Origin of the sequence: Lentilactobacillus kisonensis DSM 19906 = JCM 15041, assembly GCF_001434135.1 — a bacterium.
In the GTDB taxonomy this organism is placed as follows: Bacteria; Bacillota; Bacilli; order Lactobacillales; family Lactobacillaceae; genus Lentilactobacillus; species Lentilactobacillus kisonensis.
This window is the reverse complement of the sequence record NZ_AZEB01000007.1, coordinates 57,672-115,342: the sequence shown is the minus strand read 5'-3', so window position 1 is coordinate 115,342 and position 57,671 is coordinate 57,672. Positions and strand designations below refer to the sequence as shown.

The following is a 57,671-nucleotide window of genomic DNA, read 5'->3' as shown; positions in this document are numbered from 1 at the left end:
GAATCGCCGCAGGATCGTACGCAGTATCATGATGAGGCCTGGCAGTTTATTGATCAGTTAGAACGGTTTAGTGCCGACATTCTCGTGCCGTTTTCTGCCCAACATCTCTGCTTCACCCTAAAGGAACAAATTGATAGCCCAACCTTAACGCCCAGCGCCCGTATGACTAATTGGACCCATTCAGCGGCGAATGAGTTGTTCAAGTTACTGGTAACTTTCGCCAAGGGGTATCAAGATGATTTAGTTCACAACCCGACAATTGGCTTTGAAAATTTAAATCCAGCAGAACAGAAAGCCATTTTGGAGAAGCTGCGGCAGGGGATGAATGTGGAGATTGAGTAGCGGATAATGGTTAATGTGATTATTAAGAATGATCAACGTTAGTGCAACTGTTTTAAACACAACACGGCATATTTTTAAATAGGTCGGGTGTTGTTTGAGAAATAGGTATAATTAATCGTGAATTGAAAAAGCATCACAAAACCAGTGCGAAAGGTGCTGGTTTTGCGATGCTTATTTGGCTAATTGTCCAATGTCAAAGCCTTTAGTTAGGTTTAAAATGCTTAATTTTAACTAAGAACTACTAATGTTACTTTAGTACAAATTCTGTTTACTTCAAAAAGTAATTTGCATCATTCAATGGTAAAGCCACATGATCACGAACGAAAACTTCGGCATAGTGTGACTTTGCCATGTAACGTTGCAGCAAAGATGTGTTGTACTTACCGGCGATCTTGACTTTTTTCACTTTGAAGTCACCAATTGAGAAAGCCTTAGGACCAATTCGGTACCAACCTTGCTTTAACTTAGCAACTCGTAAATTAGAACCTGCGAAGTCTGAATGAGAAGCGTTGGAGCCGTAACTAATTGAATGAGTTGTCATTTTAACGTAAGTGCGGTTACTACGTTTAACTGATGACAAGTTTTGATACCAAGCGCCACGCATCTTTGATGGAACCGTTGCGCTGGCGTGAGTCGTGATTGGCAGCATAGCCAATGCCATGGTTGCGGTTGAAGCAATTGTGATGATTTTTGTCTTGTTCATAATTAACCCCCAGAAATTGTTAAGCGACATATCATGTATCAGTTATCTTGTTATTACTTTGTGAATATATCATAAGTGAAGTTCGAGCACAATTGTTTTTTGGTAAGTAAGGGTGGTTGCCTGATTGGCAAGGAGGTTAATGATGATCAAATAATTGACTAAAACGCTGGATTAATAAGGCCTAACCACCATTGCCAACCAGCAAAAAGAGGCCTTTCCCAGTTATTGTGTAATAACTTAAAAAAGTAGGATTCATTTCGAGGTTTCTGGTTTTCGGTTTGCGATATGTATGAAGTAATGGTAATTGCGAGATCTATTGATGTAGTTGCACCTGTTCCAGCTTACTATAGGAGAGCATATTCACAAGCTCAGTAGATGGATCGACTGCTGTGCTAGTTGGATTTTGCGAGATATTGTTTTATTAGATGCCAAAAGGCCGACCCAGAAAAGAATAATGGGTCGACCTTTAATATGATAATTGATTAGTGACAATCTCCGTGATCAGAGCAACTACTGGTTAACACGTGTTTTTTCTGCAACGCGCTTACTGCGGGCAACAAAGTCTCTAAATAACTTTTTGGAGTCTTCGTAGTGCTTATAGATGTTCTCGGGATGCCATTGAACCGCCAGAATTTGATCATTATCAATGGATTCAACGCTTTCGATTACCTGGTCGTCTGCCCTAGCGGTAACTTTCAGGTACGGCGCAACGTCTTTAACGGCCTGATGGTGACGGGAATTAACGTAAGGGCGGGGACCGATGATGTCGTTCAAGCGACTATTTGGATCAACGGTGATGTGGTGTGATGGCATATTGCCGGGAGCTTCTTGAGAATGCTTCAAGGTTGCGTGCAAGTCTTGAGATAAATCCTGGTATAAGGTCCCCCCAAGACCAACATTGATAAGCTGCATTCCTCGACAAATCCCGAAGATTGCCTTACCAGCAGTTACCGATTGCTTAAGTAGTTCGATTTCAAATAAATCGCGCTTGAGGTAGGTCATCCCCAACTTTTGAAATGGCTCTTCCCCGTAAAATGTGGGATCAACGTCCGCGCCACCTAAGAAGCAGACGCCGTCAAAAAGAGTCATATAGTCACGAACATCTTCCGGATTGACACTTGGAAAGATGACGGGGACGCCACCGGACTTCACGATTGCTTCAATCGCAGGCCTTGGTGCAAACGCCGCGTTGCGTTCGTTAATAACGTTGGTTGCCTCGGCAAGCGTGTCGGCAGGTAGTGCAATTCTTGGACGCAAATAAATCCCTCCTAAAAGTAAGTGAGCGGAGTCAGGCGTTTAGAAACTGGAATATAAGTCTCCTTGGTCAGAAATCCCTGGTTTGGGGATTTTTGACCAAGGTGCTTATATGGAAGTTTCTGCCTGACGTAGCTGTCCTAAAAATAAAGTGAGCGGAGCAGAGCGGTTAACAATCGGAGTGTAAGTCTCCTCTACCAAAAATCCCCGGTTCTGGGATTTTTGGTAGAGGTGCTTACGCGCAGATTGTTGCTCTGCGGAGCTGTCCTAGTAAAGTGAGCGGAACAAAGCGTTTAGAAACTGGAATATAAGTCTCCTCAACCAGAAATCCCTGATTTTGGGATTTTTGATTGAGCTGCTTACACGCAGATCCTTGCTTTGTACAGGCTCTTTCCATGATTCAGCGATTATTGATGTTTCATTCAAGCAACAATTGTTTGCTTTTCAAAGCACGGTCAAGAATATATCAAACTGATTGTTCTTTTTACTACTTTGTAAATCAAGACATCGCTAATTTATGGAAAGAGCCTTTGTACAGCTGTCCTAACCAACAAGTACCCCTCATGTTCAAATAATGTACCCTTCAAAACTATTTCAATGAGTATACGCCAATATAATGAAAAATAGGTGAATTTTGCTTTCATCTTTTAAGACGGACTGAGGTTAGTTCCGCTGCTTATCCTGGTCAGGTTCCCAACTTCCTTTGAACAATTCATGCTTCAGCTCATCAGCGGATAACCGCGTCTTGTTTTCAAATCCTTTAAACGGTCTGATTGACTGTAACGCTGATTCTTGATATCGTTTAGCTCGACGTAATGCGTAATTTGTTAAGGAGCCATTTTCTACATGAGTCATTAATTTCGCACTTGGGGTGGTCAGGGGATTCTCAATGCGGTCTTCTAAGTCATCCAATTCTTCTTGGTATTCTGGGCCCAGTTGAATTTTGTTAGCGTACATTTCAAGACTTTGTAAAAATGCTCTGGCACCCGCCTGATACTTTGAGGGTGCAGTTGGCTGTTCTTCCGAGACCTCTTCATTCATCTCATCGGCCCTCGCAATTACTCGGTTGACGTCTTCTGGATGTAATCCGGGGGACATAATGAAGTAACTGGCTAATAATCGGAAGAATCGGAGTGTATTAGTCCTGATCCCCACCGAACTACTTGGATCGAGGTCAAGCATTCTTAGTTCCAAGTAATTAACCCCAGTTTTAGGTAACTCCTTGAGATTGGTATTGCCCTTGAATCGAACGGCACCGTGAAATTCATAGTCCGAAATAAGCTTGCCTGCTTTGACGCCGTTCTCAATTTGGTTAACGTAGTGCTGAACGTTCGTATAATCGCCAGTGAACTTGTTACCAAAACCGTGGGAGCTTTGGCGAATGCTTCTGATTGGGTGGGTTGGGCCTTCACCTTCTTCAAAGTAATTTGCTTCGGCAATCGGACTGGCGCCAAATAAATATGTAATGACCCAACGATATCGTAAGAAGCCCTGGGCGATCTTGGTATAAAGGTAGTTCTGTAATTCAATGTGTGAGGAAAAGCGATCTGCCATATTATCAGCGACTAGGTTAAAGACGTGGGGATCAATACTTAAATTGACGTGAGCGCCAGAAGGAGTCCCCTCGGAAAAGCCATGGCGATTCAACCATTCTTTTAAATAGGCTTCTTTTTTTGGTCCCATTTTAGCCAGGGGAATCTTACTTTTATCTTTTGGTAGTCGGGGTGGCATGGATAATGGCCAGAGCAACTCACCAGGAGAAAGCGCGGTCCGCAGCGCTGTGTTGATGCTGTAGAGATAGTGCATGGCATCTAGCGCGTGGGCAGCCGGTGGTGTCACGACTTCAGACATGGTTTCCAAAAAATCGTTGGTAATCCACGGGTTGGTCTGCTCATCACCGGCCGCGGCAGGGTAGGGTTCCTGACTAAGATTTCCCATCTCGTCGACCCGCTGCATTTCGATTTCTAATCCCATTGTAAAGTCGGAGGTTTTCGCGACGGCTTCATTATCAAATATAAGTTGTCCAATTTCGCTGAACATTTTAATTACCTCCATTGGCTGATTATGAGAATTTCATGATAATTGATGTCAAAATAGTAACACTATAATGACACTATAGCAATGGCAATCGTGTTAACATACTGTTAACTTACCCAATATATGCTAGAATTGTATTATTTCATTAATTTCTAATTTTAAGAGGTGGAAGCATGAGTATTTTCATTAAGTTAGGCTGGTACTTCAAGCAGGAATGGAAAATTTACCTGGTTGGCCTATTTGGCCTGCTGTTAACAGCACTTGTCGGCATCGTGCCGCCACGCATTATCGGGGTGTTAGTCGATACAATCCATCGGGGTCAGTTATCGGCTTCTAACCTGTGGATTTTGCTGGCAGTTTTAACGGTTGCGGCAGTTACCCAGTACGGTGCCCGTTATATGTGGCGAACCGCGATTTGGGGGGAAGCGGCTAAGCTCGAAAAGGTATTGAGAAATCGTCTGTTCCGTCATTATACCGAAATGGATTTGGAATTCTTCCAGAAATACCGAACCGGTGACCTGATGGCCCATGCCACAAACGATTTGTCAGCAATTCAACGAGTTGCTGGCGGGGGGATTCTACAATTTGCTGATTCAATGATTACGGGTGGGACAACCCTGATCGCAATGATCACGCTGATTGATTGGCGGCTAACGTTAATTGCAATTATCCCGTTTCCATTATTAGCGGTGATGGCAAGGTACCTTGGAACCAAAATCCATGTTGCCTTCCGAGATTCGCAGGCGGCGTTTTCTCGGCTTAACAATAAGGCTGAAGAAAGTATTACCGGCATTAAGGTCATTAAGGGCCTCGGTCAGCAGCAGGAAGATATGGCTGATTTCAACAATCAAGTTGCAACGACGATTAACATTAATCGCCGGGTTAACCGGCTGGATTCGTTGTTTGATCCGATGACAACGATGATCATTGCTTTGTCCTACGTTGTGACGATTGTTTATGGTGGTTATTTAGTAACCAATGGTTCAATTACAATCGGATCGTTAGTTTCTTTTGTTTCCTATTTAGCCATGATGGTTTGGCCGATGTTTGCCGTTGGGATGCTATTTAACACCTTGGAACGAGGTAATGCCAGCTACGACCGGGTCATGGACCTATTGAATCAAAAAAGTGCCGTGATTGATGATTCAGATGGCGTTGACCAAGCACCACGTGGTGAGATTGATTATGATGTTAAGGCGTTTTCTTACCCTGACGACCAACGTCCTGCATTGCAAAATATTGCTTTCAAGGTGCCTGCTGGCCACACCGTTGGTCTAGTGGGCAAGGTTGGTTCCGGTAAAAGTACAATTTTACGGCTGATTTTACGTCAGTTTGATAACTATGAGGGGTCAATTAAATTTGGTGGCATTGATATTAAGCATTACAAGCTAGATGCGTTAATGCCGGCAATCGGCTACGTTCCTCAGGATACGTTTTTATTTTCCGACACAATTCGGGAGAATATCCGGTTTGCTAGGCCGGATGCAAGTCAACAACAGGTTGAACAAGCTGCCAAGAAGAGTGATTTATACGACCAAATTCAAGGAATGCCAGCTGGTTACGATACGGCGGTCGGTGAAGAAGGAATCTCTATGTCCGGTGGTCAACGCCAGCGACTAGCGATTGCTAGAGCGCTGTTAATTAATCCAGAACTATTGATTTTAGATGATGCGTTATCGGCAGTTGATGCCGAAACGGAAACCCAAATTTTAGATAATCTCCATGCAGAGCGTCAAAACAAGACGACTATCATTTCTGCCCACCGATTGAGCTCAGTGATGGGCGCCGACGAGATCTTGGTGATTGATGGCGGTCAAATTGTTGAACGGGGAACACACTCAGAATTAATGGCCCGCGGTGGTTGGTACCGTGAGATGTTTGAACGGCAAGAACTCGAAACAAAGGTGAAGGGAGGCAAAGCGAATGGATAATTCAAAGCACGAATCAGCATGGTCAAAAAGCATTCCGTTTGGTGAGCAGATGCGAATTATTGGCAGACTGTTTCGCTACGCCGCCCCTTATAAGTGGTACTTTTACTTTTCAGTCGGATTTTCGATTGCCGTTGCGGTTATCAATATTTTCCTACCGAGAATTATTCAAGTTTATATGGATAGTCACTTAGTAGTTGGGCATACTGACTTTGCCGTGATGTGGTTTTTTGCTGGGTTATATTTATTTGGCATGATTGTTAAGGCGATTATGCAGTTTGTGCAGTCCTATCTGTATGAAATGGGCGCTGAATATATGCTGGAACATACCCGACGCAGACTATTTTCGAAATTGCACACCTTAGGGATGAGGTACTTTGACCAAACGCCAAGTGGCTCAATCTTATCCAGGTTAACGAATGATACTATGGCATTCGCAAACTTCTGGGCGTTATTTAATAGCTTGGTTGTAACGGTTTCCGCGATGGTTTCCTCATTTATTGCAATGTACGTGGTTGATATTAAGATCTCACTGTGGCTGCTTGTTTTTATGCCATTTTTATTTGTGATGGTTTGGTACTACCAGCGATATAGTACCCGGGTGTACCGCCGAATGCGGGAACGCTTGAGTGTCCTAAATGCCAAACTGGCCGAGGGGATCACCGGAATTAGCGTGATTCAACAGTTCCGCCAAGAGAAACGAATTAATCAAGAATTTAATGGGACCAATGACCAATACTACAACACCAGAAAGGCAATGATTCGAATTAACTCGTTGCTACTGAACCCAATGATTAACCTCTTTTACGCGTTAGGAACGGTTCTCGTTTTAGGGATGTTTGGTGTTCGTGGGTTGCATAGTTACGTAGCCGCTGGTGTCATCTATGCGTTCATTACTTATTTGAATAACTTCTACAACCCAATGTCTGAAATGATGGATCGGCTAAGCGATTTCCAAGATGGGGTGGTTGCTGGTTCGCGAGTTTTTAGAATTATGGATGATGATACGTTAGAACCTCAACAACATCCGGTTGATGGAGCCGAAATCACTCGAGGTAAAATCGAATTTTGGCACGTAACTTTTTCTTACGACGGTAAAAATCCGGTGCTGCATGATGTTTCGTTTGTGGCAGAACCGGGTCAGACGGTTGCTTTGGTTGGCGAAACTGGCAGCGGGAAGACGTCGATTATCAATGTGATGATGCGATTCTATGAGTTTGGGGAAGGCCAGATTCTAATTGATGACCGGAATATTCGCGATTATTCAATCTCAGAACTGCGCAAGAAAATGGGGTTGGTATTACAAGAGCCGTTCATGTTTTATGGGACGGTGGCTTCAAATATTCGAATGTTTAATGAAGAAATTAGTGATCAAGCGGTTAGAGCAGCAGCGCGATTTGTGCAAGCTGACCAGTTTATTGAAACGCTACCGGATAAGTACGATGCCAGAGTAATTGAAAGAGGCGCCAGCTATTCGAGTGGTCAACGCCAGCTGATTTCGTTTGCTAGAACGTTAGTAACGGATCCCAAAATTTTGATTCTTGATGAAGCAACCGCAAACATTGATACCGAAACGGAACAGGTCATTCAAACTGGATTGGCCAAGCTTCAACAAGGCAGAACGACAATTGCAATTGCCCACCGGTTATCGACAATCCAAAATGCTGATCTGATTTTGGTGCTAGATGCAGGTAAAATTGTTGAGCGTGGAACTAACGATGAGTTAATGCAGAAACGTGGATATTATTACGATATGATTAGATTGCAGAATTCGGCGCACCTGGATTAAGTGAGCGGAGCAAAACGGTTAGAAGCCGAAACATAAGTCGCCCCTAGCAGAAATCCCTGGTTTTTGGGGATTTTTGCTAGGGGTGCTTATGTGTAGGCTTCTGTTTTGCGGAGCGGTCCTACTCTATATGAGAGTGGGGCAATCATTAAATAGGGGAGAGGCAGTTAGATACGCTCTTAGATATCTAGCATCTGCTTCTCGGAGCATCATTCCACAATGCTGCTTGGCGTTTACGTTCCAGCTCCTGCTTTGCAAAGCGGCCCTAATCTATGCAACAAGAGCAATCTAGTTACACCGTCCAAAAAACAGTTTATCAGGTCAATCCCAAGTCACACAGAATAAATTGTCCTAAACATAACGGATAAACAAAAAAAGCAAACCAAATCGGCAACTTGTCGAAATGGTTTGCTTTTTAAATCTTAGATTATGGTAACCCAATTATTGAATCTCAATTTGGCTATTGTGATCTTGAACTTCAGCGGCCTTTGGTAATGTGACTGTCAAGACACCGTTGACAACTTCAGCTGAGATGTTATCACGGTCAACACCTGGTAATTCATAGGTTCGAGACATAACGCCATGACTGCGTTCACTTGCAATAACCCGGCCGTTTTCATCCTTCTTTTCAGATGATTGAGCTTGGTCAATGTTCAATGCCAAATTGTCGTTTTGATATACCAAGTGAATATTCTTCTTATCAATCCCTGGGACATCAACTTTCAAGGTGTAATCCTTATCGTTCTCGGTAATATCGGTCTTCAATGCACTTTGATCCATATAATCACGATCATCAGTTGGGTTGAAGAAACGACGAGCCATTTGATCAAAGAACGGATCCATATTGAAACGATTCATTAATTCATTTGCCATAATACCAATCTCCCTTGTTGCATGATTTAACAAGCGTCAAAGGTGGTGAAGCGCGGATCGACCACGTTCCCCCAAAGCGTTCTTTTAGTGATTACTGAATTTCAATGTTGCCATTGTTATCATTACTTTCGGCAAGCTTTGGTAACGTCACACTCAAAACACCATCGTTAATCTGGGCTGAAATATGATCCTTATCAACGCCAGGTAATTGATAACTTCGAGACATAACACCGTGACTACGTTCACTTGCAATAACACGGCCCTTTTCATCTTTTTGTTCATTTGATTGCTCTTGGCTAATATTAAGGGATAAGACACCATCTTGGTATGCTAATCGGATATTGTTCTTATCGATTCCTGGAACATCAACTTTGAGTGAATAGTCTTTGTCGCTTTCTTTAATATCAGTTTTAAGGTTTCCGAAGTTGGCGTAGTCCTTGTCGAGATCATTCGAATTGAAGAAACGATGAGTCATTCGATCAAAGAATGGATCCAAATCGAAACGGTTCATTAAATCATTTGCCATAATACCAATCTCCTTAGTTATCGAAATTAATATTTTCAAGGTATTGAAAGGGTAACTTCTGACTGCCACTGCCCTTTCTTTACCTTTCATCTTCTATAATAATCACTGTTCAAAAAAATACCAGCATTTAGCACTCTGAAGCGAAGAGTGCTAAATGCTGGCGCTTTATCGTCAAAATTACCTCAGCCAAATGCCTTTACTATCTGCTTAATATAGCTGTTTATACCAGTTGTAATGTATTGTTGTCGTTGCTTTTGAATTGCTGGATCGGTTGCTGGGTCCTTAACATTTTGGCCGGCTGCTTTGGCTTTTTGATATTGAGCTTCGACATTTTGATCGTATTGTTTTTTTAATGCTTTTTCTAAAGTTGGCCGGGTGAATTTAGTTGCCAGTGACTTTGCTGGGCTCTTCTTAGTTCGGTAGAACGTGTAATTTTTACCCTTATTACTTGGCAGGCGGCTATTACCGTATTTGGCAACCTTCACCTGATACTTATTGGTGCTAAGTTTACGGAGATTAAATTGATAATTTGTTTTAGTCAATTTATTCTTGTTAGTAAGTTGTTTATAATTTGCAGTGAAGGTACGTTTATCCTTACTAATTGAGTTACCAATCGGTAGGCCAGTTGTGAGCTTAGGCGTCTTAAAATCACCCATGACCATGATTGTTTGTACTCCGCGGTTGGTTTTGAGATTACGCCAATGAAAGGCCAACCCGATCTTGGAGTTGTAAAAATAGCCGCTTGGACCACTCACTTCAGAGCTGGCAAACGTATTAGCGGCCTGAACAGTGGTTGTTGGCGTGCTACTAATTAATGCCAACCCACCCGCAACGACAGTAGTTGCAAGCGCCGCTGTGATTAACTTAAACTTCTTATGCATAAATAATTCCCCTTTTCTGCTGCCGGCCTCGAATTGATTCTGATATCACTGAACCAAGTCATTACTAAAACTAACAACAAGTTATAACTTCACTATACAATAGTTTAATTAAGGGGCGCAAATGAATTGTCTGAGAAACTTGATTAAAGATAGACCAACTCGTTTTAAATGTAAAACTACCGACTAAGGAGGGGAGTCTCGGTGAAGCACTTTAATCACGATAGTCAAATTAGGGGTAGGCGGTTAGTAAGCTGGTTAGTAGCTACATTCGCGTTTCTGGGTTTGTTTGGAAGCCTAACCATCAACCTAGTGCCGGCTACGATTTATCAATCGTCGGCTCCAATTGAAACTCCTGATACTGATCCTAAACCTATGTACAGTCCAAGCAAGGACTATCACTGGCCGACAAAACAAATTCCATATAAAATCAAAAAGACAACTTCGCGCCACTACGTTAAGGTATGGCAAAAAGCTGTCCAGGCTTGGAACAATGTCGGCGTTGTTAGTTTGGTTGCGACTAATGAAACGGCTCGTGCTGAAATCGTACTTGGCACTAGAACGAACTACCGGGATGAACCTGATGGCTGGGATGCTGAACCCGGTGTGGTAATGGGTTATACGGTTCAGCGAGTTCAAACTGGTAATGGTCCGCCGCTGTTTGCTGACCATAATGAAAGTTATTTAATAACTGGGGCAATGACTCGAATGAAATACACCTCCATTAACCAACAGGCAAGCGTCGCCATGCATGAATTAGGACATGATCTTGGGCTTAATCACAGCCAAAACAATCATTCGATTATGCAAGCGGCAGCCCCTACCCTATATAGCAGTATTCCGCAAGTGGACGCGAATCATTTGGCTCAATTATACGCAGGGGTCCCGAAAAAATAGCTTAAGCTTGAAGTAACAATCCAAGTGAATAGTGAATGATCATCGTAATAATGCCCACAATGACGTTTCGAATGATGGCCGTTTTAACAAGGCCATTTCCCAGGCGGGCACTGAGGTAGCCGGTTAACGCAACCGAAAGACAAACTGCTAAAATAGTTGCTGGCCATTGATAGGCAACTGGAGACAGGGTCATCGCAACCAGTGGGAAAATGCCACCAGCCGAAGCTGAAAATAAGGATGAGAAGGCTGCGTTCCAAGGATTCATATAGTGGCCGAGTTGAAGGTCGTACTTAATACTGACAATGGTTTCCAGTGGTTTCTTATTCATGAGATCTTTGGCGATCTTTTCAGCGGTTTCTTTGGTAACACCTTCATCGACGTAATGGTCTGATACAACTTGTAGTTCTTGTTCATAATCGGTTTTTAGTAGGGCCTTCTCGGTCTCGACAACGGATTGTTCAGTATCCTTTTGGGTGCTGACAGAAGCATATTCGCCTGACGCCATTGAAAAGGCGCATGCTAATAAGTCTGAAAGTCCGGCGATAAAGATGGTAAATTGATTCGTTGTTGCAACGGCAACACTGAATAAAACACCGACAACCGTCAAAATACCATCGTTAGACCCTAATACACCAGCTCGCAATGTGTTGAGCTTTTCATCCATTGTTTGGGTGGCCTTTTTCTTTTTTGCGTGAATACTAAGCATGGATAATTCCTCCAGTCTTTGCTTCTTTGAGCATGCTTTGATCAATAAGTAACGATTAATAAGTGATGATGTATATAAGAAAAATCAACTCCACCGATGTTGCCTAACTGCCAATCAAAGTACCGATCACAAACGTGACGATCATCGTTAACGTACCGGAAATGACGTTTCGGACAATTCCGTGGCGCGTATTGGCATTCCCTAATTTAGCAGCCGTGTATCCCGTAATGGCAAGGGCGATTAACACGGCAATGAAGGTTGCCTGAATCCGAATGGGTTTTGGAAACAGGGTAATTGCCAGCAACGGTAAAATTGACCCAGTTGGAAACGAAATCATGGAGGCAAGTGCAGCAGAAAGGGGATTGGTGTACTCGCCTACGGTAAACCCGTATTTTTGGCGGACGGTCGTTTTGATGGGATCCTTTGCCATCATTTCCTTGGTGGCTTGCTGAGCGAGGTCAGTTGAAATACCATCGGTAACCAATTTGTCCTTAACTGTGTTAAACTCATTGTCATATGAGTCTGCTAAGGCTTGCTTTTGGGTCGTAATGGCGTTTCGTTCAGAATCCTTTTGGGTGTTGACCGATACGAATTCGCCCATTGCCATTGAGACGGTACCAGCTAGCATGCCGGAAATTCCGGAGATAAAAATTGCAAAATTATTACTGGTTGCCGCAGCAACACCAAGGACAATCCCGGCGACTGAAACGATACCATCATTTGCGCCCATAACAGAAGCCCGCATCACGTTAATTTTTTGAGATAATGACCGTTTTTTTGACATCATCGCACCTGCTCTCTAGTTTGTGATGATTATTATCTGATATGAATTATTGTAAACCTAAAATGACAAAAAGTAAATTTCAAATATTGATTTAGGAGATGTCCCGTTTGAATAACGTAATTTTAGACCAACTGTTTAACCACACTAGTATCCGTCATTTTCAAAATAAGGCATTAACCGCGGACCAAGTAACGACATTAGTTGAAGCTGCGCAACATGCGTCAACCAGTACGTTTTCCCAACAATATTCAATTGTGAGTGTTACTGATCCAGCTGTTAAGCAGCAGCTGGCAGAAATCACTGGTCATCATTGGCTGGTTAATAGTGGTCATTACTTTGTCATGGTTGCCGATCAGTACCGAAATCTGCAAATTGCCCAAGCCAATAATGCCGACCCCTATATTTTGCACACAACGGATAAGTTTTTAGCTAGCGTTTTTGACGTGGCAGTTGCGACCCAAACGATCCTGATTGCTGCTGAAAGTATGGGCTTAGGTGGGACGATCATGGGAAGCATTTTGAACGATTCTAAACGGGTTATTGAATTACTCGATTTACCAGAATTGACGTTCCCACTATTGGGGCTGGCAATTGGCTACCCAGCGGATAAGCCAGAAATCAAACCACGGATGCCACAACCGGCAATGCATTTTGATGGTAGTTACAAACTGCCAGCTGATTTTAACGCCCAATTGGCTGATTATAACCAAACCGTTTCAGACTATTACGGGAGCCGAAGTTCAAACGGTCGGGATGAATCGTTTAGCCATCACATTGTTGCTGAACTTGGACGAGGCCACGACGTTAGAAAGGAATTGCTGCAGACAATTAGGGATCAGGGATTTTTAGTTAATTAAATTTGATTTTTGGGCTTGGAATTTATAAATAGGATTGCTGCACAAAGCAAAACTCTGCGCATAAGCACCACCGGCAAAAATTCCAGAACCGGGAATTGTATCTTGGCAACATTGCGGAAACGTGCTACACCAAGCAGAAAGCTGCACCTAAGCTAGGCCGTTCAAAAATCCAAGCCCGGGATTTCTGGACGGCCTAACTTAGGCGCCACTTTCTAACCGCTTGGTTCCGCACTCTAGCGCTTTTTTCCGCTCACTTGTTCTTAGGGCAGCTACGCAAAGCAGAAGCTTGCACCTAAGCCATCTTGGTCAAAAATCCAAAACCAGGATTTCCGCCCAAGATGACTTAGGCTCCAGCTTCTAAGCGCTTTTTTCCGCTCACTTTTTGGTTGACTTTTTCACTTAGAAACCTTACATTAGGAGTTAACCGATTGACGGTTTTTAATAACTTGACGTTGAAGAGAAGAGTACGCCGTTGCCGCTTAATTAGCGATCACCGATAGTGAAAGGGTGAATGCAGGATGGCTGAAAGTGCGCTTGGAGTCGAGGTTATTTAAATTATTAAACATGCAACATCTAATGAGGTACTTAGAATTTCTGAGTATAAAAAAGGGTGGAACCACGGTAAAACGTCCCTGCTAGGTTGGCTATGGCTAATTTAGCAGGGACGTTTTTTTTGACCGTCAATTCGAGTAACTTAAAATGATGAGGAGATGATGATGGATGAACAGCTGGGCAATTATCCAGCAAAGTTTGCCGATGTTTGAAAAAGGGTTCGTGCTGACGTTATGGTTATCGTTTATTGGGATTATTGGTTCGATTATTGTTGGTCTCATTTGTAGTTTATTGCAATACTTCAAAATTCCAATTCTTCATCAAATTGCGACGGTCTACGTTGAAATTTCTCGGAATACGCCGTTGCTAATTCAACTTTTCTTCTTGTATTATGCGTTTCCGGTGATTGGAATTAAGTTTGGGGCTCAGCTTTGCGGTATTATTGGCTTAATCTTCCTGGGTGGCAGTTACATGGCAGAAGGGTTTACAGGCGGATTTAACGGCGTGTCTAAAGGACAATTAGAGTCTGGCAAGGCAATTGGGCTTAGCCAATGGCAATTAGCACGATACGTTGTTTTCCCCCAGGGATTTTCGTTAAGTGTACCGGCGATGGCTGCTAACATCATCTTTTTAATTAAGGAAACGTCGATTTTCACGGTTATTGCAATTCCAGAACTAACTAATACGGCCCTTGACCTGATTGGGATGTATTACCGTTCAAACGAGTATTTGTTTGTATTAGTTGTGGCTTACGCGATTATCTTGATCCCGTTATCAATTATTTTGACATTATTAGAAAAGAGGGTTCGCTATGGCTCATTCGGGAATTAATGTTTTATTTGAAGGAACCAATTTTACGCGTTTGCTTGGCGGCCTCTGGGTAACGGTTAAAATTGCCGCGGTCGCGTTGATTTTAGGCTTGATCTTAGGAATTGTTTTAGGCGTCTTGCGGACCTTTAAGAGTAGGTTGCTGCGATTGGTGCTTCGGCTTTATTTGGAGTTCTTCCGGATCGTGCCAACGGTTGTACTGTTGTTTCTGTTTTACTACATCCTACCAAAGCAGATGAACTTTAATTTACCGGCTGATCAATTGGCAACGCTCGTGTTTGCCTTGTGGGTCGGCGCGGAAATGAGTGATATTGTGCGTGGGGCGTTAATTTCGGTCCCCAAACACCAGCGTGAATCTGGTTTGGCGATTGGCTTGAACCGGTACCAACTTTATCGTTACGTCCTCATTCCCCAAGCAATTACGCTGGAAATTCCGGCTACAATTAATTTGGCAACCCGGGTTATCAAAACAACGTCACTGTTAATGCTGATTTCAGTGATGGACGTCATTAACATTGGTCAACAAATTATTGAAGCGAATAATCACACGCACCCAACTGGTGTTTTCTGGGTGTATGGCTTGATCTTTCTGTTTTACTTTTTGATTGACTACCCACTTTCATGGTGGGCAAAACGACTAGAGAAGAGGAGGCTAGCGAGGGCCAATGGCTGATAAAATTTTACAGGTAGCTCATTTAGAAAAATATTATCAAAAGCGCCATGTTTTATACGACATTAATTTTTCGGTTGATAAGGGTGAAGTTGTGACGTTACTTGGACCGTCTGGATCCGGAAAAAGTACCTTGATCCGCTGCCTTAATGGGTTGGAACCTTATCAAAATGGAACGATCACTTTTGAAGAGGAAACAGTAACGCCAACCGAAAAGAATTGGCAACAAATTCGTCAAAAAATTGGCATGGTGTTTCAAAGTTATGATCTGTTTCCTAACCTAACCGTGATTGATAACATTCTGTTAGGACCAACAAAGGTTCAAAAACAATCTAAGGACGCCGCTCGGGCAGAGGCAGTTAAATTGCTTAAACGAGTTGGCTTGGAAGACTACGCGGATTCCTATCCACGAATGCTGTCGGGTGGGCAAAAGCAGCGAATTGCGATTGTCCGGGCCCTAGCTTTACATCCAGATTTTATGCTATTTGATGAAGTGACCGCATCACTTGATCCCGAGATGGTTCGCGGGGTTCTTAATATTATTAAGGATTTGGCCAATACGGATAACATGACAATGATTGTGGTTACTCACGAAATGAATTTTGCACAGGAAATTGCTGACCGGGTGCTATTTTTGGAAAATGGTAAAATTTTGGAACAGACGCCATCGAAGCAGTTCTTTGAAAAGCCACAAACCGATCGGGCTCAGGAATTTCTGGATAGTATGGATTTTTGAGGACAGCTGCGCAAAGCAACAACCTGCACGTAAGCACCAGCGAGAAAAATTCCAGGACCGGGAATTCCCCTCACTGGAGACTTACGCTCCGGTTGTTAACCGCTCTGCTCCGCTCACTTATTTTGAGGACAGCTGCGCAGAGCAGAAACTTCCACATAAGCACCTCGGACAGAAATTCCCACAAACCAGGGATTTCTGTCCGAGGAGACTTATATTCCAGTTTCTAGGCGCTCTGCTCCGCTCACTTATTATTAGGACAGCTGCGTCAGGCAGAAACCTGCGTGTAAGCACCTTCGAGAAAAATTCCAAGCCCAGGAATTTCTCTCGAAGGAGACTTACACTCCGGTTTCTAAGCGCCTGACTCCGCTCACTTTCAATTGGAGGTATTATTATGAAAAAACGATCATTAACGAGATTAATTGCTATTATGAGTGTTTTTGCGACACTATTGCTGGTACTTGCTGGCTGTGGCAACAGTTCAAAGAAGTCAAGTTCAAGTAACAGTAATAACCCAAGTTCAGTTAAGCAAATTAAGAAGAATGGCACGATTCGAATTGCTGTGTTCGGCGACCTACCGCCCTATGGTTGGGTTAACCAAGATGGTAAACGAGTGGGCTATGATGTTACCTTGGCTCACAAAGTAGCGAAGGACTTGGGCGTTAAAGTTAAATTCGTACAGGTTAACGCTAACAACCGAGTTGATGCATTGAATTCCAACAAAGTTGATTTGGTACTCGCGAACTTTACGGTAACGCCTCAACGTAAACAGGTGATTGATTTTGCTAAGCCGTATATGAAAGTTTCTGTTGGGGTGGTTTCGCCTAAGAGCAAACCAATTACAAAGGCAAGCCAGCTTAAGGGAAAGAACGTCATTGTAACGAAGGGAACCACGGCGGAAACCTACTTTACAACTAAACAGCCGGACGTTAATCTTTTGAAGTTTGATTCCAAGACCCAGCAGTTTAACGCATTGAAGAATGGCCGAGGAGTTGCGTTAGCTGACGATAATTCTTACCTATACGCATGGTCAAAGAGCAATCCTAAATACACAGTTGGTATTAAGAGTATTGGGCCGAAATCCTATATTTCACCAGCTGTAAAGAAGGGAAACAAGTCACTGCTTGACTGGACGAATAAGGAAATTACCAAGTTAACGAAGCAGGGATTCTTTGTAAAAGATTATAATTCACAGCTGAAACCGTACTTTGGATCCGAGGTAAAGCCGGCGGATATTGTGTTACCAAAGTAAGTGTGCGGAGAAAAGCGGTTAGCTGCGGTAATATAAGGGCCCTCCCTCTAAAATCCTGGTTTTGGGGATTTTAGAGGGAGGGCCCTTATATTGTTAGCAGCTGCTTTTCGGAGCACCATTCCACTAGGTAATGGCGGAAATTTAGTTAAAAGTAGCCTCTTATATTTCCAGACAAGCACCTGCTTCTCACCACTACTCATCAGGCTACCTAGAATAATTGTCAAAGTAAATTATAAGATTAGCATTCTTCTAAAGATGTTTACGTGGAAGTTCCTGTTTTGTAAACGGTCTCCAATCTACTTCCCAACTAATTTCAAACTAAACAACCAATTTCAATCCCTAAAGAGCTAAAAGTCAGCGTAACCATTGCTTCTAGCTCTTTTTACTTACCCAAGATTCGACCTATTATTCCCCCATTACAATTTATTCCTATCTCATTAATCGAACGATAGCCGAATATGCAATATCTTATAAAGAAAGTCCAAAGAAGTTAAAGCTTTTTGTAAACGGTTAATTAAAAAGTCAAATCCCTTGTGATTTATTGACTACACGTCATAATAAAAACGATCAATGTTACCGAAATGTGACAATGATATCAAATTGTAATCTATTGATAAGATGGAGGTGAAAATTCATGCACCGAGGACGGATTTATGTATACATATTCTTAACACTTCTGGTTGTTGGTACCGTTGGTGGCCTTTCCTATTGGCGATATCAAAAGCATGAAGCCCAGGTAACCCGGACACAGCAGAAAGTTAAATCTGTCAAGAAGGTGCGGAGCAAAGATAAGCAGCAAGCATCACAGGACACCACCAACGGGTTTACAACGAAACACTTAAGCCAATCCCAACGAGTGACTAATTACTTGAAAAGAAATCACTTTGTTGGCAGTGCCCTGTTAGTGAAAGGGGGACGAATTATTTATCGAAAGGGGTTTGGATACGCTGACTATGCGAAACGTCAGGTTAACCGCCCCAATTCGGAATACCAAATTTTATCGATTCAAAAGTCGTTAACTGCTGTGTGCGTAATGAAGCTGATAACGGAAGGCCGGCTGTCGTTAAATACTAAGCTGGCTAAATTTTACCCGGCAATTCGTAATGCCAAGCGGATTACGATTCGTAATTTGCTGGATATGAATTCCGGGTTATCACTGAGCTCTGGCGGGGCAAGTGAACCGTTGCGTGAAAAATCGGTTGTGAACTTTGCGGCGAAGAATCTTGCAAGTCGATCCTCAGAGCTTGGTCAATGGAGTTACCAGCCAGTCAACTACGTCTTACTTGCTGGCATTATTTCCAAGCTCACTCATGAGACTTATCGGCATAATTTCTACCAGGCTTTTGTTTATCCATTTGATCTTCAACGAACTGGGTTCGTTCAAAAGTGGCCAACCAGTTTGGACAAAACCGTTGGCTATCGCTATCAAGTCGTGGCTCAAACTAAGCAGAATTATAAAAAACTGTTTAAAGAAAAGCGATCAGAAATGCAAAATGAACTTGGAACGGGTCAGGTTTATATGAGCCCACTGGATCTGTTTAAAGCAGAGCGAGAAATCCTTCGGGGGAAGGTTATTTCTAAACGGGCGGTTGCCGTTCTTCATGCCCCTGGAAGTTCCTCAACCTATGGTGGTGGGGTATATAACCAGGCTAATGGGATTCGGTCTCATGGGGTTGGTTATGGCTATGAAGCCTCAATTTTAATGACCCGAAACGGTAATACCGGTGTGGTCTTGATGACGAACAATTATCGACCGGCGGCGCCAGTTCAGAACCCAGCGGTCAGATTATTTACAGATTTGGTGAGTGACAAGCTTGCTTGAATGCGGATAGGGGATGATCGAATGGCTTTTAAAAAATGGCTTGAGAAGCCAGCTGTCAGGTTCTTAGTAACCACATTAGTGTACTTTGCAATTATGATGGTCCTGTTTTACTTATACGATTATAGCGGGATTAATCAAGCTAAATTTATTTACAATGAGTTCTGAGAGGGTGACAAATGATGATAGATTTAATTGACACAATTGATTCATATGCCAAAAGCAATGGCGATAAAGTTGTCTATAACTACGACGGGCAACAAAATACGTATGCGGAGCTAAAGTCATACTCCGATGCCTTAGCAGAACACATTGACGCAATGGGGCTGCCAATTAACCAGCCAATCATTGTTTTCGGTGGAAAATCATTTGATATGATTGCTGCGTTCATTGGGGTTATCAAATCAGGACATTCTTACATTCCGGTTGATGTTAATTCGCCTAAGGAACGATTAACCATGATTAATGCCATCGCCAAACCGGTGGCAGCGATTGCCGTTTCTGAGTTGCCGGCGGAATTGCCTGACATTCCAGTGATCAACCAGACTGAATTGGAACAGGTTTTCTTAGAACGGGTCGATTACCACCTGACCCACGCGATTCACGGTGATCAGACTTATTATATTATTTTTACTTCCGGGACCACTGGTGTTCCAAAGGGCGTTCAAATTAGTTATCGTAACCTTCAAAGCTTTTTTGAGTGGATGGTTGGCGACGAGTTTAAGTTGCCAGTAGATTTACAAATGTTGCAGCAGCCTGCTTATTCATTTGATTTATCAGTGATGAGTTTATACCCGACCCTTTTTCGCGGTGGAACCTTACACGCTCTCTCAAAGAAGACAACTGATAATTTCATTGTTTTATTTACCGCTCTTAGGAGTTTGCCGATTAACGTGTGGGTATCGACGCCATCTTTCGTGGATATTTGCTTGTTAGAGTCGACGTTTGATCAAGATCATTATCCAAACTTAACCCACTTTCTATTTTGTGGCGAGGAATTAACCCATCAAACGGCTGTGTCATTGAAAAAGCGTTTCCCGGCCGCTCATGTATTTAACACATACGGCCCAACGGAATCAACCGTTGCGATTACCCAGGTTGAAATTACTCAGGCCATCCTTGAAAAAGACGATCGATTGCCGATTGGCTATATGAAGCCTGAGATGCATGCCAGGATTGTTAATGATCAAGGTCAGGCCCTTCCAGAAGGGGATAAGGGTGAATTAGTTATCTACGGCACAAGTGTTTCTAAGGGGTATATCAATAATCCAGAAAAAAACGCTCAGGCTTTTTATCAGATAAATGGTCAAAATGCTTACCGAACGGGTGATATTACCACCATGGAAAAGGGTGGGCTGTTGAGATACTTTGGCCGGAAGGATTTTCAAATTAAGCTTAACGGCTTTCGAATTGAATTAGAAGATGTTTCAGGGATTATCAGCAAGGAAGAACACATTAAGCAAGCTGTGGTTGTTCCTAAGTATAACTCGCAGCATACAGTGTCAATGTTAATTGCGTACATTGTTCCTGAGGAGAACGACTTTAAAACCGATTTGGAGCTGACATCGGCAATTAAGAAGAACTTAGCGGGAATGATGATGGCTTATATGATCCCCCAAAAGTTAGTTTACCGAAAAACGCTACCGCTAAGTACAAATGGGAAGATTGATATCAAGGCGGTAATCAGTGAGGTTAACACGCAATGAGATGGTTCATTCCCTATGGCAATCCAACTTATTTTATTTGGTTGGCCTTAGCCATCATTCCATTGATGATTGGGCTGCTGTACGGTCGGCGGTTTCGAGGGTATCAAACGATTATTTCCCTCTTCTTCCTAATACTGACGTTTGGCGGGCCTAATTGGAAAACGGGAATTGCCTTGATTGGCTATTTTATTTATCAAATCATCTTAGTGGCGGGATATTCTCATTATCGTCAGAAAAAAGGATCAGCCAATCAAGGGTGGATCTTTGTAATGACAGTGATTTTAGCGATTGTGCCATTAGTTATCGTTAAAGTAACGCCAGCTATTGAGGGTGGCCGGCAGTCGATTATTGGTTTTCTGGGGATTTCTTACATCACCTTTAAGGTTGTCCAGACGATTATGGAGACTCGTGATGGGATCATCAAGGAATTTCATCCAATTCTGTTTGGTCAGTTCCTGTTATTCTTCCCCACAATTTCTTCTGGGCCAATTGATCGGTACCGGCGGTTTGAAACAGACTACAAGAAGGTTCCCGAGCGGGCTGAATACCTCGATTTAATCCAAACCGGTGTCCGGTACGTCTTCCAAGGCTTTGTTTACAAGTTTATTGTGGCCTATTATTTTGGCACCGTGCTGATGCCGGGAATTGAGCGGCACGCATTAATGGCACACGGCTTTTCATGGAATATCATTGCGTATATGTATGTTTACAGTATGGATCTCTTCTTTGACTTTGCCGGGTACAGTTTGTTTGCGGTTGGCATTAGTTATCTGATGGGCATTAAGACGCCAGTGAACTTTAATCAGCCCTTTAAATCGAAGAACATCAAGGACTTTTGGAATCGTTGGCATATGACACTGTCATTTTGGTTCCGTGATTATATTTTTATGAGATTAGTATTCTTCTTCATGAAACACAAAGTTTTCAAAAGCCGGGTGACAACGGCAAACGTCTGTTATGTCATCAATATGTTAATTATGGGATTCTGGCATGGTGAAACCTGGTTTTACATTACGTATGGATTATTTCATGGCTGTGCGCTGGTAATTAACGATACTTGGTTACGGTTTAAGAAGAAGCACCAGGATGTTATTCCGCACAATAAGTTAACTGAGTTATTCGCAATCTTTTTAACGTTTAACGTGGTTTGCTTTAGTTTCTTAATTTTCTCAGGATTTTTGAACACGTTGTTTTTTGGACCAAATAAATTTTAATGATCGGGGTGGCTTATGATGGATAATGTAAAAGAAACGGTAATTAGTATTTTAAATGATTTAACGGGTGAAGATTTTTCAGATAACTTGGATGAAAACTTGTACGACAGTGCGTTGCTTGACTCAATGGGAACGGTTCAGCTGTTGTTGGAGCTTCAAGATCAACTGGGGATTAATGCGCCGGTTTCCGAATTTGACCGTAATGAATGGGATACACCGGCAAAAATAATTGCGAAAGTTGAAGAAATGCAACAATGAGTTTAAAAAAGCGGCTATTTATGATCTTTGGGCCAATTTTAACCGCTGCCGTGTTGATGCTAGTCGTTTTTTTATCCCCACTTTGGAGTAGATTGAGTTATGTCAGTCCAAAAGTCCAAAGAAACGCGGCTTCATCGTTGTCTCCCTTAGTGTTAAAAGGCCAATTGATCAAGCAACGGGCACTCGAAAACAACTATGTGCCGTTCTTTGGCTCCTCTGAATGGTCACGGTTTGATCCATTTCATCCGGCCGTTTTAGCGGCTAAGTATCACCGCTCATACAGACCGTTTTTGTTAGGAGCTCGGGGGAGCCAATCGTTAACTAATTTTTTTGTGATGCAATCGGTGAGCCCCCAGTTGAAAAATAAGAAGGCGGTTGTCTTTGTTTCTCCACAGTGGTTTACACCAATGGGCGAAGACCCCAACGCTTTTACATTTTATTATTCACCACTGCAAACGACAACTTGGCTTAAGCAAGAGACCGGATCAAAAATGGACCGGTATGCAGCTTATCGCCTCTTGCAAATGCCGTCTGGAGATTCGGATAAGATTATTGCGGCTGCGCTGGCCCGGATTGCGGCTGGATTAAAGCCAACTAAATTTCAGCGAAACTACATTAACGTTCGTAACCGAATTCTAGCAAATGAAGACCAGATTTATTCTCGGTATCGGATCCCATTGAATAATGTTAAGACGATTGGTAAAAACATGAAAAAACTGCCGCGTCATTATCACTATCGCCAGCTTGATGAATTAGCTAGTCAAATTGGGAAACAACAAACGTCTTCCAACGACTTTGAAATTAATAACCGGTTCTGGAACCGACGATTAAAACGGCACGTCAAGGATCTTAAGAATTTCCAAGTAGGTCAAAGTTACGTTAAATCGCCGGAGTATGGTGATTTTGAGCTACTCTTGAATCAGTTTGCTGACGATCACACAAATGTGTTGTTTATTATTCCACCGGTTAATCAAAAGTGGCAGGAATATACAGGGTTATCGGCAGCAATGCTTAAACAGTTTGATCAAAAAATAAAGTACCAATTGCGTTCTCAGGGATTTAACCATATTGATGATTTATCCAAGGATGGCAATGTTCCTTACTTTATGAGTGATACTATCCACCCAGGATGGCGGGGATGGCTTAAAATGGATCAGGCAATTAATCCGTTTTTAACCAAAAAAGTCAGTCGACCACATTATCAAATTGACAAGCGATTTTATTCGAAGCGTTGGCAACAGTATGATTATTAATATCATTTAAATAGAATAGACGGTGACAGACAAATGAGATTTAATGGTAGGATCAAGAACGCGGTGCTTTTTTTGGCCGGGCTGCTCCTAGCTGGTTCTTTTATGACCTACAGATACAAAGCAATGGCAAGCTATAATCCAATCCTAAGTAGTAGCAATAAACGCTACGATGCCCAAATTGTCAATCAGACATCCCCGACAAAGGGGTATTCGCTGTACGATGCGGGCCCGTATTATACGAGTTCAAATACCCGGACCGCTGACGGCAATGGCAGCAAGTATAATAATGATTACGTTCGAGTGATGCAAACGAAGACGACTAAGACTGGGACATACGCCCGCCTGCGGTATTTCAATCAATATATTGGCTGGATGAACGTCCATGGGATCAAGCCTGCCACCCTTTCACAAGTTGCAACAGCTACGATGCAGCAATATGACGCGATTGGGACAGCGTTGTTAGCGCCGTCGGGTAGCAGTAAGATGGTGACGGTTAGCAACGGCTTCGCGGACATGGCCCATAACACGCCAAATAACGGGAATGGGTCGGTTGTCTATCCGCTGGCGTCACTTCAAAAGGCAATGACGGGTGCGATGATCCAGCAGTTGATCAGTGCGTCAAAGCTATCGCCGACAACGCTGTTGAGCAAATACTACCCACAGGTTCCCTATAGCAAGAACATTACGATTAAACAGATGCTGTCGATGACGTCCGGGCTAACCAATACGGATATTACGCCAACTGACCAGATGACGGAAAATCAAGCCTATAGTAGTGTGGTTAAACGGCTAAAATCGACCAATAATCATCAGTTTAACTATAGTGACGCTAACTATATCTTGTTGGCAGGAATTATTGCGAAGGTAACTGGAAAGTCCTATGCCAGCAATCTGCAAACCAACATTTTAGATAAGCTGGGAATGAAAAATACGGTGATCGTTGATGGTGACCAACCTACTATTAAATCGGTGATTGCAGTTGGCTATACGGACGATGGGAAGACCAACTATGCAAATATTCACGCAGTTTCGTTGCCTAGATTATCAGCAATTCCAGGCGCTGGAAATCTTTTGAGTACGCCGAGTGATTACTATAAATTTGTGTTGGGATTGCAAGACGGCGATGTCTTGACCGCTAAGCAGTATCAGCAGCTTGTCAGCTATGGCAGCGTTTATTCTGGTGGGGTTTATGTTACCAGAAGTGGCGTTAAATATAATAACGGCTCCTTTGGTGGCACGAGCTTTCATACTGGTTACTATGCCTCAAATAATAATTACCACTTAGCGTTGGTATTCACAAACCAAGGACCATTGGCAAACAATGAAAGCACTAAGGATTTTGCCAAAAAAATGTACGACGTTGCGACTTATTATTAGAATCCCACTAAAGAAAAGCTGGTATTGATGGTAATTTGGTAGCACAAGGATCGTCAAAATCGTTCGTCAACAAAATAGGCTAGTCATACATCATTCTTGGTTAATTGGAATGACATGATGACTAGCCTATTTTATTCTTGTACAGAGGTTAAAGAATCTTTGAGTGTAACTTTGATTTTAAAAGATATATTGGGTTCAACGTTATTCTGTCTGATTCATTTCTTGGCGAAGGGCTTCAATTGGAATTTGTCCTGGAGCTGACGCCCTGCCTACCGTTGCAAAAGATAGCACCGAACCAGATTGGGGACCTGACATTCTAGTAATCTTGCCCAGCTCACCCATTGACATGGTAATAACTGGGATTTTGAGCTGTTGCGCTGCCGTTCTCGTTGCTTTTAGTAGCGTGGTGACGTCCTCAGGCTTTTGGGGCATCACGGCAATTTTTCCAATATCGCCATGCAACGTTTCCATTCTGGTTAAGCGGCTGACAATTTCAGTTTCCGGTGGGGTAGCCTTAAAATCATGACTGCTGAGAATCACAATCATATGATGATCATGAGCCAACTGAATGAGTTGTGTCATTTGATCAGGATCCCGGGCTGACTCAAGGTCTAACATATCGGGTAATTGATTTTCAATTAGCCAATTGTATAAGCTGAAGTATTGATCATCGCTAATTTTCTTGTTACCACCTTCATGGAACGTCCTGAAGGTAATTAAGAGAACGATTTTTCCCAGAACCTTCTTTAATTTGAGTGCCGTTTTTTTAATCGCTAGCCTATCATTAGGAACGGCATCAAAGAAGTCTAGCCGCCATTCAACGACGTCGGGTTTAGTTGCTTTGATTGCCCTCGCTGAAGCCATTACTTGATCTGAAGTGACATCAGTAATTGGGACTGCAATTTTAGTGGTGCCAGTTTTGAAAGTTGTTTGTTTAACAGTCACTTTTCCACTCATTATTTGCGGATTCCTTCCATGACAATTAATTGAGTTCATTCTATCAATTTAGCTAGGGTTAATCAATCGCAAATGGCCTATTAATTTTGATGTCTTTCAAGTTAAACGCCTCGATAGTCGCCGCGGCCAAAGTACTGAAGTCCCGCAAGTAATGGGCGTTGAATGAGGTTAGGCAAAAGGACAAATGTGTAACCACGTTTCTTAAGCGTGCTAATGATTTGAGGAACGGCGGCCACCGATGTTGGGTGAATATCGTGCATTAAGATAATTGAGCCATTGTGTGTTGTTGCAAGCACGTGGTTGACCGTTTTAGGGGTGTTCAAATAAGCCCAATCGCGTGAATCCACAGACCATTGAATAATTGGACGGTCAAATAAATTGCCGACTCTGGAATTAATCGCGCCATATGGTGGCCGGACATATTGAGGGAGTGTGCCGGTAGCCTTGTAAATGGCAGCGTCCGTCAATGCAATTTGATGGCGTGCCCGACTATTACTTAAGTTAGTCAGTTGTGGATGATTCCAAGAGTGGTTACCAATTTGGTTGCCATCCTTTAGAACTGAGCGACTCACTGCTGGATACTTCATGACGCTGCTGCCAACTTCAAAGAAGGTTGCGTGAACGTGATAGCGCTGTAGAATTTTGAGTAACTTAGGCGTTAGGGTTGGGTCTGGTCCATCGTCAAACGTAAGGGAAACAACCTTTTTAGGGGTCGCTGGTTTAACGTAGTCATACTGTTTGGGCATATAGCGGTTTAAAATAATGCCGGTTAACTTGTTGAGGGGGATGGCTACCTCGTTGACATTATAGCTGTTCTTAACTAAGTGAATTGTTAAATGTGTTCGACTCAACGTAAAGTTGTGCGCTGTTAGTCGTTTGGGCAAAGGCAAGTAAACGAGCTGCTGAACCTGTTTGCCAGTTAAATGATGGTCTTCTGCTAACTGAGACCGGGTCAACTGACGGATGGTTCCCAGTCGATGAAGACTATTGTTGGTAATCTTACCGTAAGTTAGTTGATTGCTGGTAGCCGCAGCTACTTTCTGATTGGTTTGAAAGCCAAGGGTTGTGATTGCGGTGGCAATAATTCCAAGCGTGATAAATAAATGGTTACGAAACAATGTGATCACTTCCTAAATATAAATGAATGATAGCTAGTATAATTCTTTGATACAACTATATCTTGGCATTCGTGGAAATGTAAGTCAACGGAAAACGTGTTGAAGATGGCTTTTGGGGATGATTTGTGTATGGTTAGCGGTGGCTTTTACATTGATCAAGATTGCTTTGTTTACTATTTGTAGGACAGCTTCGTAAAGCAGAAACTGGAGCATAAGTACCTCAGACAAAAATCCCCACAAACCAGGGATTTCTGTCTGAGGAGACTTATGTTTCAGCTTTTAATCGCTTTGCTCCGCTCACTGTTTTTTGCAACATTGTGGAAACGTGCTGCACCAAGCAGAAAGCTGCACCTAAGCCACTCCGTTCAAAAATCCAAGCCCAGGATTTCTGAACGGAGTAGCTTAAGCTCCGCTTTCTAACCGCTTGGTTTCGCACTCTGAGGACAGCTCCGCAAAGCAAAAGCTTGCACATAAGCACCTTATTCAAAAATCCCAAGCCCGGGGATTCTTGAATAAGGAGACTTATGTTTCAGCTTTTAACCGCTTTGCTCCGCTCACTCTATTAGAAAACGATTAGGGTTGACTCGTAAATTCTAATGTGTTTTAATTGTAATAACATAAAAAGAGAGGAATTCATGCTTATGACAAAGCTTACTCAGACTGTAAATGCCTATTATTTTGACTATGCCTACTTTAGATAGCGTCCGTTTCGATGCGGACGCAACATTCGCGTTCGCGTCAAGTGGTGCAAAGTCAAACGCTTTGTTATGGGCCCGCTAGACGCATCAGTCTAGCTGGGTTAATGCCAATTCTTCTACGAGTTTCGTAAACCAGCTAGATAATTATCTAGCTGGCTTTTTTCATGAAAAATATGAGGTGAGATTATGAATCATAAAGGAAAAGCTTCAGTGATGGCTGGTAATGAAGAAATCAATGCAGCCAGAGAACAAATTAATCACTTAGACGAATCAATTGTCAGACTTCTGGTTCAAAGATTTCAAACAGCCGCGTTAATTGGCCAAATTAAGGATCGAGATAACTTACCAGTCTTAGATAATAGCCGTGAACAAGTGGTTTTGAATCGGGTTAGAACATTGGATCCTGATTCTCATAATGGTGATTACATTGAGAACGTTTATCGAGAAATTTTGAAAAACTCACGTGCATATCAACACGCACTAATTAAAGCGAATAATAACTAATACTAAAGGAGCAACTCTATGAATTACTTAACTGCAGGAGAATCACATGGCCCCCAACTAACCGGAATTCTTGAAGGTGTTCCGGCTGGGCTTCATTTGAATATTGATGACATTAATGAACAACTCAAAAAACGTCAGGGTGGTTATGGCCGTGGTAATCGACAACAAATTGAGCATGATCAAGTGACCATTGTTGGCGGTGTTCGCCATGAAATGACGTTAGGGTCGCCAATTGCGTTGGTGGTGAATAACCGTGATCATGCCCATTGGCGAGAAATTATGGATCCAGTGAGTCCCGAAACTGCCGAAAATACTTTGCGAAAGGTTGAACGCCCCAGACCAGGTCATGCAGATTTAGTTGGGGGAATGAAATACCGCCATCGTGACTTGCGAAACGTGTTGGAACGGTCTTCGGCCAGGGAAACTGCGATTCGGGTTGCCATTGGGACAATTTGTAAGCAGCTGTTGGATGAACTTGGAATTGAGATTGCTGGTTACGTTGAACAAATTGGTCCAATTGCGACGGCTGATCACCCGGAACTGGATGTCGCTAAGATTGAAGCAGAAATTTCGCAGAATGACCTGCGAGTAATCGACCAATCAAAGGTTGGTGAAATTCATGAGCTCATCGACAAAACTAAGAAGGACGGCGATACCTTAGGCGGCATTATTCGGGTTGTTGCCACGAATGTTCCCGCTGGCTTAGGCAGTTACGTGAGCTGGGATACTAAATTAGATGCCAAGTTAGCTGCTGCCGTGATGGGTGTGAATGCAATGAAAGGGGTCGAAATTGGTGACGGCTTTAAGGCCGCTACCAACTTTGGCAGCCAAGTAATGGACGAAATTGACTGGGATCAACAATCCGGTTTTTCCCGGGAAACTGATCACCTTGGTGGGTTTGAAGGGGGAATGACCAATGGGATGCCAATCATTGTTAAGGCAGCCATGAAACCAATCCCAACCCTTTATAAGCCGCTACAAAGTGTTGACGTTGAGACAAAGAAAGTCAAAAAAGCTAGCGTTGAGCGATCTGATACAACGGCAATTGTGCCAGCGTCGATTGTAATTGAAAGTGTCGTCGCCATTGAATTAGCGAAAGCAATTACCGATAAATTCGACGGCGATAACCTTCAACGATTGCAGGAACAGTTGGCAGCATATAAAGCTGAGTTGAAGAATTTCTAGGACAGCTGCACAAAGCAGAAGTCTGCACATAAGCACCTCGAGTGAAAATTCCAAGCCCAGGAATTTCCACTCGAGGAGACTTATGCTCCGACTTCCAACTGCTTTGTTCCGCTCACTTATAGGACAGCTGCGCAAAGCAGAACTCTGCACATAAGCACCACCAGCAAAAATTCCAGAACCGGGAATTCCTGCTGGCGGAGACTTATGCTCCGAGTTCTAACCGCTTTGCTCCGCTCACTTATTTTTAGGAGGATATCTATGAAACAATTACAAACCAAACCGCAAAATGGCCTCCGAGGAGAGCTGACTGTTCCGGGTGATAAAAGCATTTCTCACCGAGGGATTATGTTTGGTGCGATAAGCGAAGGACGAACAATACTCCATCATTTTTTAACGGCGGAAGATTGTTTATCCACGCTTAAGGCTTTCCAGCAGCTTGGAGTTCCTATCAGGCGAGATGGGCAAACCGTCACGATTGACGGTGTTGGCCTCCATGGCCTTAAGCAACCAACTAGGCCACTCGAAATGGGGAATTCTGGAACGACGACGCGTCTCATGATGGGGTTGCTTGCTGGTCAGAATTTTAAGACAACCTTAGTGGGGGATGCATCATTATCAAAGCGGCCGATGAAACGGGTAAGTGAGCCGCTAGCTGAGATGGGTGCTGATATTGAAACGACTGCTGGTCATTTACCGGTCACAATTAACGGCAGCCAATTACACGCAGTGGACTATCATTTGAAAGTTGCGAGTGCACAAGTTAAGAGTGCGTTAATACTAGCAGCATTGCAAGCTGATAAGACGTCCATCTTTGTTGAAAAGCAACCCACCAGAAACCACACGGAAATTATGCTTAGGGCGTTTGGTGCGAATATTGAGTGCGAACCAGACGATGTCACCATCACCGTCCATCCGGATCCTAAGTTAGAGGGGCTTACGTTAAATGTTCCCGGCGATATGTCTTCAGCTGCGTTCTTTATGACCGCCGCCAGTTTAGTCCCCGACTCTGAAGTTAAATTATTAAACGTTGGCGTTAATGAAACGCGAACCGGGTTGATGTCAATTTTGGAACAAATGGGTGGTAAAGTAAGTATTTCAAATCTCCAGTATGGTGGTGAATCAACGGCTGATATTACGGTTAATAGCGCGAACCTAATCCCAATTGAAATTGGTGCCAAAGATATCCCAGCCGTTATTGATGAATTGCCGCTGGTAGCCTTGCTTGCAGCTAAAGCGAATGGCATCAGTAAAATTACTGGCGCAGGCGAATTGCGGGTCAAAGAAACTGACCGAATTGCAGTAATTGTGACGGAGTTTAAGAAGCTGGGAATTGCGATTAAGGCGTTACCAGATGGCTTTATCATTGATGGTTCGAAGCCCTGGCAGGTGAAAGATTCTCATTTGGATAGTCATGGGGATCATCGAATTGGAATGGTGATGGCAATTGCCGCCCTGTTAGTTGATAAACCACTAACGCTTGACGGCGCCGACAGTGTTAACATTTCTTACCCGGAATTCTTCGCTGATTTGGCAACGCTGCTCTAGGACAGCTGCACAAAGCAGGGATCTGCGTGTAAGCACCTTCAACAAAAATCCCAAGCCCGCGGATTTCTGTTGAAGGAGACTTACACTCCGATCCCTAAACGCTTTGTTACGCTCACTGATTTTAGGACAGCTCCTCCAAGCAGGGTTCTGCACATAAGCACCACCATCAAAAATTCTAGAACCGGCGTGGGATCTTATTTCTATTTTACCTTGAGCTAGTTTCTAAGGCTTCGTAGAGTAGGACCGCTCCGCAAAGCAGAAGTCTGCACCTAAGCCACCTCACTCAAAAAAACCAGAACCAGGGATTTCTGAGTGAGGTAACTTAGGCTCCGACTTCTAACCGTTTTGCTACGCTCACTTACTTTAGGACAGCTGTGCAAAGCAGAAACTTCCATATAAGCACCTTAGGCAAAAATTCCAAGCCCGGGAATTCCTGCCCAAGGAGACTTATATTCCAGTTTCTAACCGCTTTGCTCCGCTCACTTTTTAAGGAGAAAATCAAAATGAAAACCATTGTAATTAGTGGGCTGGGCCTAATTGGCAGTTCAATTGCCAGAATTATGAAACAAGCTGACCCGGCAATTGAAATTATTGGTTGTGATCCAGATGATGATTCGGCACAGTTTTTGTTAACTCAACGAGTGATTGACCGGCGGCTAACTTTTGCGGCGGCGGTGCCCCTGGCTGACATAATTGTACTGGCAGGGCCGGTTTCCGTCATCATCGAACAGATTCGCAAACTTGCAGTGATGCCACTTAAGGATAACGTATTGGTTACTGATGTCGGCAGTTCAAAGGTTACAATTATGGATGCCGCTCAGCTGTTAATCGACAATCAAATTGCGTTTCTGGGCGGACATCCCATGGCGGGTTCTCATGAATCAGGGAGCCAATCTGGTCGAATAAACTTATTCGCCGGTGCAACTTACTTCCTGGTTTCTGGTTCGCAGACTCGTAATCAATTAAGCGAGTTTCAACGGTTAATGGCTCCGGCGAAGGTGCGTTGGACAGAGATTGCTGCGAACGATCATGATCAGTTAGTGAGTGAATTAAGCCATGTGCCCCACGTGATCGCGACAACACTAGTCAATACAGTTGCTAAAAGTGTTAAAAACAATCAAATTGGGCTGCAGGCCGCTGCTGGGGGCTTCAAGGATACCACCAGGATTGCGGCTTCAGACCCAACGATGTGGACAGCTATTCTGCTGAGTAACGGCGGTGAAATTTGTAAGGAGCTTGAAGACTTTAAGGCGCAACTTACTCAATTTGAAGCGGCAATTAGACGTGGAGACCGCCAAGAGATTTTTGAGACGTTAAAAAAAGCACAGCGGATTCGTCAGTCTCTTGATAGGTAAGTGTTTTACGTTTTGGTTTCTAAGCGCTTTGTTCCGCTCACTTTTAGCCGCTGCGCAGAGCAGGAATCTGCGCGTAAGCACCTCCAACAAAAATCCCAAAACCGGGGATTCTTGTTAGAGGAGACTTACACTCCGATCCCTAATCGCTTTGCTCCGCTCACTTTAGGAGGATGCTTATGAAGGCAATATTGGTAGGGTTTATGGGCAGCGGCAAGACCACTGTTGGTCAATTGTTAGCCCAGAAATTAAACGTCCAGTACCACGATTTGGATGACATTATTATTGAAATGGCTGGCAAGTCGATTCAACAGATTTTTGATGATAGTGGCGAAGCTGGATTTCGTCAACTGGAACATGCAGCCCTCATGCAATCTTTGAATCAAGAAGGAATTTTGGGGACGGGGGGCGGAACGCCAATTCAAGACGCAAACTTTGAGTTGTTGAGGAGTCGTGATGTTCCCGTTATTTTGTTAGACGTTCTACCGGAAACCATCATGAAACGGTTAAGTAACGATACAAATCGACCACTTGCTCGAAAGTTGGGGGTTAGCGGCCTGATTACCTTGAAGGGTGAACGGGATGACCGTTATGAACAAGTTAGCGACTTTAGGATTGCAACAGATGATCTGACACCGCTTGAAGTTGTGGCAGCCGTTATCAATAAGTTGGTTGTTGAACATTAGGATTGGAGGAATTCGCATGATTGATGGGCACACAAAATTATTTGGGTTATTGGCACACCCAGCAGCACACAGTCTGTCGCCGTTGATTCATAACACTAGTTTTAAGATAACAGGGATTAATGGTGCCTATCTAGCGTTTGATGTCACTTCTGATGGGTTAGCGGATAGTCTGGCAGCAATGCGAGCAATGGGGATCGGCGGTTTTAATCTTTCAATGCCATTGAAAACCGATGTGATTCCATTACTGGACGAAGTGACACCACGGGCTGAACGGCTTCAGGCAGTCAATACGGTGATTAATCGAAATGGTCACTTGACCGGCGATAGTACTGATGGTCAGGGATTTGTTGATGCTTTGAAGCAACGGGCAATCGAGCTGGCCGGTGCCACATTAACGGTTTTGGGGGCTGGTGGAGCTGGCCGGTCAATTATTTCTGCAGCGGTTGATGCTGGGGTTACCAAAATTCATGTGTTTAAGCGTAACAACGCGAGCTTTATGCCGGTTAAACACCAACTAGAAGCCTGGTCAACCGCCATTGAAGTTACCGATTACGACGATGAGGCCGCAATGATTCATGCAGTTGATACCAGTCAAATTGTTGTTAATGCAACTAATCTGGGAATGGCTGCTGATAGTGAGTTGCCCATTAATCAGGCGGTTATTGATCATTTTAAGCCAGAACATGTGGTGGTTGATGTGATTTATTTCCCATTAACCACCCCATTTCTGGTGGCAGCAAAAAAGCGTGGGAGTCATACATATAACGGTATTGGCATGCTAGTTCACCAGGCGGCTGGCTCCTTTTTGGAGTGGACTGGGCAAAAAATGCCGGTTGATGCGGTCATTGCCGCGGTTAATCAGGAAGTAGCCCGACGGCAAAAATAGTCAATATAATAGTTACGGATAAGGGCCTATTTAGAAAAACAATGTCAAAATTAACAACGGCATTGAATTTTCAGAATGGCTTTTTTATTTTTAGTGATTTTCTTCAGGGATAAAAGTTGTAATATAGATAAGGTGTACTTGAAAATATACAAAATAGAAAGGGGAAACGTCATTGTCAAAGCGAGATGTTTTGATCGTAACTTGTGCGTTATTGCTCTCAAACGCAATGGGTGGACTAGATAACACGATCATCAATACCGCATTGCCAGCAATTATTTCCGACCTTCATGGCATCGAATTAATTGGTTGGATCGTAGCCGTTTTCCTACTTGGTACGGCGGTCAGCACGCCACTTTGGAGCAAACTTGGCGAACACGTTGGTAATAAACGAAGCTATCAGTTGGCGGCTTCGCTATTTGTCTTGGGGTCATTTTTGCAGGGAATGTCACCTAACATTATTTTCTTAATTATTGCTCGAACCCTTATGGGAATTGGCAACGGGGGGATGATTTCGTTACCGTATATTATATACGCCCGCATGTATAAAAATCCCCGTAAACGGATGCAAGTCCTGGGGTTCGTGTCTGCTAGTTACAGTATGGCGACAATCGTTGGCCCGTTGGTTGGTGGGTACATCGTTGATACGTTTAGTTGGCATTGGGTCTTTTACCTTAATGTACCAATTGGATTGATCTCAATTATTTTGGTACAAATTTATTATCGGTTAAGTAAGCTGCCTGAATCAAAGGGGCGTGTTGACTATCTGGGCGCTACCCTAATGACGATTGGCTTAGTTGGCCTGCTTGCTGGGATTGAAATGATTGGGGCAACCGATGGGATGGTTGTCTCCGCAATAATCTTAGTTTCATTTGTGATCCTCGGAGTGATGTTCCGAGTAGAGCTACAGGTGGAAGATCCAATTATTCCCAGCCGGTTGTTTAAAAATTTGCCATTAATGATTGATTTTGGTCTGTTTACCTTAATTTGGGGGGCTTTTATTGGCTTTCTGATTTATAGTCCCATGTGGGCGCAGGGACTACTCGGCACATCGGCTCTCATTGGTGGGGCAACCCAAATTCCAGGATCAGTCACTGATTTTATTGGTTCTGGTGCGGTTGCGCCAATGAGAAAATATTTCACCCCGCAAAAGGTGATTGCAATTGGAATCGTGACGTTAGTTATCACCTTCTTGATCATGGTGATTGCGGGAGTTAAGGCGCCATACTGGTTGTTGCTAGTTGCTGGGGCCTTTGAGGGGTTTGGCAATGGTGCTTGTTTCAATGAACTGCAGATTAAGGTTCAACAAGATGCTGATATGGTTGATGTACCAATCGCCACGTCGTTTAGCTTCTTGATTCGGATGTTAGCTCAAGCGTTTATGGCGTCAATCTTTGGGATCGTGTTAAACCATGCTTTGCGATCAGGTGTTAGGCATTCCGGTGGTACCATCACGATGAAAATGTTAAATGAGCTGAGTGATGCCTCAAGTGTTGGGTCATTGCCACACCAATTGATTCCACAAATGCGGGTGATTTTATATAATGGCTTACATAATATTATGATCCTGTCATTAGCGTTGATGCTGATTGCGTGGGGGATTAGTATTTGGGCCCAGCGATTGGAAAAGCAAAAGTTAGCAAGGGCGATAAATGAGTAAATTTTGTTAGTTAATAAGACGAAAAGTGGATCGAAATCTTTAAATTTTAAAAGATTTCGATCCACTTTTTATTTTACTTTTAGTATCAGCAATCTGCTCATATACACTGTAACCAAACTTCTCTGGCAATATAGATTAGGACTGCTCCGCAAAGCAGGGATCTACACATAAGCCTCCCCACCCAGAAACCTCCCAAGCCCAGAGATTTCTGGGTGGGGACGCTTATGCTCCGATCCCTAATCGCTTATGCTCCGATCCCTAATCGCTTATGCTCCGATCCCTAATCGCTTTGCTCCGCTCACTTTGCTAATGATTGATCCTTAAACGTATCTAGTGAAACATTAGCGGTAGCCAAATCATTTTTACTGTTGATTGTTTCGGCTTTGAAGCTTACCTTGTCGCCTTCAGCGATGAACTGATAAATTGGTTTAAAGTTCTTGGCAGAAGTATCCAGTTTATAAACTTGGTTACTATTCTTCATAATAAACAATAAACCATTATTATTAGTTCGAACAATTCGGTTGATCGTACCATTAATCGTCTTACCAGTTGGGGCAGCCACCGTCACACCAGTTTTAGCCTCTAATCGTTGGTTAAATAAGGCTAATGTACTCTGGGCATCATCACCAATCGCATAAGTTCCGCTCTGGTTATTCCCATCAGCAAGCAAGTAAACAAATTTCATAAACGAATTGTTATCTCGGTCGAGCATGGAAACGACCCACGTAGGTTCACCGTTAATTCTATAAAGTAATGGCAATGTCCCCCGGTAGTTCTGTGGGTTAATGTCCTGTTGCGCATATGAAATGGCCCGTTCTGGTGTCATAACGTTGCCATGTTCACGATAGTAATGTAAGGTATTCGTCCGGGCGTCAACAAATGTGTAGCCTAGAATTGAACTTTGATGTTCATTAACACTGGTCATCCCAGTAAAGTAGTAAACCCGGCCTTTGTAGGCGTATGGCGTTAACTTATCGCCACCTTCAGTCCCGGCTTGAGTCGGCTTCATAACACCACTATGGCCACCAAAGCTAGTTGCGTTCCAGAAACCGTGTCGGTATTTACCAAACATGGAGACTTCGTGGGCAACAAATTCTGGCGCCACCGCAATATCAATGAACTTTGGAACCTTATTTGGTGAATAGACATTAACTTTACCAGTGATCGTATTCAATACGGCAACTTTATAATCTTTGTAATTATAGTTTCGATTAATATACGAAAGTGGCTTTGCCAGTGTTCGGACGTAGTAAGGGGTCCCATGATTATCAATTTCCAATTGTGAAGTTGAGCCAACCATTGAATAACCTAAGCTGTGCGCACTGATTCGCCGATCAGCATCACGATTGAAATAGGCACTTGGCGTGTAGCGCATTGGTTTGGCAACGAACTTTGGATCGGCGTTCTTGTCGGTGGCATCAGTTCTGAAGTAGCCAGGGACCTTCAAGTAGTGAATGTACCGCCAGAAGCCACCAGAGAATTCAACGGGGGCAACGTAAACCATTTTGCCACGGTACATTTGCACCCGCATGTGGTTAAGATCATAAACGTTTGAATTCTTAAAGCTGTTTAGTGAGTTGTTCATATCGGTTGAAACGGTTTGAGGGGCGTTAACAACTGGTGTCTCACTGCTATTTTTAATGACTGGCATTGGTGCACTCTTAGTGTCGTCGTTCATATCCACCTTGATTGAATCAACAGCAGGCTTTGGATTCATTGACGTTACTAAGGAAGAGACGCTTCCTAGAATAATAAAGACGATCACCGCCATCACAACCGCTAAGGCAGCTTTACCAACCCAACCAAAGGCACCGGTAAACCGCTGGATAATCTGGCCAATCAGACCGTTACCAGCGTCAGTAGTTCGTTTGGCAACTGCATTTGGCGAGTAGACAAATCGTTTTAAAACAGCCACGACGATGAAGCCGCCAATCAGCCACATTAGCCAATTATCGGTCATTGCCGGGTAAGCAAGGTCTGGTAGGCTGAAATAGGTATTCACAAAACTGACAATAAATAGGGCAATCAGGACTAAGAAACCATAAATCCGTCCCCGCCGGTTTGCAATAAATAGAAACCAGATAAATGGTAATAAAATACCTGATAGCTTAACTAAAGTGATTAACGCAAAATAACTAAGCATTAAATCGTTCTCCTCTCAACATAGGTTACTCATAATGTGTTAAGCCCATTATACATTAGCTGAGTGAGCGGAGCAAAGCGGCCAGAGTGCGAAACCAAGCGGTTAGAAAGCGGAGCCTAAGTTAGGCCGTTCAGAAATCCTGGGTTTGGATTTTTGAACGGCCTGGCTTAGGTGCAGCTTTCTGCTTGGTGGAGCACGTTTGCACTACGATGCCAAATATGCTCACAGCCTTTTCAATTCACACTTACTTTAAAATAAAAAAGTGATGAATTAACCCCTGTTAGGTTCTAATTCATCACAAGCATAGTCTGTTGTCACTATGTTAGCAAAAATCAAAGATTCTCGATTCTAAAGTTGGCAGGTGCTTACAGGCCGATAGTTGTTTTTCAAATATAAGCATCAAGCAATTTGAGCACTTGGCGTTAACTTAGCTTTGTTCAAAAGAACGGAGCTCGTTACGACTGATAGTGAGCTTAACGCCATTGCCAGGCCAGCTAATTCTGGACTGAGTGTTAAGCCAATAAAGTAGAAGACACCTGCGGCAACTGGAATTCCCAAGACGTTGTAAACAAATGCCCAGAAGAGGTTTAACTTGATCCGGTTAAATGTTTTGCGGCTAAGCTCCAAAGCACGGTCAACATCTCTTAAGTCGTTTTTCACCAGGACGATACCGCCGGATTCAATTGCAATATCGGTTCCAGAGCCCATTGCAATTCCAACGTCCGCTGTGCTTAAAGCGGGGGCGTCATTAATTCCGTCACCGACAAATGCGACCCTGCCAGTTGTTTGAAATGACCGAACTTGATCTGCCTTGTCAGATGGTAAAACGTCAGCAACGACTTGGTCAATTCCAACCTGATCAGCAACGGCTCGGGCAACTGCTTCGTTATCGCCGGTTAACATAACCGTTTTTAACCCACGGGATTTTAAAGCGTGAATAGCAGCCTTAGACGTCTTCTTCGGGGCATCTTGAATCGCAATTAAGCCAATAACTTGATTTTCCTGACCAACGAAGACGACCGTTTTAGCCTCTTTTTGAAGGGTAGTCATTTTAGATCTGATTTCGGCTTGAATAGCCACATCTGCAAGTAATTTTTCGTTACCAACAAAGGCATGCTTACCAGCAACAGTTGCCTCGACACCCTTACCTTGAATGGCCTTGAAATTTGTCGCTTTAGTGAATTTAAGGTCGTCATCTTTAGCCTTCTTCATAATTGCGGCTGCCAATGGATGTTCTGAGGAGGCCTCCAGGCTAGCCGCGATTTTCAAGACGGTACTGGTATCGCCAATGACATCAGTCACTTGCGGCTTACCAACGGTGATGGTTCCGGTCTTGTCAAAAATAACCGTTTTAACGTCATTAACGGCTTCAAGAACTTCACCGTTTTTAATTAAAATACCCATTCGAGCACTTCTGCCGGTTCCAACCATTAATGCGGTTGGTGTCGCGAGTCCTAAAGCACATGGGCAGGCAATGACCACTACTGAAACGGCAAAAATCAATGAACTGGCAATACTTGCGCCAATAAAAACGTACCAAATTAGAAAAGTTAAAACGGCAACCATGATGACCACTGGGACAAAGATATTGGCTACTTTGTCCGTTAATCCCTGGATAGGGGCATGGCTATTTTGCGCTTTTTTAACTAAGGCAACGATTTGAGAAAGCATGGTATTTTTACCAATCTTGGTTGCTTTAAATGTGAAAGCGCCTGTCCCGTTGACGGTTGCACCAACGACTGAATCGCCAACCTTTTTATTAGTTGGCATACTTTCGCCAGTAACCATTGATTCATCGATAGTAGAGGATCCTTCGACAATTTGGCCGTCAACCGCAATTTTTTCACCGGGGCGCACCCTAATTAAATCGCCGAGAACAATTTCTGAGACGGGGACTTTAACGGGTTTGCCGTCACGAATCACTTCCGCGTCCTTTGCTTGGAGATTGACTAATTTTTCAACGGCATTCGAAGCGTTATTGCGCATTCGTTCCTCGAAGACTTGTCCAAGCAAGACAAAGGTAACAACAAACGCTGCACTTTCAAAGAACACCGGTTGATGAGTCAACATTGCGTAAACGCTATAAATGTAAGCCGTTGATGTGCCAATGGCAACTAGGGTGTCCATGTTTGAATGATGTTTTTTAAATGCGGCCGTGGCGGTTTTGATGAATGGCCCACCCGCAATTATCATGACAATGGTCGTTAAGGCAAACATGGTTAACTCACCACCTGGCAGCATCCAACCAAATGGTTTTAAAATCATTTCAATGAGCATCGGTAACGAAAAGATTAAGGATACCCAGAATCGGTTTGTAACGTTCAACTATTTCACCTCGACTTTCCCGGAGAACATGTCCATGCCGCAACTAAACTGATAGTCGCCAACTTTATCTGTGGGAATCTGAACGGTTTTTTTCACGTTTAGCGGGAGTTCCTCTGAAAATCCCAGGCTCTTTGAATGAACAACGTTTAAGCATCCTTGGTCATTAATGCGGTTAAAGGTGATTTCTGCAGGGATACCTTTCTTTAATGTAATAACTTGGGGATTATAGCCGCCCGCAACGGTTACTTCGACTGATTGTTTGTTTGTATTCATTATTAATTCCTCCAATTATTTGATGACTAATTTGCCATGAAACATATCCATACCACATGCCCATTGGTATTCGCCGGGCTTGCTGGTATCGATGTTAACTGCCTCTTTTTGGTTTTGGGGTAATTCCTGGTTAATGCCAAAGTCCGAAAAGACGACATGATCCAAACACGATGAACCGTCTCGTCTTGTAAAGTTAAGGACGGCGGGGATGCCTTTTTTTAACACGACAATTTCAGGCGAATAGCCGCCATTAACTTGAACGTCAACCACTTGCTTACTGCCGGCAACTTTGGCCTGTTCTTCGGCAACGTCATGTTTACCGAAGAACCACCAAGCAACAAATGCGATAATGGCTAGTCCAATTACCAATACAATGAGTTTCAATACACTGCCTCCTTATTTGAATGGTTGAAAAGATAATTAACTTAATTGGTTTACAAACGTAAACTTCAATTAACATATTATCCTTGAAGTCTACACTTGTCAACTAAATTCAAAAAATAAAAACCGTTCATCCAAAATGAAGAGGAGAAACGGTTTTTACGAACATGTGATTATTAGTAGGTAGAATTATAAATTACCATGACACAATTAGCGAATTCTAGTCCTTAATGTCGCGAATCTGATCAATTAGTTTAAGAAAATCATTCGCAGCAGTTCGGTAATCTTCGATTTGATTACCGTATTTTTCGTTGAAGCCCTCAAGACCACCAGCAACGAAGGCGTATTCATAATCATAAACTTTTTCGTAAGCAGCTGCAAAAGCTGCAAGCAAGTCGTGATGTTTGCCATCTAATTGTAGGGCCATTTCAACGACTCGAAAATCAGTATAAGCTAATTCAAATTGAATTGCCCAAGCACGCATAAAATCGTGTTGAGCTTCGATATGGGCAAAATGATGCTGCGTATTCCAGGTTAATCGATCTAGTGATTTTTTGACGTCTAACATGTAAATCCCTCCTAAAAAATAAAGTGAGCGGAGCCAGGCGGTTAGCAATCGGAGTGTAAGTCTCCTCCAACGGAAATTCCCGGGGTTGGAATTTTTGCTGGAGGTGCTTACGCGCAGATTGCTGCCTGGAGGAGCTGTCCTAGTAAAGTGAGCGGAGCAAAGCGGTTAGAAGCTGGAGCCTAAGCCATCTCGACCAGAAATCCCGGTTTTGGATTTTTGGTCGAGATGGCTTAGGTGCAAGCTTCTGCTTTGCGGAGCTGTCCTAGAAAAGTGAGTTTCGCAAAGCGGTTAGGGTTCGGAGTGTAAGTCTCCTTCGAGAGAAATTCCCGGGCTTGGAATTTTTCCCGAAGGTGCTTACATGCAGGTTTCTGCCTGGAGGAGCTGTCCTAGTAAAGTGAACGGAGCAAGGTTTCTGTCTGGTGCAGCTGTCCTCCAACATCGTCATGGACAGAAAACTCACCTATATTCAACAGCTTTTGACAATGAAGCGCAAACAAAACGACTTTATTTTCACAAGTAATATCTATAAAGTTATGATTATTTTGCTTACTTCTCAAAATTAGTTATAGTGATGGCGGATTCACGACATCTTAACTGATATATTAAGAATAAAAAAGTGAAAATACCGCGTAAAAAGTCTTGTATTGTATTTCACAAGGCCGCAGGTTATAATCGATAAATAAGTTGTAATTGAATTCACAAGATAAGACGGAGGTTTCTTAAATGGCTAAAAAAGTTGCGTTAATAACGGGTGCTGGTCAAGGAATTGGGGAGGCAATTGCTCAACGATTGTCTGATGACGGATTTGCCGTTGCCCTTGTCGGCCGTCATTTAGATAAGGTTCAAAAAGTTGCTGATGCGATTAATCAGAATGGCGGAGAAGCGTTGGCTATTAAAGCTGATGTATCAGATCGTGACCAAGTGTTTGCTGCGGTTGACGAAACTAGTAATAAGTTTGGCGATTTTAACGTTATTGTTAATAACGCTGGTCTTGGCCCAACCACACCAATTGATACGATTACCCCTGACGATTTTGAGTGGGTTTATAAGGTTAATGTTGGTGGTGTTCTTTGGGGAACCCAAGCTGCTCACAAGGCTTTTAAGAAATTTGGTCATGGCGGTAAAATCATCAATGCAACTTCACAAGCCGGGGTTGTTGGTAATCCTAATCTGGCCTTGTATGTTGGCACGAAGTTTGCGATCCGGGGAATTACTCAGACAATAGCCCGCGATTTAGCTGAAGAAGGGATTACAGCTAATGCATTTGCCCCTGGAATTGTTAAAACCCCAATGATGTTTGATATCGCTCATGAAGTCGGCCAAAACGCTGGTAAAAGTGATGAATGGGGAATGCAAACCTTTGCTAAGGACATTGCAATGAAGCGGTTATCAGAACCAGCGGACGTTGCTGCTGCGGTATCGTTCTTGGCAGGTAAGGACTCAAATTACGTTACTGGCCAGACATTGATTGTAGATGGCGGGATGCAATTCCAGTAATACGCATAAAACAAGTTTGAATAAATTTTAATAACGATAATGGAGGATTTACACATGACAAAGAAAGTTGCTTTAATTACAGGAGCCGGTCAAGGAATCGGTGAAGGAATTGCTCGCCAACTCGCTACTGATGGCTTTGACGTTGCATTATCTGGTCGTCATTTGGATAAAGTTCAACGAGTTGCTGATGATATCAATAAAAATGGTGGCAACGCCATTGCAATTCAGTCTGATGTTCAATATAAAGACCAAGTTTTTGACTCTGTAAAGCAAACGGTTGCCAAGTATGGCCAAATGGATGTTTTTGTTAACAACGCTGGGATTGCCCACGTTGCGCAAATTTGCAACACCACAGAAGAAGATTTAGACAAATTGCTTGATATTAACGTTAAGGGAACTTTCTTCGGGATTCAAGCTGCTGCAGCCCAATTCAAGAAGCAAAAAACGCCTGGCAAGATTATTAACGCTTCCTCAATTGCCGGTCATGAAGGCTTTGAATTACTGGGCGGTTATTCAGCTACTAAGTTTGCAATCCGGGGATTAACTCAAGCTGCTGCTAAGGAATTAGCGCGTGACCAGATTACAGTTAACGCATATTGCCCAGGAATTGTGTTGACACCAATGTGGGATCAAATCGATGAGGAAATGGGTCAAGTTAACCACGTTGCAAAGGGCGAATCCCTTAAAGAATACTTGAAAGGGATTGCTTTAGGCCGTGGTGAAGAACCACAAGATGTTGCCAATTTGGTTTCATTCTTAGCAAGCGAAAAAGCAAATTATATCACGGGTCAGGCGATCATGGTTGACGGTGGTATCAAGTACGTTTAAACCATTACAAATAATTTCAATGTCAACAAAGCGCGTCAGCCAAGGATTCTTGGTTGACGCGCTTTTTAATAACCAGCTATGTTGGCCTGCTTTGTTCCATTCACTCACTTTTAGGACAGCTTCTCAAAGCAGAAGCTTGCACCTAAGTCATCTAACTAAAAATCTCCGTGGATTAAGCATCCTGGCGATATTGCAGAAACGCGCTGCACCAAGCAGAGACTTGCACCTAAGCCTTCTCCGCCAAAAATCCAAGCCCGGGATTTCTGGCGGAGAAAACTTAGGCTCCAGTCTCTAATCGCTTGGTTCCGCACTCTGACCGCTTTGTTTTGCTCACTATTTAGGACAGCTGCACAGAGCAGAAACTGGAACATAAGCACCTCGGACAAAAATTCCCAAAACCAGGAATTTCTGTCCGAGGAGACTTATGTTCCAGTTTCTAAATGCTCTGCTCCGCTCACTTAATTAATTGTGGTTGGAAGATGCCCAGTACCGTATCTTGTGCAGTGAATACTGGTACTTGGTGACTCAAAGCATTTGCAACGAGTTGTTTCTCATCGTCAGTTTCATCCTCTGACGAGAGAACAAATGCAATTTTTTCTGGCCAATCCATGTCCGGCTGATAAGCTTGGACTTCAAAGCCAGCACTCTTTAATTTACTAGCAACGTGGTCATCGTTGGCATCGAATTCTGAGATTAAGACTACGCCGTTAAGATCGTTAGTGTCAATGTGGTAACTATCAAATAGTGCGTTGTGCATCGCTGCTTGGAGCGTATCCCCACTACCGATATCTTCACCAGTAGACTTCATTTCCGGACTCAATGCAGTTGGCGCTCCCGGCAGCTTTGCAAATGAGAATACCGGTGCTTTAACGTAAACTTTGGCCGGCTCTGGATTCAAACCTGGGATTAATCCAAGGTCTTCAAGGGACTTGCCAAGAATTAGTTGGGTTGCTAACTGAGCGAGGTGTCGTTTAGTGATCTTGCTCATGAATGGCACGGTTCGAGATGCCCGGGGGTTAACTTCAATGACATAGACGGTATCGTTGGCAGCGATAAATTGAATGTTCATCATTCCAACCGCGTGAACTTGTTCACCAATTTTAGTTGCAATTGCCACAATTTGATCTTTTGTGTCAGCCGATAAATGCTGGGGTGGATACATTGCGATCGAGTCGCCGGAGTGGATGCCAGATCCCTCTAAATGTTCCATAATTCCAGGAACGAAGACTTGTTGACCATCGCTTAAAATATCCACTTCACATTCAATACCGTGAATATATTGGTCAATCAAGAGTGGTTCGCCATGACTGGCCTTTAATGCGGGAACGAGATACTCATTTAGTTCATCTTCATCATGGACGACTGCCATCCCTTTGCCACCAAGGACAAAGCTTGGCCGAACGAGTACTGGGAACCCAAGACGGTGGGCAATCTCTTGGGCTTCGGCAATTGTCGTTGCGGTGTCGCCCTTTGGATGGTCAATATCTTGGTCAATTAATAGATTTTCAAATTCATGACGATTTTCCGTTTGCTCGATGCCATGAAGGGAAGTTCCCAAAATGGAAACACCGTGTTCAGTTAACGCTTCAGTGAGGTTGATGGCGGTTTGGCCACCAAATTCAACGATGACGCCGATTGGTTTTTCGAGGTTGATCACGTTCATGACGCTATCAATGTCCAATGGTTCGAAGTAAAGTTTGTCAGAAATCGAGAAATCGGTTGAGACCGTTTCGGGATTATTATTAATAATAATTGCATTGTAACCAGCGGTTTGAATGGCTTTAACACAGTGAACAGTGGCGTAATCAAATTCGACACCCTGGCCGATTCGAATAGGGCCAGCGCCGATGACGACGATACTGTTGCCGAGTGGTTTACTTTCGTTTTCATGACCAATTGTACTGTAATAGTAAGGTGTTGTACTTTCAAACTCAGCTGCACAGGTATCCACCATCTTGTAAACGAGGTGCTGGTCTTCCATATTACTAAGCTTTTCCAGCTCATGATCAGTCGTTGATCGGATGGCCTCGATCATTGTGTTGTTAAAACCAAGTTTTCTGGCATCAAGAACGAGGTCAGCACATAACAGACCGTCAGATAATTTCTGCTGCATCTTGATAATGGCTTCAAGTTTTGAAAGGAAATACATATCAATTTGAGTGGCTCGGTTAATTTGTTGGATCGTGGCACCCTTACCAATTGCAGCGAATAATTCGAATAACCGATAATCTGTCGGTGTTTTGATCTTTTCAAGGAGGTCTCCGAGTGACATGCCCTTGGTATATTCGGGGATCAAATCAACTTGAGCCTGCTTATCTAATTCGAGTGATTGGACAGCTTTAAGCAATGATTCTTCGATGGTACTACCGATTGCCATGACTTCCCCAGTGGCTTTCATTTGGGTTCCCAGTTTTCGATCCGCGTTTGTGAATTTATCGAACGCAAAGCGGGGGATTTTGGCGACAACGTAGTCCAACGCTGGTTCAAACATTGCAAATGTGGTTTGCGTAATTGGATTGATAATTTCATCTAAATTCAAACCAACCGCAATCTTAGCAGCAATTTTGGCGATTGGGTAACCAGTTGCTTTAGAGGCTAATGCGGATGAACGGCTTACACGAGGGTTAACTTCAATTACGTAATAGTTCTCGCTGAAGGGATCCTGAGCAAGCTGAACGTTGCAGCCACCTTCGATTTTCAAAGCGTTAACGATCGTCAATGAGGCGTCCCGTAATCGTTGATATTCTTTGTCGGTTAAAGTTTGCGTTGGTGCGAAAACAATTGAATCACCGGTGTGCACACCAACGGGATCGAAGTTTTCCATTCCAGTCACAATAATCGAACTGCCATGGTGGTCACGCATTACCTCAAATTCAATTTCCTTATAGCCGGCAATACTCTTTTCCACCAGGCATTCAGTTGATGGTGACATGGTGAGACCTCGGTTCAAAATCGTTGTCATTTCGGCATCGTTGTGGGCGATACCACCACCGGTTCCTCCAAGGGTGTATGCAGGGCGAATGATAACTGGGTACGCGATTTGGTGTGCGAACTTGATTCCGGTTTCCAAGTCGTAAACCGTTTTTGAAGCGGGAATTGGTTGGTGAAGTTCTTCCATCAGGTCTTTAAACTGTTCCCGGTCCTCAGCTTGGTTGATTGTTTTAAGGCTGGTACCAAGTAATTCAATGTTAAGCTTATCTAAAATCCCGTCCTTACTGAGTTCAACGGCCAAATTTAGACCAGTTTGACCGCCTAGAGTTGGTAAAATGGCGTCGGGGTGTTCTTTGATTAGAATTTTCTTTAGGCTGGGAACCGTTAGCGGCTCTAAGTAAACTTTATCGGCAATTTCATCATCGGTCATGATGGTTGCTGGATTGGAGTTCACTAAAATCACTTCATAACCTTCTTCACGCAAGCTCAAGCAAGCTTGGCTGCCGGCATAATCAAACTCTGCCGCCTGGCCAATGACAATTGGACCCGAACCAATGATCACAATTTTGTTAATATCTGTTCGTTTTGGCATTAGTGAACCTCCTCTGTTGCGTGCATTAAATCAATGAAATGGTCGAATAATTTAGCTGCGTCATGTGGGCCAGGGGCTGCTTCTGGATGGTATTGGACTGAAAAGATTGGCCGGCCAGGATAGCGTAGGCCTTCAACCGTTTTATCGTTAACTTCAAGGGCGGTTACTTTCAATGGTGTTTCTTTAATCGAATCCGCGTCAACGGCATAACCATGATTTTGTGACGTGATGAAGATATCACCGTTTTCCAAGTTCTTGACGGGATGATTAATGCCCCGATGACCAAACGTCATTTTGTAAGTTTTAGCACCGTTAGCTAATGCAAGCAGTTGGTGACCAAGACAGATACCAAAGATTGGGAAGGCCTCCTGGAGCTTTTTGATGACGGGAAGAAAATCAGAATAAGCTGTTGGATCACCAGGACCATTTGATAACAGAATTCCGGTCGGGTGGAGCTTTGCGATATCTTCGTAGGTTGATTCTGGGGTAACGACCGTAACGTCAATTTCTTTTCGCTGTAGTGACTTGACAATGTTTGCTTTGACCCCGAAGTCAACAAGCACAACGTGATCGATTTTTTTGTCGCTTGATGCGGATAATGAAGCCATTTTGATGATTGAAGCCTGATGATCACTAGCTGATTTCTTTTTATCAACTGGGAAGTTGGTTAAGCTGGCTTTCATGGTCCCGTATTGGCGAATGATTTTGGTTAGCTGCCGTGTATCGATGCCGCTAATTGCAGGGATCTTAGATTGTTTCAAGTAAGCGTCTAGCGAGATGACACTTTGATAGTGAAATGCTTGTTCAGTCATTTCTTTAACCACAACGGCGGCTGCTTCCACTTTGTTTGATTGGTTGGTTCCAAGTGAAATACCATAGTTGCCGATTAATGGATAAGTAAACGTGATGATTTGGTTTTGATACGATGGGTCGGTCAGGGTTTCTTGATAACCGGTCATACTGGTTGTGAAAACTAACTCACCGTTGATTTCGCCACCTAAATCGCCACAGGCCGTACCAACAAAGACGTCCCCATTTTCTAGTGTTAAATATTTTTTCATATTCAGGCCTCCAATTTTACTAACATCCACGTGATACAAGCGGCTAACGCTTTTGATGTATAAAGATAGGAGCTTTTCCGTTAAATGTCAAGCGAATTTATGCATTATTTCGGATTATTTGGATTTTTATGTACATTATAAAAGGCATATGTATATTTATTATAATGTGCTGTAATCTCTTAATCCAAGCCAGTATAGATAAGATGATTATCATTTCTTGAATCTAATCATTATTTGGATAAATAATCATTTACAAAATTATTTTTTGAAATGGCCTTGTATTTTTACTGAAAATGGCATATGATTCAAATAACAAAAAAAGAACCTTTAATTTTAACCCCGTGAGGTTAATAAGGCATCGGTGAACCTAAGACTATCTTGGGACTTACTTCAACCTCTTTACCCTCCGGCGGTAAAGGGGATTTTTTTATGAAGATAATTATGAATGACGATTTAATTGTTCCCGTGAGAGCAAAACGTCCTAAACATGTGGTTTCATCCCACAACTGGAGCGCTTTGCGAACATGGCAAGGCGCTTTTATTATTCCTGAGGAGGAACCTAATGATGATGCAAATTACTAAGCCAGTAAGTTTTGAGAATGTTGTTAGTATGGAAGACCTTTCAGCTCAAGATGTCTTATCATTTATCCATGAGGCTTCGGATTTTAAGGCCGGTAAGCAAATTGAATTAAAGCGACCTGTTTATGCCGCAAACTTGTTCTTTGAAAGTAGTACGAGAACCCATACCAGCTTTGAAATGGCTGAACGTAAGCTGGGCTTGCAAGTTGTTAATTTTGATCCATCAAACAGTTCACTTAGCAAAGGTGAATCAATGGGCGACACAATTAAGACGTTCCAGGCGATTGGTGTTGACGTTATGGCAATTCGGGATCGAAAGAACGAATACTACAAGGACCTAATCGCTGATCCAAATGTCCATGTCGGGATTGCAAACGGTGGTGACGGCTCAGGTCAGCATCCATCACAATCGTTACTTGATATGATGACAATTTATGAAGAATTTGGTCATTTTGAAGGCCTTAAGGTTGCGATTGTTGGTGACTTGACCCATTCGCGAGTTGCTCGTTCTAATATGGAAGTCTTAACGATGCTGGGTGCTCACGTTTACTTTGGTGGGCCTAAGAAATGGTATACCGAAGAATTTGCTAAGTATGGTGAATGGTTGCCAATTGATGAGTTGGTCTCTCAAATGGATGTGATGATGTTTCTCCGGGTTCAGCACGAACGAATCGCTGACGACGAAAATGGCGCCTTCTCCGCTGAAAAGTATCACGCAATGTATGGGTTGACTGAGGACCGTGAACAGATGATGCCAGAACATTCAATTATTATGCATCCAGCTCCCGTTAACCGCGGCGTTGAAATTGCGGATTCATTAGTGGAATGCGACAAATCACGAATTTTCCCACAAATGGCCAACGGTGTCTTTGTGCGGATGGCAATCATGACGAGCTTGCTGCGTTACCGTGACCTTGTAAAAGAAGAATATTAATTTCAGCGAGGAGAATTTAACTTAATGAAACGCCTGATTGCGAATGGCCGAATTTTAGAAAATGGTAGGTTAACCGACCGAGATATCTTAATTGAAGATGGCCGGATTAAAAAAATAGCTTCTAATATAGGAAGAAATGGTGTCGATGACGTCATTGATGCTCGACACAACTTTGTTAGCCCAGGCTTAGTGGATGTTCATGTCCACTACCGCCAACCAGGTCAAGAACAAAAGGAAACTATTAAAACTGGGAGTATGGCGGCAGCACACGGTGGTTTCACCACGGTATGTGCAATGCCGAACGTCACACCAGCACCTGATAGTCCAGCGAATATTGCCCAGCTGATTAAACTCAATCAAACCGATGGCGTGGTCCATATTAAGCAATACGCGACAATTACCACCAACCGTGGTGGCGATGAATTAGTTGATTTTCCCGCACTTAAAAAAGCTGGGGCCTTCGCGTTTAGTAACGACGGCAATGGCATTCAAAAGAGTAGTACGATGTATGAGGCCATGCAACAGGCGGCTAAGCTTAATATGGCAATCGTTGAGCATGTCCAAGATGATGCACTTACATATCAAGGTGTCTTAAACGAAGGGGCGGCTAGCCGGCTTGGCTTAAAGGAAATGCCATGGGTCAGTGAAACTGCTCAAGTTGCCAGGGATGTTATTTTGGCTGAGGCAACTGGTGTTCATTATCATGTCTGTCACGCTTCTTCGAGACACACGGTGGCTGTTATCCGGGCTGCTAAAAAAGCTGGAATTAACGTGACCGCGGAAGTTACACCGCACCATCTGTTATTGTCGGATGAGGCCATTAAAACTGATGACCCTTACTACAAAATGAACCCACCGTTGAGGGGCGAAGACGACCGTCAAGCGCTCATTGAAGGGCTATTAGATGGCACAATTGACATGATTGCTACCGATCATGCTCCCCATACGAAGGTGGATAAGGCCGGTTCAATCGCCACCGCATCATTTGGGATTACAGGTAGTGAGACGGCGTTTAACATGCTTTATACCAAATTTGTGAAAGCCGGTATCTTTACACTCGCTCAACTTATCAATTGGATGGCAATAAAACCGGCAGCTGTCTTTAAAATGGCCGATGCTGGTACGCTCGAAACTGGCCGACCAGCCGACCTGGCAATCTTTGATCTAGATCATTCTCATCAAATTAAAGAAAGCGACTACCTTTCAAAGGGGGTCAATACACCATTTACTGGTGAAACGGTGTATGGCAATACGGTCATGACGTTGGTGGCTGGTAAGATCGTGTATAAGAATTAATCATTGTTAATAACGTAAACAGCCAATTTAGTTTAGAGTTTATAAACTAGACTGGCTGTTTTTTTGCGTTTAAAGAACTAGGTGCGATTCCTGTTGGTGAAGAACAGGTCAGCTACAATGACGATTGCAACGATAAGAAGAGTGACTAACCAAGCAGAGCGGACCCCAGTTGCCAAGTTAGGCTGGGTTAAGTTGATGATTGTCGAACCAATTGCGGTGCCACTGGCAATGGCAATATTTTGGGCCATCCGCTGTAATGATCCCAGCATTCCTTGAATGCTTGCTGATCCTGACTGCATAAGGGCACCGATGTTGGCTGGCTGAAAATAACCGCCACCAATTCCAAATAGCAGAAGCAGGCCGGACACACCTAGTGCAGGCACGTGATCACTGAGAAACCCTAGTAAGGCGAGTGAACTTGCCATGATGACGAGGCCCAATAAACTAAAACGCGCATTTTTAGTGCCATCATTTTGATTACCTGATAGGTGAGAAAAGAAAACCAAGCCAAGCGGAGCGCCTAAAACCAGTAAACCAGTAAGGCCAACGTTAATGTGCCGTAGTTCTTCAAAAATAAATGGTGGAAGCAAGAAAATAATGGCGGAGGCAAAGCCAAAGGCAATTGTTTATCCTAAATAATGCCAGATGCCGATTGATTGTGATAATGCATTGAAGTCTAGTAGGGGATGCTGAAATTTTTGCTCAGTCAAGTAAAAGATAATGCCAATAATGATGCCGCAGCCAATGAGCGTTAAGCCGAGAAAAAAGTTACTGGCGTTACTTAAGAGTGAAAAGCCAACTAGCAAACTAATGATCATTAACCCGTTGATAATGCTGCCAATTAGGTCAAATGGTGACTGAGCGGTTCTTTCATGAATGTGGTTGATGAGTAATTGATTGAAGACAATTCCCAATATCGCAAAGGGAACGTTCAACCAAAAAATAAACCGCCAAGCATTTATCGCTAGAAAGAGGCCACCAACCGAAGGACCCAAAATTGGGCCAGCCCCGATCATAATTCCTAAGATGCCCAGCGCCCGAGAAACATTTCGCTGATCAATGAGAGTTGTGACGAGGGCTGCCGAAGTGGCCTGTAATGCTGCGGCGCCAATTCCTTGAATGACTCGGAAAATAATAAGGCTGAAGATGGTTGGTGAAAGCCCGCATAGAAAGGATCCGATACCGAAGATCATCAGTCCAAGTAGAGGGATATCTTAAGCTTGCCAAATCGATCCCCTAAGTAACCAAACGGCAAAATAAAAACGGCTAAACTAACGGTGTAGCCAACGACGCTGAGAGCGGCCGTGCTAGCTGATGCGTGAAACTGATGGGCCAAATACGGTAGGGCAACATTGATAATTCCAGTATCCAGTGTTGACAGTAGCATGCCCATTCCGGAAATCATTAGGACAAGAAAATTTTGAGTACGGTTATTAATTGAATTTAATTGATGATTTGCATTTTGACTCATGAATGAGGCTCCCTTGATTTGTGATGAATTCATGATATGATGTTCTCGTATCTTAATCAAACGATTTCAACATATTAGAATTGAAAGGTAAAATAATGACGATTGAAATTGACTTTGGCCCCTATGCATCTCAAACCAACGAAACGTTAACGCAGAGAATTCAATTTGTTTATTCACCGTTAAACGAACTATTTAGAAGCTTACATGTACTTTTAAATCCACGCCATCACGGGATGAATATTGATTGGGCATTGGCATCCCGACAAAAGCTTTCCAGCCAATTCTTTAATGATTTACATTATTTCGAATTGATTTATGAACTGGGCGTGCCACCCGTCTTCTTTAATAATTTTGAACAGTTGGCTGATAACTTGGATGATGAAATTGCGCATTTACGACTTTTTCTCCGACGAACGGATCCCCAGATTGTTCGCCAAAGTCTTGAACAAGTCGCTCGCGATCGTGAAAACAAGTTTATTCCTAAGTTGGCTAAAAGTTTGGAATGGCAGGACTATCAACCAACGATGGCGCATAGCCTATTACAGGATTTGCAAACGGATCCTGATGAGGTATACGGCCATTTATTTAAGTTTATTGCTGATTACCGGGAACAGGTATTTGATCAAACTTGGCAGGATCGTGCACTTAGTCAGTTTTTGATTACAGAGATCAAGAACCAGTCTGAGTACCTTAGAAACCATGGCTTTGTTCAATTGATTAACCATTTACAGGTGGATCGGATGCATTGGCAGCAAGGGAAGCTCATGGTGACCAAGCCATTTGACGATCACATTAAGTTAAATGACGACGAAGTGATCTTACTGGTTCCTAGCTATTTTGTTTGGCCACATTTATTTGTTGATCATTTTTCCAGCGGGGTGACGATTACTTATGACGCGCTCAATAAGGTTAAGACCCGAGTGAAGGTGAATGAACTTTCAAGTGTTTTTAATGCACTAAGCGATCCGGTCCGATTAAAGATGATGGCTTACTTGGCTGATGAGCCGCGCACCACGCAGTCACTGGCTCAAATTATGATGATGAGTGATTCAACGGTGTCCCATCACCTCAAATTATTGCGGGATACGCATCTCATAAATGGGGAGAAGCAACGAAAATTCGTGTTATATTCACCAACTGGTTTGGCCGAAGAAATGATTCCGAATTTTTATGCATACTTAACTGCGGGCGAAGAGCAAGGAGAGATTTAGGATGGACGAACAATCAATTTTATCAGTATTAAGCTGTCAACGTTATTTAACGGTAATTGAGATTAGTAAAATTACTAAGCAACCAGTGTTGGCCTGTCAGCAAATTTTGATTCGATTGCAGCATGCAGGGCAGATTCAAGAACGCCACTTTGCCGGTCGGGATTACTTTCGATCAAATCATACTGAACAAGAAACAGCCTTAGGAGCCACTGCTGCTTCATATCTTGCTAATCGAAAAGCCGCTGTTAAGCTGGGAGATGCTAGAACCTGTTATCACCATCTTGGTGGCAAAGCGGGGGTTGAGTTGTTCAAATTATTGATCACTCAGCAGTTTGTGAAGGTGACGGGGATGGATCGATATGCCTTAACCGATGCCGGGCGCCAGCAACTCAGCCAATTTCTAAAGCGTCCTGTTCAACAATTCAGTGTTGCCACGTGTATTGATTTTTCAGAACGGCAGCCCCATTTGGCTGGTAAACTTGGCAATGATGTGTTTCGTGGATTAGTTGATGCCCATATTCTAGCCTTAGGTAATGGGCGGATAGTAAACGTCAATCGCCCATTAGACCAATGGATTAAGGAGATTCTTTGATGAAATCTGATGTGAAACGGTGTGCCTGGGCCGAAACTGATAATCAATTACTCCAGGACTATCATGACCAAGAATGGGGCCGAAAAAGTCACGACAGCCGCCATTTATTTGAGCTGCTTTCTTTAGAGATCATGCAGGCGGGCCTGAGTTGGCAAACGGTTTTGAATAAGCGGGTAGCTTTTAAGCAGGCTTTTGATGATTTTAATTATGTTAGTGTTCAGAAAATGACTGATAAAATTCCTGAATTAATGGCGAATGCAAAGATTATTCGAAATCGTCGGAAATTAGTGGCGATTATCAATAATGCCAAAGTGATTGCCAAACTAGCTGATAATGGTCAATCATTTGATCGTTATATGTGGCATTTTGTGGGCGGCCAGCAAATTCAACATCATTACGACGCTCACGAAGAAGTTCCTGGAACGGATGACCTAGCGCGCCAAATCAGTAAACAAATGAAGCACGATGGCTTTTCATTTGCCGGCCCGGTGGTTGTGTATTCATTTATGCAGGCGGCAGGGATGGTCAATGACCATGAAGTGGGATGTTATGTCTATAAAGAGATTGTGGCGGGTGACTGAATAAAAAGTTAGTTACGAACTCTTAAGTCAAAAAAACGATTAGTCACATTTGGGCCATGTAATGGTCGCAATTGTGAGTAATCGTTTTTTATTTCATAAATAATTCATAATAGCTAACCGTCGACACTGCCTGAGCTGTATTGACCTTACCAACTTTAATCCATTGAAGGACTTGGGTGAGTGGCACAAGCTCACTGTTGACGAATTCATCCTGATCAAAGTGAGTTGAAACACGGTCGATGGGATCAAATTTGATCAGCATCAAGTCAGCAAATTGATCCATGAACCCCTCTGATGAGGTGATCCGAGTCATCTTGGTGACGGATTGCGCGATGTAGCCAGTTTCTTCCTGTAGTTCCCGTTTAGCAGCTTGGTCAGCGGTTTCGCCAGGATTCACAATTCCGGCTGGTAGTGAGACGGAATCACTGTTGACGCCAGCACGGTATTCGCTGGTCATGATAACTTGCTGATCAGCAGTGATTGCTAGGATTGTGATGGTAGGGTCGGTCTTGATTAAATCACGTTCGACTTTCAGGCCATCAGGGGTTTGGATGTGCAGCTGATCGACAGCAAATACCCGGCCACTGTAAATATTTTTGCGATCGAGGATTCTACCGGGGTGATGCCAAGTTTTAAACACGTGAAGGCCTCCTCAGATAAAACAATTTTGCTAAGCTAATTATGAATTAATTCTACCATAATTAAAGGGATGTCCCGAGTGAACGATTAATTATAATTGCTAACTTTGAATCAGCTCGTCATCTTAATCCCCACAATACTAACCAGCAGCATTACCACAAAGACCCAAGTGATGGCTGAAATCTTATCACCAAATAAAACGATGCCGGCAATCACTGTTCCCACCGCGCCGATCCCAGTCCAGACTGGATAGGCAATTGCGAGCGGCAATGTTTTGGTTGCGTGGGCTAGTAAAAAGAAGCTGATCAGCATGCCAATAAAGGTGATAATTGTTGGCGTGAGGTTGGTGAACCCATGACTAAATTTCATGGCAGTTGCCCAAACAACTTCAAAAAGTCCGGCGATAATCAATGTGATCCAATTCATAGATATCCTCCTAAAAATAAGTGAGCGGAACAAAGCGGTTAGAACTCGGAACATAAGTCTCCGCCAGCGGAAATTCCCGGTTCTGGAATTTTTGCTGGTGGTGCTTATGTGCAGAGTTCTGCTTTGCGCAGCTGTCCTAAAAGAAAATGGTACCCCTCACAATTCCTTCAAAGACCTAACGGAATTGTCAAAAGTACCAACAATTGCTGCCCGGTGGCAGTCGTTATTTAATTAAAAATATCATAGCACATTCTGTGGGTAAAAGAAACGGTGATAGGTTGTTCATTCAATTTGCTGATTAACCTTTCTCCCTTTTGAGCTTTTGATTAATTGACTCAGCTTCCTTTAGGCGGCAACTATTGCTGATAGGTGGCAAATTGGAACGTTGGAAACTTTTTATACGATCTCAGAAAAGGGCCACAATCATTCCAGTTTTGAAATGATTGTGGCCCTTCGTTAGGTAGAAATTGCTATCTGGATTGTTTTGATTAGTCTCTTAATAGTTGAAGTCAATCAATTTTAATGAACCGGCAAATAATACATTGCCGCCAAAAACGCCAATCCATCGAAGACCATGTGAGCTACGTAAGATGGCCAGATGGTCTTGCTGCGGATGAAGGTTGCATTGAGGAAAAAACGCTCAATCGCAATGATGGCCAGCATCTGAACCAGATTCCAGTTATAGGTTTGAAAGTGAAGCATTCCAAAGATAAACATTGACGCAAGCATCGCAATTCCGAGACCAGCCCGGCGATTGAGATGGTAATACTGAATCAAAAGTGCAGCAATTGTTAAGAAGATGACAATACTAAGCAGTTCTTCATTCATTAGATCAAAAAGATCTGAGAAGATACTCTGGAAGTATGCCATTAATTTATTGCTTGATTTCCCAATTTGGGTAGCGGCGCCATTTTCGCCTAATGATCCCCCTAGCTTCGGTATGACGGTTGCCGCCACATATGCGTAGATTAATTGGAGAATGAACATAATGGCTCCAAAGCCAAAGTCGGACCAGCGGGGTTTGCCAAATAATCGTAGAAGGTGGCCTTGGCTAAGGTACAAGACCCCGCCGATCATAATAATAGCTGGAATCATATCGTCAAAAACGGTTGTCGCCAAGAAACTTTTGAAATTCATGGCCGCAGCAAAAGCCACCCAGATGACCGTGCCAATTGAAACAAACAGGAGTAGCGCCCATAGTCGCCACTGATCAAGCTTTGTATCGAGTAATGGGAATTCCCGTTGGTCGGTTTTGCGCTCAAACCAAAATCTTTTCATACCCTCAACCCCCTAAGTAAGTGAGCGGAGCAAAGCGGTTAGAAACCGGAGCCTAAGTTTCCTTCATCAGAAATCCTGGGCTTTTGGTGAAGGAGGCTTAGGTGCAGGTTTCTGCTTTGCGCAGCTGTCCTAATAAGTATTAGTAACAAGTCATATTTTAGCGCAACCGGTGGAATATAGGAAAGATTTGCATAAGTAGCTAAATGGAATGCAAAAGGGAATTGATGACTAGCACCAACTCCCT

50 protein-coding genes and 1 pseudogene (1 of these 51 only partly in view) are annotated in these 57,671 nt (G+C 43.2%); 30 read left to right on the top strand and 21 right to left on the bottom strand.

Features of this window, described 5'->3' with window-relative positions:
- Window positions 1–342 carry the 3' end of a glutamate--cysteine ligase gene (locus tag FC98_RS05310; RefSeq protein ID WP_008858469.1) on the top strand. Its footprint begins 990 nt before the window's first position, so the window shows 342 of its 1,332 coding nt (coding positions 991–1,332); its start codon lies beyond the left edge, outside the window; its stop codon occupies window positions 340–342.
- Window positions 343–610: 268 nt separating this feature from the next.
- On the opposite strand, the gene FC98_RS05305 is transcribed toward FC98_RS05310, so the two are convergent.
- The 3 genes from FC98_RS05305 to FC98_RS05295 all read right to left on the bottom strand — a co-directional run bounded on the left by FC98_RS05305 (window position 611) and on the right by FC98_RS05295 (window position 4,339).
- On the bottom strand, window positions 611–1,045 hold the full coding sequence (locus tag FC98_RS05305) for a hypothetical protein (RefSeq protein ID WP_040472082.1): 435 nt from the start codon (window positions 1,043–1,045) through the stop codon (window positions 611–613).
- 510 nt (window positions 1,046–1,555) lie between these two features.
- Entirely contained in the window at window positions 1,556–2,302 is a 747-nt protein-coding gene (locus tag FC98_RS05300; protein ID WP_008858467.1) for a gamma-glutamyl-gamma-aminobutyrate hydrolase family protein, read from the bottom strand.
- Window positions 2,303–2,962: 660 nt separating this feature from the next.
- Window positions 2,963–4,339: a glutamate--cysteine ligase gene (locus tag FC98_RS05295; RefSeq protein ID WP_056949294.1), complete on the bottom strand. Its 1,377-nt coding sequence runs from the start codon at window positions 4,337–4,339 to the stop codon at window positions 2,963–2,965.
- Between the two features lie 170 nt (window positions 4,340–4,509).
- Here FC98_RS05295 and FC98_RS05290 point away from each other — a divergent pair, with 170 nt between their 5' ends.
- Both FC98_RS05290 and FC98_RS05285 read left to right on the top strand, forming a co-directional pair.
- On the top strand, window positions 4,510–6,267 hold the full coding sequence (locus tag FC98_RS05290; protein WP_054656012.1) for an ABC transporter ATP-binding protein: 1,758 nt from the start codon (window positions 4,510–4,512) through the stop codon (window positions 6,265–6,267).
- On the top strand, window positions 6,260–8,053 hold the full coding sequence (locus FC98_RS05285; protein WP_056949293.1) for an ABC transporter ATP-binding protein: 1,794 nt from the start codon (window positions 6,260–6,262) through the stop codon (window positions 8,051–8,053). Before FC98_RS05290 ends, FC98_RS05285 begins: the two co-directional genes overlap by 8 nt.
- A 438-nt stretch (window positions 8,054–8,491) precedes the next feature.
- Here the strand turns inward: FC98_RS05285 and FC98_RS05280 are convergent, their stop codons facing one another.
- From FC98_RS05280 to FC98_RS05270, 3 genes are all read right to left on the bottom strand, one after another.
- Complete coding sequence (locus FC98_RS05280; protein ID WP_008858292.1) at window positions 8,492–8,923, bottom strand: Hsp20/alpha crystallin family protein; 432 nt, start codon at window positions 8,921–8,923, stop codon at window positions 8,492–8,494.
- A gap of 91 nt (window positions 8,924–9,014) precedes the next feature.
- Window positions 9,015–9,449 carry an Hsp20/alpha crystallin family protein gene (locus tag FC98_RS05275; protein WP_040471999.1) on the bottom strand — a complete coding sequence of 145 codons (435 nt, stop codon included), beginning with the start codon at window positions 9,447–9,449 and terminating at the stop codon, window positions 9,015–9,017.
- 182 nt (window positions 9,450–9,631) lie between these two features.
- The gene (locus FC98_RS05270) at window positions 9,632–10,330 is read right to left on the bottom strand and encodes a hypothetical protein (RefSeq protein WP_008858290.1); all 699 of its coding nucleotides are present in this window, start codon (window positions 10,328–10,330) and stop codon (window positions 9,632–9,634) included.
- 201 nt (window positions 10,331–10,531) lie between these two features.
- Between FC98_RS05270 and FC98_RS05265 the strand changes: the two genes are divergently transcribed.
- Window positions 10,532–11,224 carry a matrixin family metalloprotease gene (locus FC98_RS05265; RefSeq protein ID WP_054656010.1) on the top strand — a complete coding sequence of 231 codons (693 nt, stop codon included), beginning with the start codon at window positions 10,532–10,534 and terminating at the stop codon, window positions 11,222–11,224.
- A gap of 1 nt (window position 11,225) precedes the next feature.
- On the opposite strand, the gene FC98_RS05260 is transcribed toward FC98_RS05265, so the two are convergent.
- Both FC98_RS05260 and FC98_RS05255 read right to left on the bottom strand, forming a co-directional pair.
- Window positions 11,226–11,930 (bottom strand): VIT1/CCC1 transporter family protein, encoded by a 705-nt coding sequence (locus FC98_RS05260; protein WP_056949292.1) that lies wholly within the window; start codon window positions 11,928–11,930, stop codon window positions 11,226–11,228.
- A 103-nt stretch (window positions 11,931–12,033) separates the two neighbouring features.
- Window positions 12,034–12,714, bottom strand: a complete 681-nt coding sequence (locus tag FC98_RS05255) for a VIT1/CCC1 transporter family protein (protein ID WP_040471998.1) — start codon at window positions 12,712–12,714, stop codon at window positions 12,034–12,036.
- 98 nt (window positions 12,715–12,812) lie between these two features.
- Between FC98_RS05255 and FC98_RS05250 the strand changes: the two genes are divergently transcribed.
- From FC98_RS05250 to FC98_RS05195, 12 genes are all read left to right on the top strand, one after another.
- A complete protein-coding gene (locus FC98_RS05250) occupies window positions 12,813–13,571 on the top strand; it encodes an NADPH-dependent oxidoreductase (protein WP_054656004.1) in 759 nt (252 codons plus the stop codon).
- Between the two features lie 720 nt (window positions 13,572–14,291).
- Window positions 14,292–14,954, top strand: coding sequence for an amino acid ABC transporter permease (locus tag FC98_RS05245; RefSeq protein WP_008858283.1), 663 nt, complete (start codon window positions 14,292–14,294; stop codon window positions 14,952–14,954).
- Window positions 14,935–15,624, top strand: coding sequence for an amino acid ABC transporter permease (locus FC98_RS05240; protein ID WP_056949291.1), 690 nt, complete (start codon window positions 14,935–14,937; stop codon window positions 15,622–15,624). Before FC98_RS05245 ends, FC98_RS05240 begins: the two co-directional genes overlap by 20 nt.
- Complete coding sequence (locus FC98_RS05235) at window positions 15,617–16,357, top strand: amino acid ABC transporter ATP-binding protein (RefSeq protein ID WP_008858281.1); 741 nt, start codon at window positions 15,617–15,619, stop codon at window positions 16,355–16,357. Before FC98_RS05240 ends, FC98_RS05235 begins: the two co-directional genes overlap by 8 nt.
- A 391-nt stretch (window positions 16,358–16,748) precedes the next feature.
- A complete protein-coding gene (locus FC98_RS05230) occupies window positions 16,749–17,606 on the top strand; it encodes a transporter substrate-binding domain-containing protein (RefSeq protein WP_008858279.1) in 858 nt (285 codons plus the stop codon).
- A 634-nt stretch (window positions 17,607–18,240) separates the two neighbouring features.
- Window positions 18,241–19,428 carry a serine hydrolase domain-containing protein gene (locus FC98_RS05225; RefSeq protein ID WP_056949290.1) on the top strand — a complete coding sequence of 396 codons (1,188 nt, stop codon included), beginning with the start codon at window positions 18,241–18,243 and terminating at the stop codon, window positions 19,426–19,428.
- Window positions 19,429–19,449: 21 nt separating this feature from the next.
- Window positions 19,450–19,593: a teichoic acid D-Ala incorporation-associated protein DltX gene (locus FC98_RS05220; protein WP_040471334.1), complete on the top strand. Its 144-nt coding sequence runs from the start codon at window positions 19,450–19,452 to the stop codon at window positions 19,591–19,593.
- 11 nt (window positions 19,594–19,604) lie between these two features.
- On the top strand, window positions 19,605–21,131 hold the full coding sequence (gene dltA / locus FC98_RS05215; protein WP_056949289.1) for a D-alanine--poly(phosphoribitol) ligase subunit DltA: 1,527 nt from the start codon (window positions 19,605–19,607) through the stop codon (window positions 21,129–21,131).
- The gene (gene dltB / locus FC98_RS05210) at window positions 21,128–22,345 is read left to right on the top strand and encodes a D-alanyl-lipoteichoic acid biosynthesis protein DltB (RefSeq protein ID WP_008856469.1); all 1,218 of its coding nucleotides are present in this window, start codon (window positions 21,128–21,130) and stop codon (window positions 22,343–22,345) included. The genes dltA and dltB overlap by 4 nt, the downstream gene beginning before the upstream one ends.
- Before the next feature lie 18 nt (window positions 22,346–22,363).
- Window positions 22,364–22,603: a D-alanine--poly(phosphoribitol) ligase subunit DltC gene (gene dltC, locus FC98_RS05205; RefSeq protein WP_040471332.1), complete on the top strand. Its 240-nt coding sequence runs from the start codon at window positions 22,364–22,366 to the stop codon at window positions 22,601–22,603.
- Window positions 22,600–23,856: a D-alanyl-lipoteichoic acid biosynthesis protein DltD gene (dltD, locus tag FC98_RS05200; protein ID WP_008856467.1), complete on the top strand. Its 1,257-nt coding sequence runs from the start codon at window positions 22,600–22,602 to the stop codon at window positions 23,854–23,856. The genes dltC and dltD overlap by 4 nt, the downstream gene beginning before the upstream one ends.
- Before the next feature lie 33 nt (window positions 23,857–23,889).
- Window positions 23,890–25,233 carry a serine hydrolase domain-containing protein gene (locus FC98_RS05195; RefSeq protein ID WP_054654771.1) on the top strand — a complete coding sequence of 448 codons (1,344 nt, stop codon included), beginning with the start codon at window positions 23,890–23,892 and terminating at the stop codon, window positions 25,231–25,233.
- A gap of 201 nt (window positions 25,234–25,434) precedes the next feature.
- Here FC98_RS05195 and aroD read toward each other — a convergent pair whose 3' ends face one another.
- A complete protein-coding gene (aroD, locus tag FC98_RS05190) occupies window positions 25,435–26,190 on the bottom strand; it encodes a type I 3-dehydroquinate dehydratase (RefSeq protein ID WP_054654769.1) in 756 nt (251 codons plus the stop codon).
- Window positions 26,191–26,291: 101 nt separating this feature from the next.
- A complete protein-coding gene (locus FC98_RS05185) occupies window positions 26,292–27,317 on the bottom strand; it encodes a polysaccharide deacetylase family protein (protein WP_156637210.1) in 1,026 nt (341 codons plus the stop codon).
- Between the two features lie 875 nt (window positions 27,318–28,192).
- On the opposite strand from FC98_RS05185, the gene FC98_RS05180 reads away from it, so the two are divergent.
- The 7 genes from FC98_RS05180 (at window position 28,193) to FC98_RS05150 (ending at window position 35,821) form a co-directional block, all read left to right on the top strand.
- Window positions 28,193–28,510, top strand: coding sequence for a chorismate mutase (locus FC98_RS05180; RefSeq protein ID WP_008856460.1), 318 nt, complete (start codon window positions 28,193–28,195; stop codon window positions 28,508–28,510).
- An 18-nt stretch (window positions 28,511–28,528) separates the two neighbouring features.
- Entirely contained in the window at window positions 28,529–29,695 is a 1,167-nt protein-coding gene (gene aroC / locus FC98_RS05175; RefSeq protein WP_056949288.1) for a chorismate synthase, read from the top strand.
- A gap of 258 nt (window positions 29,696–29,953) precedes the next feature.
- Window positions 29,954–31,240, top strand: a complete 1,287-nt coding sequence (gene aroA / locus FC98_RS05170) for a 3-phosphoshikimate 1-carboxyvinyltransferase (RefSeq protein WP_056949287.1) — start codon at window positions 29,954–29,956, stop codon at window positions 31,238–31,240.
- Window positions 31,241–31,743: 503 nt separating this feature from the next.
- Window positions 31,744–32,595, top strand: a complete 852-nt coding sequence (locus FC98_RS05165) for a prephenate dehydrogenase (RefSeq protein WP_008856456.1) — start codon at window positions 31,744–31,746, stop codon at window positions 32,593–32,595.
- 176 nt (window positions 32,596–32,771) lie between these two features.
- On the top strand, window positions 32,772–33,278 hold the full coding sequence (locus tag FC98_RS05160; RefSeq protein WP_056949286.1) for a shikimate kinase: 507 nt from the start codon (window positions 32,772–32,774) through the stop codon (window positions 33,276–33,278).
- 16 nt (window positions 33,279–33,294) lie between these two features.
- Window positions 33,295–34,164 carry a shikimate dehydrogenase gene (gene aroE / locus FC98_RS05155; RefSeq protein WP_008856453.1) on the top strand — a complete coding sequence of 290 codons (870 nt, stop codon included), beginning with the start codon at window positions 33,295–33,297 and terminating at the stop codon, window positions 34,162–34,164.
- Window positions 34,165–34,336: 172 nt separating this feature from the next.
- Window positions 34,337–35,821: an MFS transporter gene (locus FC98_RS05150; RefSeq protein ID WP_235803585.1), complete on the top strand. Its 1,485-nt coding sequence runs from the start codon at window positions 34,337–34,339 to the stop codon at window positions 35,819–35,821.
- A gap of 298 nt (window positions 35,822–36,119) precedes the next feature.
- On the opposite strand, the gene FC98_RS05145 is transcribed toward FC98_RS05150, so the two are convergent.
- The 5 genes from FC98_RS05145 to FC98_RS05125 form a co-directional block, all read right to left on the bottom strand.
- Entirely contained in the window at window positions 36,120–37,964 is a 1,845-nt protein-coding gene (locus FC98_RS05145) for a hypothetical protein (RefSeq protein ID WP_056949285.1), read from the bottom strand.
- A 399-nt stretch (window positions 37,965–38,363) separates the two neighbouring features.
- Entirely contained in the window at window positions 38,364–40,289 is a 1,926-nt protein-coding gene (locus FC98_RS05140; RefSeq protein ID WP_082602773.1) for a copper-translocating P-type ATPase, read from the bottom strand.
- Window positions 40,290–40,562 (bottom strand): cupredoxin domain-containing protein, encoded by a 273-nt coding sequence (locus FC98_RS05135; protein WP_056949284.1) that lies wholly within the window; start codon window positions 40,560–40,562, stop codon window positions 40,290–40,292. It lies immediately after the preceding gene.
- Window positions 40,563–40,577: 15 nt separating this feature from the next.
- Window positions 40,578–40,946, bottom strand: a complete 369-nt coding sequence (locus FC98_RS05130) for a cupredoxin domain-containing protein (protein ID WP_008856446.1) — start codon at window positions 40,944–40,946, stop codon at window positions 40,578–40,580.
- Window positions 40,947–41,163: 217 nt separating this feature from the next.
- Window positions 41,164–41,511 carry a hypothetical protein gene (locus tag FC98_RS05125; protein ID WP_040471325.1) on the bottom strand — a complete coding sequence of 116 codons (348 nt, stop codon included), beginning with the start codon at window positions 41,509–41,511 and terminating at the stop codon, window positions 41,164–41,166.
- A 723-nt stretch (window positions 41,512–42,234) separates the two neighbouring features.
- Between FC98_RS05125 and FC98_RS05120 the strand changes: the two genes are divergently transcribed.
- Both FC98_RS05120 and FC98_RS05115 read left to right on the top strand, forming a co-directional pair.
- Complete coding sequence (locus FC98_RS05120) at window positions 42,235–43,008, top strand: (S)-acetoin forming diacetyl reductase (RefSeq protein WP_008856443.1); 774 nt, start codon at window positions 42,235–42,237, stop codon at window positions 43,006–43,008.
- 54 nt (window positions 43,009–43,062) lie between these two features.
- Window positions 43,063–43,836 (top strand): acetoin reductase, encoded by a 774-nt coding sequence (locus tag FC98_RS05115; protein ID WP_040471322.1) that lies wholly within the window; start codon window positions 43,063–43,065, stop codon window positions 43,834–43,836.
- 454 nt (window positions 43,837–44,290) lie between these two features.
- Here the strand turns inward: FC98_RS05115 and carB are convergent, their stop codons facing one another.
- The gene (carB, locus tag FC98_RS05110) at window positions 44,291–47,359 is read right to left on the bottom strand and encodes a carbamoyl-phosphate synthase large subunit (RefSeq protein ID WP_008857571.1); all 3,069 of its coding nucleotides are present in this window, start codon (window positions 47,357–47,359) and stop codon (window positions 44,291–44,293) included.
- Window positions 47,359–48,420, bottom strand: a complete 1,062-nt coding sequence (locus tag FC98_RS05105; protein WP_040471793.1) for a carbamoyl phosphate synthase small subunit — start codon at window positions 48,418–48,420, stop codon at window positions 47,359–47,361. The genes carB and FC98_RS05105 overlap by 1 nt, the downstream gene beginning before the upstream one ends.
- A 565-nt stretch (window positions 48,421–48,985) precedes the next feature.
- On the opposite strand from FC98_RS05105, the gene FC98_RS05100 reads away from it, so the two are divergent.
- Both FC98_RS05100 and FC98_RS05095 read left to right on the top strand, forming a co-directional pair.
- Window positions 48,986–49,933 (top strand): aspartate carbamoyltransferase catalytic subunit, encoded by a 948-nt coding sequence (locus FC98_RS05100; protein ID WP_040471795.1) that lies wholly within the window; start codon window positions 48,986–48,988, stop codon window positions 49,931–49,933.
- Between the two features lie 24 nt (window positions 49,934–49,957).
- The gene (locus FC98_RS05095) at window positions 49,958–51,229 is read left to right on the top strand and encodes a dihydroorotase (protein ID WP_008857568.1); all 1,272 of its coding nucleotides are present in this window, start codon (window positions 49,958–49,960) and stop codon (window positions 51,227–51,229) included.
- Between the two features lie 77 nt (window positions 51,230–51,306).
- Here FC98_RS05095 and FC98_RS14170 read toward each other — a convergent pair.
- Window positions 51,307–52,667: pseudogene (locus FC98_RS14170) on the bottom strand (MFS transporter).
- A 128-nt stretch (window positions 52,668–52,795) separates the two neighbouring features.
- Between FC98_RS14170 and FC98_RS05075 the strand changes: the two are divergent.
- Genes FC98_RS05075 through FC98_RS05065 form a run of 3 tightly spaced genes read left to right on the top strand, consistent with a single transcriptional unit; the run spans window position 52,796 to window position 55,084 of the window.
- Window positions 52,796–53,911, top strand: a complete 1,116-nt coding sequence (locus FC98_RS05075) for an ArsR/SmtB family transcription factor (protein WP_008857564.1) — start codon at window positions 52,796–52,798, stop codon at window positions 53,909–53,911.
- A 1-nt stretch (window position 53,912) separates the two neighbouring features.
- Window positions 53,913–54,503 (top strand): hypothetical protein, encoded by a 591-nt coding sequence (locus FC98_RS05070; RefSeq protein WP_008857563.1) that lies wholly within the window; start codon window positions 53,913–53,915, stop codon window positions 54,501–54,503.
- The gene (locus FC98_RS05065; RefSeq protein ID WP_008857562.1) at window positions 54,503–55,084 is read left to right on the top strand and encodes a DNA-3-methyladenine glycosylase I; all 582 of its coding nucleotides are present in this window, start codon (window positions 54,503–54,505) and stop codon (window positions 55,082–55,084) included. The genes FC98_RS05070 and FC98_RS05065 overlap by 1 nt, the downstream gene beginning before the upstream one ends.
- Before the next feature lie 88 nt (window positions 55,085–55,172).
- Here the strand turns inward: FC98_RS05065 and FC98_RS05060 are convergent, their stop codons facing one another.
- The 3 genes from FC98_RS05060 to FC98_RS05050 form a co-directional block, all read right to left on the bottom strand.
- Window positions 55,173–55,724 (bottom strand): NUDIX hydrolase, encoded by a 552-nt coding sequence (locus tag FC98_RS05060; RefSeq protein WP_054654763.1) that lies wholly within the window; start codon window positions 55,722–55,724, stop codon window positions 55,173–55,175.
- A gap of 110 nt (window positions 55,725–55,834) precedes the next feature.
- Window positions 55,835–56,149: a DMT family transporter gene (locus FC98_RS05055; protein ID WP_054654762.1), complete on the bottom strand. Its 315-nt coding sequence runs from the start codon at window positions 56,147–56,149 to the stop codon at window positions 55,835–55,837.
- Between the two features lie 519 nt (window positions 56,150–56,668).
- Complete coding sequence (locus tag FC98_RS05050; protein WP_056949282.1) at window positions 56,669–57,427, bottom strand: CPBP family intramembrane glutamic endopeptidase; 759 nt, start codon at window positions 57,425–57,427, stop codon at window positions 56,669–56,671.
- Window positions 57,428–57,671: the final 244 nt, after the last annotated feature.

Excerpts from the sequence above, each read along its gene's own strand:
- FC98_RS05305 (WP_040472082.1), bottom strand. The coding sequence starts at position 1,045 with ATGAACAAGACAAAAATCATCACAATTGCTTCAACCGCAACCATGGCA.
- FC98_RS05295 (WP_056949294.1), bottom strand. The coding sequence starts at position 4,339 with ATGTTCAGCGAAATTGGACAACTTATATTTGATAATGAAGCCGTCGCG.
- FC98_RS05290 (WP_054656012.1), top strand. The coding sequence starts at position 4,510 with ATGAGTATTTTCATTAAGTTAGGCTGGTACTTCAAGCAGGAATGGAAA.
- FC98_RS05285 (WP_056949293.1), top strand. The coding sequence starts at position 6,260 with ATGGATAATTCAAAGCACGAATCAGCATGGTCAAAAAGCATTCCGTTT.
- FC98_RS05280 (WP_008858292.1), bottom strand. The coding sequence starts at position 8,923 with ATGGCAAATGAATTAATGAATCGTTTCAATATGGATCCGTTCTTTGAT.
- FC98_RS05275 (WP_040471999.1), bottom strand. The coding sequence starts at position 9,449 with ATGGCAAATGATTTAATGAACCGTTTCGATTTGGATCCATTCTTTGAT.
- FC98_RS05270 (WP_008858290.1), bottom strand. The coding sequence starts at position 10,330 with ATGCATAAGAAGTTTAAGTTAATCACAGCGGCGCTTGCAACTACTGTC.
- FC98_RS05260 (WP_056949292.1), bottom strand. The coding sequence starts at position 11,930 with ATGCTTAGTATTCACGCAAAAAAGAAAAAGGCCACCCAAACAATGGAT.
- FC98_RS05255 (WP_040471998.1), bottom strand. The coding sequence starts at position 12,714 with ATGTCAAAAAAACGGTCATTATCTCAAAAAATTAACGTGATGCGGGCT.
- FC98_RS05250 (WP_054656004.1), top strand. The coding sequence starts at position 12,813 with ATGTCCCGTTTGAATAACGTAATTTTAGACCAACTGTTTAACCACACT.
- FC98_RS05245 (WP_008858283.1), top strand. The coding sequence starts at position 14,292 with ATGAACAGCTGGGCAATTATCCAGCAAAGTTTGCCGATGTTTGAAAAA.
- FC98_RS05240 (WP_056949291.1), top strand. The coding sequence starts at position 14,935 with ATGGCTCATTCGGGAATTAATGTTTTATTTGAAGGAACCAATTTTACG.
- FC98_RS05235 (WP_008858281.1), top strand. The coding sequence starts at position 15,617 with ATGGCTGATAAAATTTTACAGGTAGCTCATTTAGAAAAATATTATCAA.
- FC98_RS05230 (WP_008858279.1), top strand. The coding sequence starts at position 16,749 with ATGAAAAAACGATCATTAACGAGATTAATTGCTATTATGAGTGTTTTT.
- FC98_RS05225 (WP_056949290.1), top strand. The coding sequence starts at position 18,241 with ATGCACCGAGGACGGATTTATGTATACATATTCTTAACACTTCTGGTT.
- FC98_RS05220 (WP_040471334.1), top strand. The coding sequence starts at position 19,450 with ATGGCTTTTAAAAAATGGCTTGAGAAGCCAGCTGTCAGGTTCTTAGTA.
- dltA (WP_056949289.1), top strand. The coding sequence starts at position 19,605 with ATGATGATAGATTTAATTGACACAATTGATTCATATGCCAAAAGCAAT.
- dltB (WP_008856469.1), top strand. The coding sequence starts at position 21,128 with ATGAGATGGTTCATTCCCTATGGCAATCCAACTTATTTTATTTGGTTG.
- dltC (WP_040471332.1), top strand. The coding sequence starts at position 22,364 with ATGGATAATGTAAAAGAAACGGTAATTAGTATTTTAAATGATTTAACG.
- dltD (WP_008856467.1), top strand. The coding sequence starts at position 22,600 with ATGAGTTTAAAAAAGCGGCTATTTATGATCTTTGGGCCAATTTTAACC.
- FC98_RS05195 (WP_054654771.1), top strand. The coding sequence starts at position 23,890 with ATGAGATTTAATGGTAGGATCAAGAACGCGGTGCTTTTTTTGGCCGGG.
- aroD (WP_054654769.1), bottom strand. The coding sequence starts at position 26,190 with ATGAGTGGAAAAGTGACTGTTAAACAAACAACTTTCAAAACTGGCACC.
- FC98_RS05180 (WP_008856460.1), top strand. The coding sequence starts at position 28,193 with ATGAATCATAAAGGAAAAGCTTCAGTGATGGCTGGTAATGAAGAAATC.
- aroC (WP_056949288.1), top strand. The coding sequence starts at position 28,529 with ATGAATTACTTAACTGCAGGAGAATCACATGGCCCCCAACTAACCGGA.
- aroA (WP_056949287.1), top strand. The coding sequence starts at position 29,954 with ATGAAACAATTACAAACCAAACCGCAAAATGGCCTCCGAGGAGAGCTG.
- FC98_RS05165 (WP_008856456.1), top strand. The coding sequence starts at position 31,744 with ATGAAAACCATTGTAATTAGTGGGCTGGGCCTAATTGGCAGTTCAATT.
- FC98_RS05160 (WP_056949286.1), top strand. The coding sequence starts at position 32,772 with ATGAAGGCAATATTGGTAGGGTTTATGGGCAGCGGCAAGACCACTGTT.
- aroE (WP_008856453.1), top strand. The coding sequence starts at position 33,295 with ATGATTGATGGGCACACAAAATTATTTGGGTTATTGGCACACCCAGCA.
- FC98_RS05145 (WP_056949285.1), bottom strand. The coding sequence starts at position 37,964 with ATGCTTAGTTATTTTGCGTTAATCACTTTAGTTAAGCTATCAGGTATT.
- FC98_RS05135 (WP_056949284.1), bottom strand. The coding sequence starts at position 40,562 with ATGAATACAAACAAACAATCAGTCGAAGTAACCGTTGCGGGCGGCTAT.
- FC98_RS05125 (WP_040471325.1), bottom strand. The coding sequence starts at position 41,511 with ATGTTAGACGTCAAAAAATCACTAGATCGATTAACCTGGAATACGCAG.
- FC98_RS05120 (WP_008856443.1), top strand. The coding sequence starts at position 42,235 with ATGGCTAAAAAAGTTGCGTTAATAACGGGTGCTGGTCAAGGAATTGGG.
- FC98_RS05115 (WP_040471322.1), top strand. The coding sequence starts at position 43,063 with ATGACAAAGAAAGTTGCTTTAATTACAGGAGCCGGTCAAGGAATCGGT.
- carB (WP_008857571.1), bottom strand. The coding sequence starts at position 47,359 with ATGCCAAAACGAACAGATATTAACAAAATTGTGATCATTGGTTCGGGT.
- FC98_RS05105 (WP_040471793.1), bottom strand. The coding sequence starts at position 48,420 with ATGAAAAAATATTTAACACTAGAAAATGGGGACGTCTTTGTTGGTACG.
- FC98_RS05100 (WP_040471795.1), top strand. The coding sequence starts at position 48,986 with ATGATGCAAATTACTAAGCCAGTAAGTTTTGAGAATGTTGTTAGTATG.
- FC98_RS05095 (WP_008857568.1), top strand. The coding sequence starts at position 49,958 with ATGAAACGCCTGATTGCGAATGGCCGAATTTTAGAAAATGGTAGGTTA.
- FC98_RS05075 (WP_008857564.1), top strand. The coding sequence starts at position 52,796 with ATGACGATTGAAATTGACTTTGGCCCCTATGCATCTCAAACCAACGAA.
- FC98_RS05070 (WP_008857563.1), top strand. The coding sequence starts at position 53,913 with ATGGACGAACAATCAATTTTATCAGTATTAAGCTGTCAACGTTATTTA.
- FC98_RS05065 (WP_008857562.1), top strand. The coding sequence starts at position 54,503 with ATGAAATCTGATGTGAAACGGTGTGCCTGGGCCGAAACTGATAATCAA.
- FC98_RS05055 (WP_054654762.1), bottom strand. The coding sequence starts at position 56,149 with ATGAATTGGATCACATTGATTATCGCCGGACTTTTTGAAGTTGTTTGG.
- FC98_RS05050 (WP_056949282.1), bottom strand. The coding sequence starts at position 57,427 with ATGAAAAGATTTTGGTTTGAGCGCAAAACCGACCAACGGGAATTCCCA.